The organism is Kitasatospora sp. NPDC089913, assembly GCF_044748625.1.
GTDB lineage: Bacteria > Actinomycetota > Actinomycetes > Streptomycetales > Streptomycetaceae > Kitasatospora.
Genome location: NZ_JBIVGI010000005.1, coordinates 113,852 through 170,023, shown reverse-complemented (window position 1 = coordinate 170,023; position 56,172 = coordinate 113,852). Strand labels below are relative to the sequence as shown.

Genomic DNA, 56,172 nt, shown 5'->3' with positions numbered 1-56,172 from the left:
GCAACACCCTCGGCACCGACGAGCCGTTCGGCGCCACCGTCCGGCTCTACGGCTACCCCGCGGGGGGCGAGCAGCCCCTGCTGTGCACCAACACCACCGGCCGGCAGAGCGCCTACCAGCGGGTCGTCGACTGCCCGGACTACCCCGGCGGCACCAGCGGCGGACCCTGGATCTCCACCGCCACCGGCCACGTCGTCGGCGCCATCGGCGGCTACCAGCAGGGCGGCGACACCGACGACACCTCCTACAGCGCCTACTTCGACCACACCGTCGCCGCGCTCTACGCCGAGGCGGCGGCCGCGGCCGGCTCCTGACCGCCGTAGCGGGTCCGGTGCCGCGGTAGCGAGCGCACCCGGGCGACGGCGGCCGGAGCCACGGCCGGCCCGCAACTGCCGACCGCCCGGAACCAGGCCGCGCGCCAGGCGGCGATCCGGTCCCCCGGGATGCCGCAGCAGCGGACGTAGGTGACCAGCAGCGGTTCCGAGGGCATCCGGAGCCCGCCCAGCACGTCCGCCAGGGTGCTGCGCGGCAGCGCGCCGAAGCCGCCGGTCCGGGCCCGCTCCTGGAGTTCGCGCAGCGAGGGCTGTCCGGCCGCCAGCCGCAGCCGGTGCATCGCCTCCAGCAGATGGGCCGGCTCGTAGACCAGCTCGAGTCTTCGGGCCCGCCCGCCGGCCGCCGCCGCGCCCGGCCGCCGTTCCGCGCGCGCGGACGCCGTGCCCGTGCCGGTGGCCGCCCGTTCCCAGCGCTGCCGCGCCTCGCGGACCGAGGCCCCGCAGGCCGCCGCGTAGGCCTCGACCACCCCCAGCCGGGGCAGGGCGGAACCGCTGTCGGCCCGGGACAGGGTGGCCGGCGAACACCCCGAGCGGGCGATCCGGTCGGCCATCTGCCGGTAGGTGAGGCCGGACTCCGCGCGCAGGGCGCGCAGCCACTGGGCCAGTTCGTAGTGCGGTGCCGCCGCGGGCACCGCCTTCTTGCGTCGCGCCATTGCCGCCCTCCCCACGGCGTGCCGCCCGGTCGGCCGTCGTTCCCGGTAACGGCCGGAACCTGGTCCGACCGGTTCGGCCAGCCGACTGCGATGCGATGTCGTGAATCGCCTCGAATGACGTTCCGGGTGGTACACGTAAGGGTGCGACCACGGTAGTCATCGAGTTCTCCCAAGGTCAATCCCCTTTGCTTCTTCTTTGCGTCCCCGGATGTTGTAGAAGTTGCCACCACAGGGGCTTGTCAGGAGCGGTTGATTCAATTCGTCCGGAATCCGGTGGGACGGGTTCCGCCGTCCTGGCCTGGCTGAAGAGAGGTCCGGAGGGCGTTCCTCCGAGGCGATTGTCCGGCGCCGGAGGGATGAGTGGCCCTTGCGAAGTGCTTTACCGGTCTGTTGGCATTGGCGGCGTCCGCAGCAGTATTTCGGAACTCTCGGAGGAGACATTATGCCGCCCACGGAAAACACCGATTTCAACGTCCTGGTCGAGCTGCTCAAGGACGTCAAATCCGGACTGGAAGGACAGCCGATCACCCCGGCCGACTCGGTGGTCGAGGACCTCGGGCTGGATTCCCTGGACCTTCTCCAGCTGGCCCGGAAAATCAACCGCCGGCTCGGCGTCGACTTCGACCTGGACCACTGGAACGAGACCGCGGCCGAGCACCGCCGCACGGTCGGCTCGATCCTGGCCGCGGTCGCGGCGGCCCAGGGTGTCTGAGCGGCCCGGCGGGTCCGAGCGGCCCGGCGGCACGTCCGGCGCCGGCCGGATCGCCCTGGTGACGGGCGGCTCGCGCGGGATCGGCGCGGCCGTCGTGCACCGCCTGGCGGCCGACGGGCTGACCGTGCACCTGGTCTACCGCGAGGCCGAGGAGTCCGCCCGGAACGTCGTCGCCGCCGTCGCGGCGGCCGGCGGCCGGGCGGTCGCCCACCGCGCCGACGTCGCGGACGAGAAGCAGGTCGTCGACCTGGTCGAGCGGATCGCCGACCAGGAGGGCGCGCTGCACGTCCTGGTCAACAACGCGGCCGTGATCGACGACCGGCTGGTCGCCGCCACCCCGACCGCGCACTGGGAACGGGTGCTCCGGATCAACCTGACCGGCCCCTTCCTGACCTGCCGCGAGGTCCTCCCGCTGATGCTCGACCAGGGCTGGGGCCGGATCGTCAACATCTCGTCCAACTCCGTGCGGATCCCCGGCCCCGGCCAGAGCGCCTACGCCGCCGCCAAGGGCGGGCTGGAGGCGCTCACCCGGACGCTGGCGGTCGAGGTCGGCCGCAAGGGCATCCGGATCAACACCGTCGCCCCCGGCAAGGTGCGCACGGAGATGACCGACGCCGTCGCCGAGCGGCTCGGCTCGGACGGCGCCGGCACCCGCTGGGGCCTGCCCGAGGACATCTCCGGCCTGGTCGCCTTCCTGGCCGGCGAGGAGGCCGACTACATCCAGGGCCAGACCTTCACGGTGGACGGCGGCCGGCTGGTGATGCGGGCCGCCGCCGGGGCCCGGCCGCGCCGGGCGGGGGTGCCGGCGTGAAGTACTGGGAGGACCTGGTGGGCGCGCCCGACCACCGGTTCGGTCCGCTGGTCTTCGGCGGCGACCTGCTCGACCGCCTGCTCGACCTGATGGGCGAGAAGCACCCCGTCCACGACGACGACGCCTTCGCCCGGGCCCTCGACCGCACCCGGCGGATCGTGCCCGGTGGCTTCATCCACTCGATCACCTCAGGCTGGGTGGTCCAGCACGGCTCGCCGGCCGCGGTCGTCGGCCTGCGGACCCTGGCCTGGGACTTCGTCCGCCCGCTCTACCCCGACACCCCGTTCTGGTTCACCACCCGCACCGGCCGGTCCGTCGAGATCGACGACCGGCTCGGGCTGGTCGAGTCCACCCGGCGGGTGCACGACGACAACGACCGGACCTACGCGATCGGCCGGATGAGCGTGGTGGTGCTGCGCCGCGCCGCGGCCGTCGCGACCGCCCCGGACCCGGCCGCCCCGGGACCCGTCACCGAACCGGCGCAGGCGGCCACCGCCCCCGCCCGGACCAGCGAGAGGACAGAACGATGACCGACGGCACCACGAACAACCCGCCGGCCGCCCCGCTGCCCGGGCCGCTGGCACCCCGGCCGCTGGAGGGCCGGGTGGCCCTGGTCACCGGCGGCTCGCGCGGCATCGGCGCCGGCATCAGCCGCAAGCTCGCAGCCTGGGGCGCCACCGTCGCGATCAACTACGTCGACCGGGGCGGACCCGCGAAGGAGCTCGCGGCCGAACTCACCGAGTCCGGCGCCAAGGTGACCCTGCACCGGGCCGACCTGTCCGAGGCGACGGCCGCCGAGGAGCTGCTCGCCGAGGTCGGCGAGGCCCACGGCGGTGACCTGCACATCCTGGTCCAGAACGCGGCGGCCACCAAGTTCTCCCTGCTGGAGAACGCCACCCTCAGCCAGTGGCAGTTCGTCCAGGACACCAACGCCCGGTCCACCTGGCTGCTCGCCAAGCACGCGGTGCCGTTGATGAAGGGCCGCCCCGGCGCCCGGTTCATCACCATCACCAACTCGACCACCACCCGGATCGTGCCGCGGGCCGGCCTGCTCGGCGCCGCCAAGGCCGCCCTGGAGAACCTCACCCAGTTCCTGTCCTACGAACTGGCACCGCACGGCATCGTCACCAACTGCGTCCGCCCGGGCCTGGTGCAGACCGGGGTCTTCAGCGTCCGGCCCGACTTCAACCACGGGGTGCGGCACGAGCTCTCGGTCTCCCCGTGGGCGGACGGACGGATGACCACCCCCGAGAACAGCGCCGACGTGGTCGCCATGCTCTGCCTGGACGAGGCCGCCTGGATCGTCGGGCAGACCATCACCGTCGACGGCGGTTACGCGATCTGGGGCAACCTCAACAGTCCGCTCCGGGTCGGCGAGTGAGGACGGGAAGGAGGCCCTCGCCATGTCCGATGTGATCGTGACCGGCACCGGGGTGATCTCCCCGGCCGGTCCTGGCACCGAACCGCTCTGGTCCGCGATGGCCGCCGGCCGGTCGCTCTTCGAGCCGGCCGGGCCGCTGCCGTGGCCGGTGGCCGCGGTCGACCGCTCCGCCGTGGGGTGGCCCACCGGCAAGCAGTGGGTGGACAACCGCAAGTACGCCAACCTGGCCGCCCACTGGGCGGTCGAGGCGGCCCGGCTGGCCCTGCGGCAGGCCGGCCGCGACCCGGACGCCCCCGACGCCCCGGGCCGGGGCGACCCGGAACGCGGCGGCACCGTGATGGCCGTCGGCAGCACCGGCGACGAACTGGGCGACGTGATGCCCCGCCTCGCCGGGATGGCCCTGGACGACCCGCGTCCGCTCGCCACCCTGCTCTACGAGGAGGTGCCGGACTACTCCTACATCCGCGGCATCCCCTCCCAGCTCGGCCAGTTCGTCAACATGGCGACGGGCTTCCGGGGCTCCAACGTCGCCGCCTACGGCGAGGTGGCGGCCGGCGGCCTGGGCTCGCTGGCACTCGCGCTGCGGCTGCTGGAGAGCGGCGAACTCGACCGGGTCCTGGTGGTCGGGGTGGCCCCGCCGTCCTCCGTCACCGCGTTGCACTCCTTCGACCGGGACGAGCCGATCGGCACCGAGGCCGCCCCCGGACGCGGCCCGTTCGACGAGGAACGGGCCGGACCGCTGCTCGGCCAGGGCGCCGCCGCCGTCCTGCTGGAGCGGGCCGCCCCGGCGGACGCCCCGGCACCCCGGGCGCTGGCCCGGCTGCTCGCCTGCGAGACGGTCGTCGCCGCCGACCGGGCGAGCGCGACCGGACTGGCGGTGCGGGCGGCGCTCCGCCGGGCCGGCGCGCGGCCGGACCACTGGTGGGCGCACGGCTCGGGCTCGCCGGCCACCGACCGGGAGGAGGTCTCGGCCGTGCTGCCCCAGATCGGCGCCGTACCGGTGACCAGCAGCAAGGGCACCCTGGGTCTCGCCCTGGAGTGCTCGGCACTGATCGACACCGTGCTCGCGGTGGAGTCGCTGCGGCGGGGCCAGTTGCCACCGGTCGGACTGCTCCGCCGTCCCGACCCCCGGCTCGGCGGCCCGGACCTGGTGACCGGGCGGGCCCGTCCGGTGCCGGGGCCCGGCACCGCCCTGATCACCGGGATCGACCACGGCCGGAGCAGCGCCTCGGCCGGCGCCCTGGTGCTCGGCGGCGTCACCGCCGACCCGGGCGACCACCACGCACGTCGGGAGGAGGAGCGGTGACGGACGAGGACATCGTGATCACCGGGATGGGTGTGGTCACTCCGATCGGTGCGACGGTGGAGGACTTCTGGGAGGCCAACCTGGCCGGACGGTCGGGCGTGGTCGCCGAGGACCGGATGGACCTCGGCGGACTGCCCTGCGGCTGGGCGGCCGGCCTGATCCCCGAGGACGTCAGGAAGGAGGTGTCCGAACGCTGGGGCGCCCCGGACCGCACCTGGGGCGACACCCTGCTGCACTGCGTCGTGGACCAGGCGCTCACCGATGCGGGCATCACCGGCCCGCTCGGCGGCGACGCGGCCGGACTGGTCTGGTCCCGGGTCTGGCCGGGGCCGAGCGGCTCCTTCCCGCAGGACTACGCGGTCCACTTCCGGGAGCTCGGGCAGCGCTACCGGCGGATCGGCAACGACCCGGCCGCCGTGCTGGAGAGCCTGCGGAGCCGCCGGCTCTCGGCGGAGGCCTCGGACCACTCGGCGTTCCCGGTCGAACTGGCCGGACGCCTGGGCGTGCCGCTGATCGCCTCCCGGGTGGAGGCCACCTGCTCCGGCGGCCTGCGCTCGATCGCCGAGGCGGTCCGGCTGCTGCGGCTCGGACGGGTGGAGGTCGCCGTGGTCGCGGTCTCGGTCTCCCGCAACACCCAGTACGTGCTCTCCCAGTACGGGCAGTTGATGGCACTGTCCCGTTGGAAGGGCGATCCGGCCCTCTCGTCGATGCCGTTCGACCGGCGCCGCTCCGGCATGGTGATCAACGAATCGGCCGGGGCGCTGGTCCTGGAGACGGCGGGCCACGCCGCCCGGCGCGGCTCGGCCGGGGCGCACGCGGTGGTCGGCGGCTGGGGCCTGGCGGTGGACACCACCCACATCACCGCGCCGCAGGTCGGCATGGTCGAGCGGGTGATGCGCACCGCGATCGCCGGCTCCGGGCTGACGCCGGACGACATCGACACCGTCAACGCGCACGGCACGTCCACCAAGCTCAACGACATCACCGAGGCCCGGGCACTGCACCGGGTGTTCGGCGAGCGCACGGCGGAGCTCGACGTCTGCGCGGTGAAGTCGCTCACCGGCCACGGTTCGGCCGCGTCCGGGGTGGTGGAGACGGTGGCGGCGGCGCTCACCCTCGGGCGGGGCGTCGTGCCGCCGGTGGTGACCTGCACCGAACCGGACCCGGCCTGCGCGGTGAAGACCTCGCTCACGCCGGTGGAGCGGCCGGTGGCCACGGTGCTGAAGAACTCCTTCGGCTTCGGGGGCCAGTACGCGTCGATGGTGTTCAAGCGCCCGGCGCAGCCCCGTCGGGCGCCGGTCCGGTGAGCGGCCGGAACGCGGTGGGGGCGGTGAGGCTGCCGGTCGAGGTGGTCGAGCCGGTCGGCCGGCACCGGGCCACCGTCCTCTGGCTGCACGGTCTCGGCCAGGGACCGGAGAGTCTGGTGGAGGTGGCGGACCGGCTGGAACTGGACCGGGCGGGCATCCGCGGGGTGTTCCCGCAGGCGCCGCTGCGGCCGATCGGCCGGGTCTCCGGCGACCCGGTGCGGGCCTGGTTCGAACAGGACGTGTTCGCCCTGGAGAACCCCGGTCCGGCCTCGCTGCCGGGTGTGATCGCCATCGAACGGCGGCTGCGCGCCGTGCTCGACGAGGAGACCGCGAGGGTGGGGGCCGGGCGGACGGTCGTCGCCGGGTTCTCGCAGGGGGCGCTGATGGCGCTGGTGCTGGCGCTGCGGTACCCGCAGCGGCTGGCCGGGCTGGCGCTGTACGCGCCGTTCCTCCCGGACGAGGCCGTCCCGCTGCTGGCCTCCCGCCGGTCGGCGGTCGCGGTGGACCTGCCGGTCTGGATCGGTCACGGCGCCTTCGACTGGATCATCCCGGAGCAGAGCGGGGCGAAGGTGCGGGACGTCCTGGCGGACTGGGGCCACCCGGTGGGCTGGCAGCGCTACCGGGCCGGCCACGAGGCCTTCGGGGGAGTGAAGCGCGCGCTGCCGGACTTCCTCGAGCGCGTGCTCGGCTCCGACGGGGGCTGACGGTCGGGTCCGAACCTCGCACGGGAAGTCGGCCCGCCCGACTTCCCGTGCGAGCGGGAGCAGCGGTGCCACCGCAGCCGCGGCGATCAGGAGACTTCCGCCTCCTCGGCCGCTTCCGGTCCGGCAGGCGGCGGGTCGCCGAACACCGCGGCCATCGTGCCGAGCGCGTCGTCGACGGCGAGCAGCGCCGCCAGCATCCGCAGCTGCTCGGGGGAGCCCGCCGGGGCCGCCCCCGGCTGCCGGGGGATCCGCGCCCGGACCGCCTGGTAGGCGGGCCCCGGGCGGCGGCCGATCGCCCGCCGGACCGCCGCGCTGTTCGCGGCCACCGCCCGGTTGAGCCGGGCCACCCGGGGGTCGGACCAGAGCGCGGGATCGGCGACCGCCCCGTCCACCAGCACGCCCAGCGGGGCCCCGCAGGCGGCGACGGCGTCCAGCACGTCGGCCCGGTACGGGTGGGTGGACGGAGTGCCGCCCGGCAGCCGCCCGGCCAGTCCGAGCGCGTGCCGCTCGGCCCGCAGCGGGCGGGCCAGCAGTTCCAGCTGCGCGGCCCCGTACGTGAACCGGGCCCGCCCGCGCTCCAGGGCGGGCCGGTCGCCGCCCGCGACACCGAGCAGTTCGGTCAGCGCGGCCAGCGCGTCGGCGGTCCGTCGGCGCAGCACGTCCCGGGTGCGGAGCGGGAGGATCAGCCAGGAGGCCGCGATGCCGACGGCCGCGCCGAGGCCGATCGCCGCCAGCCGGGTGCGCAGCAGGTCGTCCGAGCTCTGCCCGAACCAGCCGTAGAGCAGCGAGAGCACGGCGGTGACGCAGGCCGCCCAGTACGCGTAGCTGAGTTCGCGCAGCCAGGTGGCGACCGCGAGGACCGCGAAGATCAGGACGACGGCGGCGTCCTCGTGCGGGCCGAAGGAGCCCGCGACGGCCGTCGCGACCACTGTGCCCGCCGCCGCGCCGACCGCCCGTTGCAGCCCCTTGAACAGCACGTCGCCCCGGCCGCGGGCGCCGCTGCAGACGATGAACGCGGTGAGCACCACCCAGGCCCAGTGGTCCGGCCAGACGGCCCGCCCGGCGACGAACGCCCCACCCACCGCGCCCGCCATCTGGAGCGCGGTCCGGGTGTGGACGCCCGGGCGCCGACGGGCCTCCGCTTCCGGCTGCGTCGGTGGCACCGGCTCCGGAGCGGGCTCCCGGACGGGCGCCGGGACCAGCCCGGTCCGGACGGCGACGGCCTGGAGGACGGCCACCCAGGCGCCGGACACGACGGCGACCAGCGCGACCCACAGCGTGTGGTCGTGGCCGGGGACCGGCCCGGCGCCGGGCGGCACGACCAGCAGCGCCACCAGCGGCAGCACCAGCAGGCTGCCGGCCCGGGTTGCCCGGGGTCCGAACCGGCGGACCCACACCGCCAGCGCCGTCCCGAGGGTGAACAGGGCGTCGGCGGCGTTCGGGTGGAGGGTCATCAGCCGCCCGACCTCGGCGGCGCCCGCGCCCGCCGCCGGGAGGACGGCGAGGCCGAGCAGCCGGTCGTACCGGTCGGCGCCGAGCTGGACCCGTGCGGCGGTGGCGGCCAGCACCACGGCCTGGACCACCACGTCGACCCGCAGGTGGGCGAAGTGCTCGATCAGCAGCGCGGAGCCGTACGAGGCCAGCATGGCGGCCGTGGTGACGGCGGTCCCGCGGAGCAGCCGGAGCCCGGGGTCGAAGCGGACGGACCGGGGGATCCGGGAGAAGTAGCTACTCATCACGTACGGATTTCTCCCTCGCCTGCTCACGCTGACCCAGGAAGTGCCGATTCTCTGCCACTCGAATGGTAAGTGTTAGCGTAGCAATATGGAGATTGATCAGCGGTGGCTCCCGGAGGCTGCGGAGATCCGCCAGGGCACCGTCCGGCTGGCCCGCCGACTGCGCTCCGAACGCGTGGGGGAGGGCCTCAGCCTCAACAAGCTGAGCGTGCTCGGGCACCTGCTCCGGCACGGCCCGATGTCCCCGGGGGAGCTGGCCGCCGCCGACCACCAGCAGCCGCAGTCGCTGACCCGGGTGTTCGCCGACTTGGAGCGGGACGGCCTGCTCCGCCGCGTCCCGGGCGAACGGGACCGTCGGCAGTCCGTGCTCCACCTCACCGCCGAGGGCCGTACCGCGCTGGCCCGCGACATGGCCGGCCGGGACGCCTGGCTGGCGGAGGCACTGGGGGACCTGTCGGAGACCGAGCGCGAAGTCCTCCGCCTCGCCGCCCGCCTGATGGACCGCCTGGCGGACGCGCCTGCGCGCCCGTGAGGCGCCACCGGGCGGCCGGGGCGCGGGATCGAAACCGGGTTCGACCGGCGGTCGGGCCCCGTGGGAAGCTCTCCGCGCACCGACCACCGTTCTCCGCCCTGGGGGCTTCCGCCACGATGCGCCGTACCACCGTCCTCGCCGCCGCCGCGACCGCAATCGCCCTGGCCGCGCTCACCGCCTGCAACGACACCGAGGACAAGAATGCGGCGGCCCCCGCCCCGGCGACCACCTCGGCCGCCGCCGTGCCCACGGCCACCGCCGCCGGGACCCCTGCCCCGGCTCCCGCCGCCCCGACGGCTGCCGCCACGCCCCCGGCCGGGGACTTCGACCCCGCGAAGGCCGTGGCGAACGCGAGCAAGGAGCCCTACGCGGTCTCCATGAGGACGACCATCGAGATCGACGGCGAGCCCTCCGGGACCGTCTCGGGCCGGATGAACCTCAACACGGTCCACACCGGGCGCACCGAGACGAAGGTCGCCGACGCCGGTGCGATCGAGACGATCCTCACCACCGACAGCGTGTACACCCGGCAGGTCCCGGCCGGGAAGTGGAGCAGGACGGCACGGCCTGCGGACATCTCGATGGGCGACTACTCGGGCTACGCCGCGCTGCTGCTGGCCCAGGGCCCGTCCGCCCGCAAGGGCGCCGAGACCCGGGACGGTGTCCCGACGCAGCACCTCTCCGGTCGCATCGACGTGGAGCAGCTCGTGACGATCGACCCGTCGTTGTACCGGAAGACGAAGGCCAAGGGCGTCACCGCCTTCGACTTCGACCTGTGGGTCGACGCCGAGGGCCGGACCCGGTACGCCGAGCAGATCCTGGCCTACCAGGGCGTCAAGAACGTCAACAAGGTGACCTTCACCGACTTCGGTCCCGTCGAGACCTTCGCCGCCCCCGCCGGTGCGGGTGCCGCCGCCGCGAGCTGACCGCCGTACCCGTGGGGCCGGACCCCGGCCCCACGGGTCGACCGGGCGTCAGGCGCGGAAAACGAATCAGGCCCAGTCCGGTGGCAACTCGCCACTGGCCTGGGCCTGTTCAGCACTTCCTGCGAAGTGCCCCCGGTAGGATTCGAACCTACGCACCCGCCTCCGGAGGGCGGTGCTCTATCCCCTGAGCTACGGGGGCTTGCTCGTTGTTGTCGTCGCGTTCGCTTCGACGTGGAGAACACTACCAGGCCCGCGCCGTGCTCCGTGCACGGGTTTCGCGGAGGTCCGGCCCGAGGCCCGGGGGGCGGGGCCGGGGCGGCCGGTCCGGGCGGAAGTGGCCAAAGGCCGGACGGGGCGGCGGGCCCGCCGATACCCTCGGTGAGGTGTCGGGAGTGTCCGGGCGGGTCCTCGTGGTGGACGACAGCGAGGTGATCCGTCAGCTGATCAGGGTCAACCTGGAGCTCGAGGGCTTCGAGGTGGTGACCGCCGCCGACGGTGCCGAGTGCCTGGAGGTGGTCCGCCAGGTGAAGCCCGACGTGGTGACGCTGGACGTGATGATGCCGAGGCTGGACGGCCTGCGGACGGCGGCCCGGCTGCGGGCGGCCCCCGGGACGCGGCTGCTGCCGATCGCGATCGTGAGCGCCTGCTCGCCGGCCGACCTCGACCTGGGGGAGTCGGTCGGGGTGGACGGCTACCTCGGCAAGCCGTTCGACCCGGCGGACCTGGTGGCGCTGGTGCGGCGGCTGATGGAGCGCGACCGGGACGGCGGGGCGGTGGACGGGTTTCGCCCTGGGCGAACAGGCCGGAGTGATCGGGCCTGAGTGATCGGGCCCGAGCGGGGTGCCCCGGTGTCTCAACCGGCAAACCGAGTGGCGAGGGCCCACCCCCTCTCGCCTACGCTTGGCGTCGTGACCCCCGCAGAGCTTTCCCAGGCAGTCCAGGCCGCAGTGAGCGCCGCCGTCGAGGCGGGCGAGCTGGCCGTCGCCGTGCCCGAGCACGTGACGATCGAGCGGCCCAAGAACAGGGACCACGGCGACTACGCGACCAATGTGGCCCTCCAGCTCGCGAAGTCGGCCGGCAAGCCGCCGCGAGCCGTCGCCGAACTGCTGGCCGAGCGCCTGCGAGGGATCACCGGCGTCACCCAGGTCGACATCGCCGGTCCGGGCTTCATGAACATCACCCTCGACGCCGCCACCCAGGGCGAGCTGGCGCGCACCATCGTCGAGGCCGGGGCCGCGTTCGGCCGCAACGAGGCGCTCAAGGGCCTCAAGATCAACCTCGAGTTCGTCTCCGCCAACCCGACCGGCCCGATCCACATCGGCGGCGTCCGCTGGGCCGCCGTCGGCGACTCGCTGGCCCGGGTGCTGCGCGCCTCCGGCGCCGACGTCACCACCGAGTACTACCTCAACGACGCCGGCGTGCAGATCTCCAAGTTCGCCAAGTCGCTCCAGGCCTCCGCCAACGGCAAGCCCGTCCCGGAGGACGGCTACGTCGGCGAGTACATCGCCGACATCGCCAAGGCGATCACCGAGGGCGTCCCGGGCGTGCTCGACCTCTCCGAGGGCGAGCAGCTGGAGGTCTTCCGCACCGAGGGCCTCAAGCTCATGGTGGCCGAGATCCAGCGCTCGATGGAGGAGTTCGGCACCCACTTCGACGTCTGGTTCTCGGAGAAGTCGCTGCACGACTCCGGCGCCGTCGAGAAGGCCATGGAGCGGCTGCGCGAGCAGGGCCACGTCTTCGAGCGGGACGGTGCGATCTGGCTGCGCACCACCGACTTCGGCGACGACAAGGACCGCGTCCTGATCAAGGCCGACGGCGAGACCACCTACTTCGCCGCCGACGCCGCGTACTACCTGTCCAAGCGGGACCGCGGCTCCGAGGTCTCGGTCTACATGCTGGGCGCGGACCACCACGGCTACGTCAACCGCCTCAAGGCCATCGCCGCCTGCGCGGGCGACGACATGGACCGCAACATCGAGGTCAAGATCGGCCAGTTCGTGAAGATGCTTCGCGACGGCGAAGAGGTCCGCATGTCCAAGCGGGCCGGCAACATCATCACCATCGACGACGTGGTCGAATGGATCGGCGTGGACGCGGCCCGCTACACCCTGGCGCGCTCCTCCACGGACTCCACCATCACGCTCGACATCAACGTGCTGACCAGCCAGACCAACGAGAACCCGGTCTTCTACGTCCAGTACGCGCACGCCCGGATGTGCTCGGTGCAGCGCAAGGCCGGCGAGCTGGGCATCACGCGCTCGGACGACTTCAAACCCGAGCTGCTCGCCACCGAGTGGGAGTCCGACCTGCTCGGCCAGCTCGGCGAGTTCCCGCGGGTGCTGGCGACGGCCGGCGAGCTGCGCGAGCCGCACCGGGTCGCGCGCTACCTGGAGGAGCTGGCGGGCAAGTACCACCGCTTCTACGACAACTGCCAGATCCTGCCGAAGGGCGACGAGGAGGTCACCGACCTCACGCACGCCCGGCTCTGGCTGGCCGACGCCACACGCACGGTCATCGCCAACGGCCTCACGCTCCTTGGCGTGACGTCGCCCGAGCGGATGTAGGCACCACCCCCATGCGCACAGCGGGGGCGGCTGACGGTCAACGGGGACCGTCGCCGCCCCTCGCCATAGGTCGAGGAAACCGAGGACATGTCTCGCTCCGCACATCCCGCAGGCCCCCGGCACGGTGACGTACTGCCCGAGGGTCACTACCAGGCACCGCCGGCCGACCTGAACGCGCTCGACCCCAAGGTCTGGCCGGAGACCGTCGCGCGCGGCGCCGACGGCGTGGTCACCGTCGGCGGCCTCGACGTGAACCGTGTCGCCGCCGAGTTCGGCACCCCGGCCTACGTCATGGACGAGGCCGACTTCCGTTCCCGGGCGCGCGCCTGGCGGGACGCCTTCGGCGCCGACGCGGACGTCTACTACGCCGGCAAGGCCTTCCTCTCCAAGGCGGTCGTGCGCTGGCTGCACGAGGAGGGCCTCAACCTCGACGTGTGCAGCCCCGGCGAACTCGCCGTCGCGCTGGCCGCCGGGATGCCGCCGGAGCGGATCGCGCTGCACGGCAACAACAAGTCGGTGGACGAGCTCGAGCAGGCGGTGAAGACCGGTGTCGGGCACATCGTGGTCGACTCCTACGAGGAGATCGAGCGCCTGGCGGCCGTGGCCGGACGCCAGGGTGTCCGCCAGCCGGTGCTGATCCGGGTCACCGTGGGCGTGGAGGCGCACACCCACGAGTTCATCGCCACCGCGCACGAGGACCAGAAGTTCGGCCTCTCGCTGACCGGGGGAGCGGCCGCGGAGGCCGTCCGCCGGGTGCTGGCACACCCCGGGAGCCTCGAACTCCGCGGCATCCACTCCCACATCGGCTCGCAGATCTTCGACACCGCCGGGTTCGAGGTGGCCGCCCGCCGGGTGGTCGGCCTGCTGGCGTCGATCCGCGACGAGCACGGCGTCGAGCTGCCCGAGATCGACCTCGGCGGCGGCCTCGGCATCGCCTACACCAGCGAGGACGACCCGCGCGAGCCGGCCGCGATCGCGGCCGCGCTGGCCGAGATCGTCCGCCGCGAGTGCGCCGCCGCGAACCTGACCGCCCCCCGGCTGAGCGTGGAGCCGGGCCGGGCGATCGTCGGCCCGACCGCGTTCACGCTGTACGAGGTCGGCACCGTCAAGCCGCTCGAGGGTCTGCGGACCTATGTCAGCGTGGACGGCGGGATGTCCGACAACATCCGCACCGCGCTCTACGACGCCGAGTACACGGTGGCCCTCGTGTCGCGCACCAGTGACGCCGGGCCGATGCTGGTCCGGGTGGTCGGCAAGCACTGCGAGTCCGGCGACATCGTCGTGCGGGACGCCTTCCTGCCGGCCGACCTGGCCCCCGGCGACCTGATCGCGGTGCCCGCCACCGGCGCCTACTGCCGCTCGATGGCGAGCAACTACAACCACGCCCTGAAGCCTCCGGTGCTCGCCGTCCGGGACGGTGCGGCCCGGGTGATCGTCCGGCGCGAGACGGAGGAGGATCTCCTGCGTCTCGATATCGGATGACGAAATCCTTGTCTCAGATCATGGAACGACCGTAGATCCGTACGGAAAGTCCCGGAGACTGGTACGGACCGAAAGTCCGGCGGGACACCGAAATGCCCGCCGGAACGACCGAAGAACGACGAATGCAGAGCGGAGTCGGATGATGCGTACGCGGCCGCTGAAGGTGGCGTTGCTGGGCTGTGGTGTGGTGGGCTCCGAGGTGGCGCGCATCATGACGACAGACGCCGCCGACCTCGCCGCGCGCATCGGCGCGCCGGTCGAGCTCGCCGGCATCGCGGTCCGGCGCCAGGGGCGGGTCCGTCCGGGCGTGCCCGAGCACCTGCTCACCACCGATGCCGAGGCCCTGGTCAACCGGGGCGACATCGACGTGGTGGTCGAGGTGGTGGGCGGCATCGAGCCGTCCAAGAACCTCATCCTGACGGCGTTCGCGCGGGGCGCCTCGGTGGTCAGCGCCAACAAGGCGCTGCTCGCCCAGGACGGCACCGAGCTGCACGCGGCCGCCGCCGCGGCCGGTGTCGACCTCTACTACGAGGCGGCGGTGGCGGGCGCGATCCCGCTGCTGCGCCCGCTGCGCGAGTCGCTGGCCGGTGACCGGGTGAACCGGGTGCTGGGCATCGTCAACGGCACCACCAACTTCATCCTGGACAAGATGGACACCACCGGCGCCGGGTACTCGGAGGCGCTGGAGGAGGCCACCGCGCTCGGGTACGCCGAGGCCGACCCGACGGCCGACGTGGAGGGCTTCGACGCCGCCGCCAAGGCCGCGATCCTGGCCGGCATCGCCTTCCACACCGAGGTGACCGCCGCGGACGTGTACCGCGAGGGCATCACCGAGGTGACCGCGGCCGACATCGCCTCCGCCAAGGCGATGGGCTGCGTGGTCAAACTGCTGGCGATCTGCGAGCGGGCCGCCGACGGCGAGTCGGTGACCGCGCGGGTCCACCCGGCGATGATCCCGCTGTCCCACCCGCTGGCCTCGGTCCGCGAGGCGTACAACGCGGTGTTCGTGGAGGCCGAGGCGGCCGGCCGGCTGATGTTCTACGGCCCGGGCGCGGGCGGCGCGCCGACCGCCTCGGCGGTCCTCGGCGACCTCGTGGCGGTCTGCCGCAACAAGCTCGCCGGCGCCACCGGCCCCGGTGACTCGGTGTACACCCAGCTGCCGGCCAAGCCGATGGACGAGGTCGTCACCCGCTACCACGTCAGCCTGGACGTCGACGACCGCGCGGGGGTGCTCGCCCAGGTCGCCTCCGTCTTCGCCGAGCACGGCGTCTCCATCGACACCGTGCGCCAGCAGGGCCGCGACGGCGACGCCTCGCTCGTCGTGGTCACCCACCGTGCGACCGACGCCGCGCTGTCGGCGACGGTCGACAAGCTCCGCGCACTCGACAGCGTGCGCGACGTGGCCAGCACCATGCGGGTCGAAGGGGAATAGGAACAGATGATGAGCAGCGTTGCCGAGAACGCCGCCAGAGGCACCCACACCCACCAGTGGCGGGGTCTGATCGAGGAGTACCGGGACCGCCTGCCGGTCAGCGCGGCGACCCCCGTGGTCACCCTGCTGGAGGGCGGCACCCCGTTGGTCCCCGCCCAGGTGCTGTCCGAGCGCACCGGCTGCGAGGTCTACCTCAAGGTCGAGGGCGCCAACCCGACCGGGTCCTTCAAGGACCGCGGCATGACGATGGCCATCTCCAAGGCGAAGGAGGACGGCGCCCAGGCCGTCATCTGCGCCTCCACCGGCAACACCTCCGCCTCCGCCGCCGCCTACGCGGTGCGGGCCGGGATGGTGTCGGCGGTCCTGGTCCCGCAGGGCAAGATCGCCCTCGGCAAGATGGGCCAGGCGCTGGTGCACGGCGCGAAGATCCTCCAGGTGGACGGGAACTTCGACGACTGCCTCACCCTTGCGCGTGAACTGTCCGAGAAGTACCCGGTGGCGCTGGTCAACTCGGTGAACCCGGTCCGGATCGAGGGCCAGAAGACCGCCGCCTTCGAGATCGTCGACATGCTCGGCGACGCACCGGACATCCACGTCCTGCCGGTCGGCAACGCGGGCAACATCACCGCGTACTGGAAGGGCTACCGCGAGTACGCGACGGACGGCCTGGCCTCCCGCACCCCGCGGATGTGGGGCTTCCAGGCCTCCGGCTCGGCCCCGATCGTGGACGGCGCCCCGGTGCTCAAGCCGCAGACCATCGCCACCGCGATCCGGATCGGCAACCCGGCGTCCTGGGACTTCGCGCTCGCCGCGCGGGACGAATCGGGCGGCCTCATCGACAAGGTGACGGATCGTCAGATTCTGTCCGCGTACCGGCTGTTGGCCTCCCAGGAGGGTGTCTTCGTGGAGCCCGCCTCGGCCGCCTCGGTGGCCGGCCTGCTGGCCAAGGCGGAGGCCGGTCTGGTCGACCCGGGCCAGCGGATCGTCTGCACCGTGACCGGCAACGGTCTCAAGGACCCGGACTGGGCGGTGGCCGGCGCGCCGCAGCCCCGGATCGTCCCGATCGACCCCGAGGCCGCCGCCCGGCAGCTGGGCCTGCTCGACTGACGGAACGTCCGGCGGAACGCCGCGCGGACGACGGGAGGGTGAACATCCCCCCACCCCGGGCCGACCCTTTCGGGGGTCGGCCCGGTCCCGTTCTCGACTGACTCTTTTGTGTCAATTCAGTGCTGGATTCGGATCCGATTCCGGCATGAATTCCGGCCAGAACCGGCAACACACCAGATCGAAGGCCCACGGGGTGTACCGCTGTGGAACCTGTCTTCGATACTCTGGGTGCGGCCGTGTGGCACATGCCCCGGGTCCGACCCCCTTCCGGGCCGCACCACCGAATGTGACCGCCCGCCCCGGCCGGGGCCCCGCGGCCCGCTCCCCACCCTCGCACCGACGCGCTTCGCGCCGCCCGATTTCCCCAGGAGAGTCCACCGCATGGCCGGTCCTGCGTTCCGTGCCGCCGCCGTCCGGGTCCGGGTCCCCGCGACCAGCGCCAACCTCGGTCCGGGGTTCGACGCCTTCGGACTCGCCCTGGGCCTGTACGACGACGTGGTCGTCCGGGTCGCCGACTCCGGGCTCTCCGTCGACATCGCGGGCGAGGGCGCCGAGACGCTTCCCCGCGACGAGCGCCACCTGCTGGTCCGCTCCATGCGTGCCGCCTTCGACCTGCTCGGCGGCCAGCCGCGCGGCCTCGAGGTGGTCTGCGCCAACCGCATACCGCACGGTCGCGGCCTGGGCTCCTCGTCCGCCGCGATCTGCGCCGGCATCGTCGCCGCCCGCGCCGTCACCATCGGCGGCCCGTCCGCCCTGGACGAGGACGGACTGCTGGCGCTCGCCTCGGAGCTCGAGGGCCACCCGGACAACGTCGCGGCCTGCCTGCGCGGCAACTTCACCGTGGCGTGGACCGAGGAGGACCGGGCCCGGGCGATCGCCCTGGAGCCCTCCGCCGAGGTCGTTCCGGTGGTGTTCGTCCCGGCCACCGAGGTGCTCACCGAGACCGCCCGCGGACTGCTGCCGAAGACCGTGCCGCTGGCCGACGCCGCCGCCAACGCCGGCCGGTCCGCGCTGCTGGTCGAGGCGCTGACCCGGCGTCCCGACCTGCTGCTCGCCGCCACCGAGGACCGGATCCACCAGGACTACCGGGCCTCCGCGATGCCGGACAGCGCCGCGCTGGTGGCCGCGCTGCGGGCCGAGAACGTGCCCGCGGTGATCTCCGGTGCCGGTCCGACCGTGCTCGCGCTCACCGACGAGGCGGGCGTGCAGAAGGTCCTGGACTTCGCGGCCGACCACGGCGGCGGCGGACCGGCGTTCGCCGCCCACCGGCTCGAACTCGACCGGACCGGAGCCTCGGTGCTCCCGCTCGACGTCTGAAACACCCCGTCCGCGACGGTCCGGCCCGGTGCACCGCCACCGGGCCGTCCGGACACGATTGGCAACCGCAAGGCTGGGGAATGTCTGAGGGGGTCGGTAGTGTTAACCTCATTGCTGCACCAGGTGCCCTCCGGGGCTCGGTGCGCCGCGTCCCGATCCCAGCACTCCGCGTCAGCGGAGTCCCGGCGATACACGGGGCGACGATTCTCCGGGAGCCCACCGCAGCGCGTACGCAGCCTGCCTGCGCGACTTGCGGCCGCATCCCGAAGCCGTGACGGCACCTGACTCCCACCCGCGGCCTCCCACCTGGAGGAACAGGACGGGCGGAGCGCGGGCCACCGTCACGCGACGGGGGCCCGGGATTCGCAGGCAGCGTGGGGGCAGCTCCCGGCCGGCGGCCGGGGGGAGGGTCGGCACACGACCGTCCCGCCACGCCACTCAGCACCACCGTGCTTCTAGCACCGCACCTCGCAGCTCTCCCCCGACCGGCACCGCCGTCCGGGGGAACACCGCCTCGGACCGACGCAGTCGAGCGTTGGTCAGGACAGCACAACCGGTCGCCGAGCCAGACAGGCCGACGTCCGCTCCAGGGAAGGACCCTTAGTGAGCGACACCACCGATCTGATGGGCGCGCGCCCGGACGCCGAGGCGTCGGACGCCGCCGCCCCCGCGGCCCCGGCGCGGCGCCGCCGCAGCGCTGCCGCCGGCCTGGACGGCATGGTCCTGGCTGAGCTGCAGAAGCTCGCCGGTGACCTGGGCATCACCGGTACCGGGCGCATGCGCAAGAGCCAGCTGATCGAGACCATCAAGGAGAAGAGCGGGGGCGATCCGCTGCTCGCCGGCGCCACCGCCGCTCCGGCCGCCAAGCGCGCGGCCAAGGCCGAGACCGCCGAGCCGGCCGAGAAGCCCGCCCGCCGGACCAGCAAGGCCGCCGCCGCCCGGGCCGAGGCCCCGGCCGCCGCCGAGGCGCAGGCCCAGATCGAGATCCCGGTCCAGGCCGCCGCCGAGACCGCCGCGCCGGCCCGGGCCGAGCGCACCCGCCGCCGGGCGACCTCGGCCGCCGGTGCCCCGACCGCCGAGGCCACCGAGGCGCCCGCCGCCGTGGCGACCGAGGCCAAGCAGGCCGAGGCCCGCCCCGAGGGTGCCCGCGCCCCCGAGGGCCGCGAGGAGGGTCGCGCCGAGACCCGCCGCGACCGCCGGGACCGCCGCGACCGTCGCGAGGGCGGCGAGCGCGAGGGCCGCCAGGAGACCGCCGAGGCCCCGGCCGGCCAGGACGGCGAGGGGCGCGAGTCGCGCCGCGACCGGCGCAACCGCCGGGACCGGGCCGACCGCCCCGACCGTGCGGACCGCACCGACCGCCAGGGCGGCCAGCAGGGCGCCCAGGGCGAGGGCCAGCAGGGCCGCCAGCCCGCCGCCCAGCAGGCCCAGCCGCAGGCGCAGGTGCAGCAGGGCGGTTTCGACGACGACGAGTTCGGCGACGGCCGGCGCGGTCGCCGCGGCCGCTACCGCGACCGCCGGGGCCGGGGCAGCCGCCGCGAGGGCTTCGAGGCCGGTGTCGTCGAGCCGCAGATCGGCGAGGACGACGTCCTGATCCCGGTCGCGGGCATCCTGGACATCCTCGACAACTACGCGTTCGTCCGCACCTCCGGCTACCTGCCGGGCCAGAACGACGTCTACGTCTCGCTCGCCCAGGTCCGCAAGAACGGCCTGCGCAAGGGTGACGCCATCACCGGTGCGGTGCGCCAGCCCAAGGACGGCGAGCGCCGCGAGAAGTTCAACGCCATGGTGCGGCTGGACTCCGTCAACGGCATGGACCCGGAGAGCGGCCGCGGCCGTCCCGAGTTCAACAAGCTGACCCCGCTGTACCCGCAGGAGCGGCTGCGGCTGGAGACCGACCCGGGCATCCTGACCACCCGGATCATCGACCTGGTCTCGCCGATCGGCAAGGGCCAGCGCGGTCTGATCGTCGCGCCGCCGAAGACCGGTAAGACCATGGTGCTGCAGGCGGTCGCCAACGCGATCACCCACAACAACCCCGAGTGCCACCTGATGGTCGTCCTGGTCGACGAGCGTCCGGAAGAGGTCACCGACATGCAGCGGTCGGTGAAGGGCGAGGTCATCTCCTCGACCTTCGACCGCCCGGCCGAGGACCACACCACCGTCGCCGAGCTGGCCATCGAGCGCGCCAAGCGCCTGGTGGAGCTGGGCCACGACGTGGTCATCCTGCTGGACTCGATCACCCGTCTGGGCCGTGCCTACAACCTGGCGGCGCCGGCCTCCGGCCGCATCCTGTCCGGTGGTGTCGACTCGACCGCGCTGTACCCGCCGAAGAAGTTCTTCGGTGCCGCGCGCAACATCGAGAACGGCGGCTCGCTGACCATCCTGGCCACCGCGCTGGTCGAGACCGGCTCGCGGATGGACGAGGTGATCTTCGAGGAGTTCAAGGGCACCGGCAACATGGAGCTCAAGCTCGACCGGAAGCTCTCGGACAAGCGCATCTTCCCGGCCGTCGACGTGGACGCCTCCAGCACCCGCAAGGAGGAGATCCTGCTCGGCGGCGAGGAGCTCGCCATCGTCTGGAAGCTGCGCCGGGTGCTGCACGCGCTCGACTCGCAGCAGGCGATCGAGCTGCTGCTGGACAAGATGAAGCAGACCAAGAGCAACGCCGAGTTCCTGATGCAGATCGCCAAGACGACCCCCGGGTCCGGCGACTGACCTTCCTCGGTACACGGACGAGCCCCGGCCCGCGCGAGCGGCCCGGGGCTCGCCGGGTTCCGGACCGGTGTTTGTTCCAGACTTGGGACAGTCTGGACTCTTTCAAGCATCTTGTCCGATTTATTCTGGACCGTATGGCCGAACACAAGAGGGTCCCGAGCCGCCGCCGCAGGATCCTGCGCGCGGCCGCCTGCGGGTCCGTCGCGCTCGTCGTCCTCGGCGCCGGGGCCGCCGGGTACGCGTACCTGCGGCTGGACGGCAACATCAGGAGCGTCGACATCGACGGCGGGCTCGGCACCTCCCGCCCGCCCACGGCCACCGACGGCTCGTTCAACCTGCTGGTCCTGGGCTCGGACTCGCGGGCCGGCGGCAACGCGGACCTGGCCGGCGGCGACACCGGCGGCACCGCCCGCTCGGACACCGCGATGGTGCTGCACGTCAACCAGGACCACTCGCGCGCCGACGTGGTCTCCATACCGCGCGACACCCTCGTCCCGCGGCCCGAGTGCACCGACCGGCAGGGCCGGACGGTGCCCGCCGCCAAGCGCGCGATGTTCAACAGTGCCTACGAGGCCGGCGGCGCGACCTGCGCGGTCAAGACCGTCGAGCAGCTCAGCGGGCTGCGGATGGACCACTACGTCGAGGTGGACTTCGCCGGCTTCGCCCGGCTCGTGGACGCGGTGGGCGGCGCCACCGTGACCACCACGGTGGCCATCCACGACAAGGACAGCGGCCTGGACCTCCAGCCCGGCGAGCACCACCTCGACGGCAAGCAGGCACTCGCCTTCGTCCGCACCCGGCACGGCGTGGGGGACGGCAGCGACCTCGGCCGGATCGAGCTGCAGAAGCAGATGGTGCGCTCGCTGCTCAAGCAGGCCGGCGGCGTGGGGCTGATGACCAACCCGGTGAAGCTCTGGTCGGTCGGCGACACCCTGACCCGCTCGATCACCACCGACTCCGCGCTCGCCTCGGTGAACGCCCTGGTCGGCCTGGCCGAGCAGCTCAAGGGGATCGGTCCGGACCAGCTCGGCATGGTCACCCTGCCGGTCACGGCCGCCCCCGGCGACCCGGACCGGGTGGTCGAGCTCCAGCCGCAGGCCGACCAGCTCTGGGCGGCCCTGAAGGCCGACCGGCCGGTCCCCGAGGCCGTGGCCGCCGCCCAGCCGTCGAACCCCGCCCAGGCCACCCCCACGGCCCCGGCGAAGGCACCCGCGGCAGGCGCGTCGAAGGCGCCCGGGAGCGGCACGTCGAAGGCGCCCACGGCCGGCACGTCGAAGGCGCCCGCGACCGCCCCCGCCCGGCACGGCTGAGTCCCGGCCGGCCCCCGGAGGAGTCCGGAATATCCCGGAGCGCCCCCCGGTTTGGGAAGAAGCGGCCGGTCCTGGCAGACTGGTCCGTCGGTCCCGGTTCACGAGCGGCGTCCCCGCCGCCGACCCGGTGCCCTCCCGAACACTAGGAGAATCCCTTGAAGCCCAACGCCCACCCCGAGTACGTGGTCACCCACGTGACCTGCACCTGCGGTGCCGAGTTCACCACTCGCTCGACCGAGACCAGCGGCGTGATCCGCGCCGAGGTCTGCTCGCAGTGCCACCCGTTCTACACCGGCAAGCAGAAGATCCTCGACACCGGTGGCCGCGTGGCCCGCTTCGAGGCCCGCTTCGGCAAGCAGCACAGCGCGAAGGCCTAGCGCTCCCTCGGCGCCGGTTCCCGGTGCCCCCGTACTCGTTCCGGGGGCATGGGGGACCGGCGCCGTTCGCGTCCCCCCGCACCGTCCGCGCTCCGCGGTCCCCCTCAGCTCCACCCACCGATCCCCGGGAAGAAGGCCACCCCCATGTTCGAGGCAGTCGAAGAGCTCCTCGTCGAGCACGCCGACCTCGAGGCGAGGCTGGCCGACCCGTCCGTCCACGCCGACCAGGCGAACGCCCGCAAGCTGGCCAAGCGCTACGCCGAGCTCACGCCGATCACCCGGGTCTTCCGGGCCTGGCGACAGGCCGGCGAGGACATCGAGGCCGCCCGCGAACTCGCCGCCGAGGACCCCGAGTTCCTCGCCGAGGTGAAGACCGGCGAGGCCCGGCGCGAGGAGCTGACCGAGGAGCTGCGGCTGCTGCTGGTCCCGCGCGACCCGAACGACGACAAGGACGTCATCCTGGAGATCAAGGCCGGTGAGGGCGGCGAGGAGTCCGCGCTGTTCGCCGGTGACCTGCTCCGGATGTACCTGCGGTTCGCCGAGCGGATCGGCTGGAAGACCGAGCTCATCGACTCCAACGAGTCCGACCTCGGCGGCTACAAGGACGTCTCGGTGGCCGTGAAGACCAAGGGCAACGCCGAGCCCGGCCAGGGCGTCTGGGCCCGGCTGAAGTACGAGGGCGGCGTGCACCGCGTGCAGCGCGTCCCCGCCACCGAGTCGCAGGGCCGCATCCACACCTCGGCGGCGGGCGTGCTGGTCACCCCGGAGGCCGAGGAGGTCGAGGTCGAGATCCTCGCCAACGACCTGCGGATCGACGTGTACCGCTCGTCCGGCCCGGGCGGCCAGTCGGTCAACACCACCGACTCCGCGGTCCGGATCACCCACCTGCCGACCGGTATCGTGGCGTCCTGCCAGAACGAGAAGAGCCAGCTGCAGAACAAGGAGCAGGCGATGCGCATCCTGCGTTCGCGGCTGCTGGCCGCCGCGCAGGAGGAGGCCGAGCGCGAGGCCTCGGACGCGCGCCGCAGCCAGGTCCGCACGGTGGACCGCTCCGAGCGGATCCGGACGTACAACTACCCGGAGAACCGCATCTCGGACCACCGGACGGGCTTCAAGTCGTACAACCTGGACCAGGTGCTGGACGGTGAGCTGAACGCCGTCATCCAGTCCTGTGTCGACGCGGACGCCGCGGCCAAGCTCGCCGCGGCCCAACAGAACTGACACCGGGCGGCGGCGGGACCGACGTCGAGGCCGGAGAGCGGAAGCAAGAGGTCGTACGGATGAACCTGCTACTCGCCGAGGTGGCCCAGGCCACCCAGCGGTTGGCCGCGGCCGGCGTGCCGTCGCCGCGCTTCGACGCGGAGGAACTCGCCGCACACGTCCACAACGTCAGGCGCAGCCAGCTGCACACCGTCAAGGACGCCGACTTCGACGCCCGGTACTGGGAGGCGGTGGCCCGCCGGGAGGCCCGCGAGCCGCTCCAGCACATCACCGGCCGGGCGTTCTTCCGCTACCTGGAGCTCGAGGTCGGGCCGGGGGTCTTCGTGCCCCGCCCGGAGACCGAGTCGGTGGTCGAGTGGGCCATAGACGCCGTCCGCGACATGGACGTGGCCGAGCCGCTGGTCGTCGACCTCTGCTCCGGCTCCGGCGCGATCGCGCTCGCCCTCGCCCAGGAGCTGCCCCGCTCGGTCGTCCACGCCTTCGAGCTGGACGAGGGCGCGCTGCCCTACACCCGGCGCAACATCGGCTCCTCGCCCGACCGCGCCCGGGTCACCCTGCACGAGGGCGACGCCACCCGGGCCTTCGAGGACGACCGCGCCTGGGACGGCCGCTTCGACCTGGTCATCTCCAACCCGCCCTACATCCCGCTCACCGAGTGGGAGTACGTGGCCCCGGAGGCCCGCGACCACGACCCGCAGATGTCGCTGTTCTCCGGCGAGGACGGCCTCCACACCATCCGCGGCATCGAGCGCGTCGCCGCCCGTCTGCTGCGCCCGGGCGGCGCCGTGGTGATCGAGCACGCCGACACCCAGGGCGGCCAGGTCCCGTGGATCTTCAACGAGGAGGCCGGCTGGACCGACACCGCCGACCACCGCGATCTGAACAACCGCCCGCGCTTCACCACGGCCCGCAAGGCGTCGCTGTGACCGAGCGGGTGACCGGCGGGCACCGCGGCCCGTCGGGGCGCCGGAGCACCGCCGCCGGCGCCGGCAGCAGTACGAGCGCCACGAGCAGCACGAGCACCACCACGAGCACCACCATGAGCCCGTCCGGAAGGGGACCGCACCGATGAGCCGCCGCTACGACTGTGCCGATGCCGGGGACCGCGCCACCGGTCTGCGTGAGGCCGCCTCTGCCGTCCGCCGCGGCGAACTCGTCGTGCTGCCGACCGACACCCTCTACGGGGTCGGCGCGGACGCCTTCTCCCCGGAGGCGGTGGCCGCCCTGCTCGCCGCCAAGGGCCGCGGCCGCAACATGCCCTCGCCCGTCCTGGTCGGCTCGCCGACCACCCTGCACGGTCTGGTCACGGACTTCTCCGAGCAGGCCTGGGAGCTCGTCGACGCCTTCTGGCCGGGCGGTCTCACCCTGGTCGCCAAGCACCAGCCCTCGCTGCGCTGGGACCTCGGCGAGACCCGCGGCACCGTCGCGGTCCGGATGCCGCTGCACCCGGTCGCCATCGAGCTGCTGAACAGCACCGGTCCGATGGCCGTCTCCAGCGCCAACCGGACCGGCGGCCCGTCCCCGGCCACCTGCGACGAGGCCCAGCAGCAGCTCGGCGACGCCATCTCGGTCTACCTGGACGGCGGCACCGCCGACCACGCCCAGGCCTCGTCGATCGTCGACGTCACCGGCAAGGTGCCGGTGCTGCTGAGGGCCGGCGCGATCTCCGTCGAGCAGCTGAGGGAGGTCGTCCCCGACCTGGAGGCCGGCAGTTGACGGCCGCCTCCCTCCATGCCGGGCCCGGCATATCGCCGTACCTGAGCGTGGGACCCAGGCCGCTGGACCACTTCCGGATCCTGTACGTGTGCACCGGCAACATCTGCCGCTCGCCGATCGCCGAGCGGCTCACCCGGCGTGAGCTGGACACCCGGCTGAACCCCCGGGTGGCCGGCCGGATCCTGGTCGAGTCGGCCGGCACCTGGGGCCATGTCGGCGCGCCGATGGAGGACCACGCCGCCACGGTGCTGGACGAGTACGGCGCCGACAGCGGCGGCTTCACCGGCCGCGAACTGCTGGACGAGCACGTGGTCGAGGCCGACCTGGTGCTCACCGCGACCCTGGACCACCGGGCCCAGGTCATCTCCATGGGCCACGAGGCGGGGCTGCGCACCTTCACCCTGAAGGAGTTCACCCGGCTGGTCCGGACGATCGACCCGGGGACCCTGCCGGACCCGCGCCGCGGCGCCGACGTCACCGAGCGCGCCCGGGCCCTGGTCCGGGCCGCCGCGGCGCTGCGCGGCTGGCTGCTGGCCGCCGACCCCGAGACGGACGAGCTGCACGACCCGTACGGCGCGCCGATCGGGATGTTCCGCAACTGCGGCGAGGAGATATTCCACGCCGTCGACCCGGTGGTGACCGCCCTCACCGGGGTCCGCGCGCTGCGCTGAGCGCCGGCCCGGACGCCGGCCGGCCGCCGTGGCACCGCCGGCCCGGTCGCGCCGCTTCCCACGGCCGGGCGTACCCCGGCACGCGCCGCCGTGCCGGGGCGCGGGGGCGGTCCTACGCTGGAGGGATCCGACCCGACGCGCCCGGGAGCCCCCGCCATGACCGTCACCGATGCCGCGACCGGCCCCGTCGAGACCCCCGAGGCGCTCTCCGCCGCCCTGTTCCGGGCCGATCCCCAGCTGGCCGACCTGATGGCCGCGGAGGCCGAACGACGGGCGGAGACGATCCAGCTGCTGGCGGGGGAGAACCTCACCGGCCCGGCCGTGCTGGCGGCCCTCACCGGCCCGCTGATCGACAAGTACGCCGAGGGCTACCCCGGCCGCCGCCACCACGCCGGCTGCTCGCTCGCCGACGCCGCCGAGCTGCTGGCGATCGACCGGGCCCGGGAGCTGTTCGCCGCCCCGCACGCGAACGTCCAGCCGCGCTCCGGCACCGCGGCGATGCTCGCCGCCTACGCCGCGCTGCTGCGGCCCGGCGACGTGGTGCTCGCGATGTCGCTGGAGCACGGTGGCCACCTCAGCTGCGGCTCGCGGGCCAACTTCTCCGGCCGCTGGTTCGACTTCGTCGGTTACGGGGTGCGCCGCGAGGACGGGCTGATCGACCTCGACCAGGTCCGCGAGCTCGCCCTGCGGCACCGGCCGAAGGCGATCGTGGCCGGCTCCATCTCCTACCCGCGGCACCCCGACTGGGCCGCCTTCCGGGCGATCGCCGACGAGGCGGACGCCTTTCTGGTGGCCTCCGTCGCGCAGACCACCGGCCTGGTCGCGGCCGGTGTCGCGCCGTCCCCGGTCCCGTACGCGGACGTCACCGTGGCGGCCACCCACAAACTGCTCCGGGGCCCGCGCGGTGGTCTGCTGCTGTGCACCGCCGAGCTGGCCGAACGGGTCGACCGGGCGGTCTTCCCGTTCAGCCAGGGCGGCGCCGCGATGAACGAGGTGGCCGGCAAGGCCGTCGCGCTGGCCGAGGCCGCCACGCCCGCCTTCCGGGCGTACGCCCACCGCACGGTGGCCGGGGCACGGGTGCTCGCGGACGGGCTCGCGGCGGCGGGAGCGCGCCCGCTGACCGGGGGCACCGACACCCATCTGGTGACCGCCGACGTCGGCGCGCTCGGCGTCAGCGGGGCCGAGGCGGAGCGCCGCTGCGCGGCCGCCGGACTGCTGTTCGGCAAGTGCGCGCTGCCCTACGACCCGGCGCCGCCCTCGGAGGCCTCCGGGATCCGGCTCGGGACCGGCACCGTGACCACGCAGGGCATGGGGGAGGCGGAGCTGGCGGAGATCGCCGGGCTGATCGGACGGCTGCTCGCCGGGGGCACGGACGTCCGGGTGGCGGAGCGCGTCCGGGAACTCGCGCGGGCCTTCGCCGGGCGGCGTTGACCGCGCTTCCGAATCTCCTACCCGGTAGGGCGAACCGCGATGCGCACCCCCGGCGTCCGACTCAATAAGGTGTGTGCCGTGGCGACGCACCTCGAACCTCGGACAGGCACGGGAGTACCTTCGGTACCCAACCGTCGGACAGCGCTGCGGGAGGCCAGTGGTGCGTGAGTATCTGCTGGTGCTGTTCTGCACCGCGGCGGTCACCTATCTGCTGACCGGGCCGGTCCGGAAGTTCGCCATCGCGGCCGGGGCGATGCCCCCGGTCCGCGCGCGGGACGTGCACCGCGAGCCGACGCCGCGGCTCGGCGGCATCGCGATGTTCGGCGGACTCTGCGCGGGCATCCTGGTCGCCTCCCAGCTCGACAACCTGAGCAAGGTGTTCTCCCAGGGCACCGACATCCGCGCGCTGCTCTCCGGCGCCGGCATCATGTGGCTGCTCGGCGTGCTGGACGACAAGTGGGGCGTGGACGCCCTGGTGAAGCTGGGCGGCCAGATGATCGCCGCCGGTGTGATGGTCTGGCAGGGCGTCACGGTGATCACCCTGCCGGTGCCCGGCGTGGGTCCGGTCGCGGTCAGCCCGACCCAGGGCATGGTCATCTCGGTGGTCCTGGTCGTCGTCATGGTCAACGCGGTGAACTTCATCGACGGGCTGGACGGTCTGGCGGGCGGCATGGTCTGCATCGCCGCGATGGCCTTCTTCCTGTACTCGTACCGGCTCTGGTACGGCTACACGATCTCCGACGCCGCCCCAGCGGTGCTGTTCAGCGTGCTGCTGATCGGGATGTGCCTGGGCTTCCTGGCGCACAACATGCACCCGGCCCGGATCTTCATGGGCGACTCCGGCTCGATGATGCTCGGCCTGATGCTGGCGGTCGCCGCGATCTCCATCACCGGCCGGGTCGACCCCGACCTCATCACCAGCGAGCTGGGCTCCCAGACCGCCACCGTGCACGCCCTGGTGCCGATCTACATCCCGCTGCTGCTGCCCCTGACGGTCATCGCGCTGCCGCTGGCGGACCTGCTGCTCGCCGTGGTCCGCCGCACCTGGGCGGGCCAGTCCCCGTTCGCCGCCGACAAGCGGCACCTGCACCACCGACTGCTCCAGGTCGGCCACTCGCACAGCCGCGCCGTACTGATCATGTACTTCTGGGCCGCGCTGATCGCGTTCGGGACCGTCGCCTTCTCGGTCACCAACACCGGCCGTACCGTCGTCCTCACGCTGGCCGGTCTCTGCCTGGTCGGCCTGGTGGTGCTGCTCACCCCGCGGTTCCGGCCCCGGGCCCCGCGCGCGGTGCAGGCCTTCGTGCCGCCGCGCTACCGCCGCCGTCCGGTGCGCCGGACCGCCGCCGCCCCGGTCGCGGAGACCGCCGGGAGCACCGAGGGCACCGAGCTCACCGCCGACTCGGCCGGGCGTACGAGTCCCGAGCCGATGGCCGAACTGTCGGCCGAGGACAAGCGTCTGCTCGGCGGAGTGCCCAAGGGATCGTCGGCGGTCACCGGCCGCGGGCACGGCAACGGACGCGGCCGCTGGGAGAGGTGAGGGCGCGTCAAGTCGGTTCACCCGATCGGCGGCACCCTTGGGCCATCGGTGTGACAGGTGCCACACATTCATGGTAAAGCTCTCATCAAATAGTTTGTGATACCGTTCACGAGTACCGAGAACGCGCCGAAAGACCTGACAGGTGGATGACTTCCGTCCCTGGCGGGTCCCACTCGACGGGCTCGCCGTCGAGAGGCCGGCCCGCGGTGGTTCCGGTCCGGTACCACCCACCGAGTTCTGTGCCCGTCCCCCCGCCACATCGACATGCCGCCGGAGTTGCCGACATGCCGTCCAACGACGCCCGGATCCTCCGAGGCGCCGCGATCCCCACTGCGGTCGCCGGAGTCATCGCGATGGCGATCTCCTTCGCCGTCGCGGGGGGCAAGGGCCTGCTCGGGGCCTTCCTCGGCGCTCTGCTCGTGATGGTCTTCTTCGCCTCCGGCCAGGTCGCCCTCGACCGGCTGACCAGGTCGAATCCGCAGATGATGATGGCCGTCGGGCTGCTGGTGTACACCACTCAGATCCTGCTGGTCGGCATCGTGCTGGCGGTCTTCAAGAACACCGAGCTCTTCAACCGGCAGGCCTTCGCCTTCACCCTGCTGGGCTGCGTACTGATCTGGACCGGCTTCCAGGTCCGCGGCTTCCTCAAGGCCAAGACCTTCTACGTCGTGACCGACGCCTCCGAAAACAAGGCCGAGAAGCCCTCGGACAAGGGGCGTCAACAGTGACGACGGCCCACTGTCCCCCCAACGAGGGGGGCGGTGTTTATGCCGCACTGACGGACTGCTATCGTCCGTCGCAACAACGGAGTACGGGAAGAGGCCTGGTCCATCCGCAGCGCGGATCGATCGCCCCCCGGGTCCGCGCAGTCTTCGATGATCCCGCTGTGGTGCAGTGCTCTGCCGCGCGGGGTCGGCGAGAAACCCATCAAGTTCCAGTGCCGCTCCGTGGCCGCAGGCCATGCCGACACACCGAGGTTGCCGTAACCATGCGTCACGACGAAGGAGTCCGTGGTGAGTGCTGAACTCACGTCCCTCGCCTCAGGCAGTTGCCACTTCGGGGACGCTGGCTGCGGCTTCCCGGCCCCGGGTCTGAACGAGTTCCAGTTCGAGCCGATTTTCACCATCGGCAGCTTCGAGTTCAACAAGCCGATGCTGCTGTCGATGATCGTGGCTGTTCTGGTCATCGGCTTCTTCTGGGCCGCCTTCGCGAAGCCGAAGCTCGTCCCGGGCAAGCTGCAGCTGGTCGGTGAGATCGGCTACGACTTCGTCAAGCGTTCCATCGTGCTGGAGACGATCGGCAAGCGGGGCGAGAAGTACGTCCCGATGCTCGTCTCGATGTTCTTCATCATCTGGCTGATGAACATCCTGTCGGTCATTCCCTTCGCCCAGTTCCCGGTGACCGCGGCGATCGCCTTCCCGGCCGGCCTCGCGGCCGTCGTGTGGGTCACGTACATGGGTCTGACCTTCAAGAACCACGGGTTCGTCGGTGGTCTGAAGAACCTCTGCTGGCCGTCGGGGATCCCGGGCTGGGTCATGTTCATCCTGGTGCCGATCGAGTTCTTCTCGAACATCTTCGTGCGCCCCTTCACGCTCGCGGTCCGAGCCTTCGCGAACATGTTCGCCGGCCACCTGCTGATCGTGATGTTCTCCATCGCCTCCTGGTACCTGCTCAGCCCGACCCTGGGCGCGCTGTACGGCTCGGCCTCGTTCGTCGTCGCCGTCGGCCTCACCGCCTTCGAGCTGCTGGTCCAGTTCCTGCAGGCCTACATCTTCGTGATGCTGGCCAGCAGCTACATCGCCGGTGCCCTGGAAGAGGCGCACTGAGCCCCGGGCCCGTCAGGGCCCGCCACGATCCACACCTCCCGGAATGCCCGGTGGCCAATCACCACCGGTTCACCACCCTGCAAAGGACAACTGCAATGAGCTTCCTCGCTGAGGGCACTGTCTACGGTTCCGTCGCCTCGATCGGCTACGGCCTCGCCGCCATCGGCCCCGGCATCGGCGTCGGTCTGATCTTCGGCAACGGCGTCCAGGCCATGGCCCGCCAGCCCGAGGCCGTCGGCCTCATCCGCTCCAACATGTTCATCGGCTTCGCGCTCACCGAGGCCCTCGCGCTGATCGGCATCGTCATGCCGTTCGTCTTCGGCAACAAGTAATCCCGCCGCAGACCCATTCGAGGAAGGTCCAGATATGAGCATCGCGGCTCAGCTTGCGGCCGAGGAGAAGATGAACCCTCTCCTCCCCGCTTGGCCCGAGATCATCATCGGCCTGCTCTGCTTCTTCATCGTCTTCGGTCTCCTCGGCAAGAAGATCCTCCCCAGCATCGAGAAGGTGCTGGCGGAGCGCCGGGATGCCATTGAGGGCGGCATGGAGCGCGCCGAGGCCGCTCAGAACGAGGCGCAGGCCCTGCTCGAGCAGTACCGTGCCGAGCTCGCCGAGGCGCGCCACGAGGCGGCTCGCATCGTCGAGCAGGCTCGCGAGCAGGGCGCTGCCCAGCTCGTCGAGATGCGCGAGGAGGGCCAGCGTCAGCGCGAGGCCATCGTCGCCGCCGGCCACGCCCAGATCGAGGCCGACAAGAAGCAGGCGACTGCCGCCCTGCGCCAGGACGTGGGCTCGCTGGCCACCCAGCTGGCGTCCCGCATCGTGGGTGAGTCCCTCGAGGACCAGGCGCGACAGAGCGGCGTCGTCGACCGCTTCCTGGACGAGCTGGAGGCCAAGGCCGCCGTTGCTCAGGGTGCGGCGAAGTGATCGGCGCCAGCCGTGAGGCCCTCGCCGCCGGGCGGCAGAACCTCGAGAGCCTGACCGACTCCACCTCGGTGGACGCGGCCCGGCTCGCCGAGGAGCTCACCGCCGTCACGGTCCTGCTGGACCGCGAGGTCTCGCTGCGCCGCGTCCTGACCGACCCGTCCCGGTCGGGTCAGGACAAGGCTCAGCTGGTCTCCTCGCTGCTGGCCGGCCAGGTCTCCGGCGAGACGGCCGACCTGGTCTCCGGCCTGGTCCGCTCCCGCTGGTCGGGTGGCCGTGACCTGGTCGACGCCGTGGAGGAGCTGGCCGCGTACGCGGAGGTCATCGCCGCCGACAGGGCCGGTGCCCTGGACGACGTCGAGGACGAGCTCTTCCGCTTCGGTCGGGTGGTGAGCGGCTCGCACGAGCTGCGCGCCGCGCTGACCGAGCCCAAGGCCGGCGCCGTCGCCAAGGCGGGCCTGATCAAGAAGCTGCTCGGCGGCCGCGCCAACGCGGGCACCGTGCGGCTGGTCACCAGCCTCGTCAACAACCCGCGTGGCCGTAGCCTGGAGCAGGGGCTGGAGTCCTACTCCAAGCTCGCCGCCGCCCGGCGCGATCGCATGGTGGCCCAGGTCACCACCGCGGTGCCGCTGTCGGACAGCCAGAAGGAGCGCCTGTCGGGCGCCCTCGGCCGGCTGTACGGCCGCCAGGTCCACCTGAACATCGACGTCGACCCCGAGGTCGTCGGCGGTGTCCGGGTGCAGATCGGTGACGAGATCATCGACGGCACCGTGTCGAGCCGCCTCTCGGGCGCTCGCCAGGTACTCGAAGGCTGAGCACCGAAGCAGCACATCCGACCCTCGGTCGGGAAACCGGCTCCACCGGAGTCGGCAAAACGTACGGCCGGTTCATACGACCCGGCCGAGAGTCGAGCACTTGCGGCCCTCAATGGCGGGCCGAGGATCGCAAACTAGGAGAGCAGGGAAGCCTGATGGCGGAGCTTACGATCCGTCCGGAGGAGATCCGGGACGCGCTGGCCGACTTTGTCCAGTCGTACCAGCCGGACGCCGCCTCTGTGGAAGAGGTCGGCACGGTCACTGACGCGGCGGACGGCATCGCGCATGTCGAGGGCCTGCCCTCGGTCATGGCGAACGAGCTGCTGAAGTTCGAGGACGGCACGCTCGGCCTCGCGCTGAACCTCGACACCCGCGAGATCGGTGTCGTCATCCTCGGTGAGTTCGGCGGCATCGAGGAGGGTCAGACGGTGCGCCGCACCGGCGAGGTCCTCTCCGTGCCGGTCGGCGACAACTACCTCGGCCGCGTCGTGGACCCGCTGGGCAACCCGATCGACGGTCTGGGCGACATCGCCGCCACCGGTCGCCGCGCCCTGGAGCTGCAGGCCCCGGGTGTCATGGCCCGCAAGTCGGTCAAGCAGCCGCTGCAGACCGGCATCAAGGCCATCGACGCGATGACCCCGATCGGCCGCGGCCAGCGCCAGCTGATCATCGGCGACCGCCAGACCGGCAAGACCGCGGTGGCTGTCGACACGATCATCAACCAGCGCGACAACTGGCGCTCGGGCGACCCGGAGAAGCAGGTCCGCTGCATCTACGTCGCCGTGGGCCAGAAGGGCTCCACCATCGCGTCCGTCCGCGGCGCCCTGGAGGAGGCCGGCGCGCTGGAGTACACCACCATCGTGGCCGCTCCCGCCTCCGACCCGGCCGGCTTCAAGTACCTCGCTCCGTACACCGGCTCCGCCATCGGCCAGGAGTGGATGTACGACGGCAAGCACGTCCTGATCATCTTCGACGACCTGTCGAAGCAGGCCGAGGCCTACCGTTCCGTCTCCCTGCTGCTGCGCCGCCCGCCGGGCCGCGAGGCGTACCCGGGCGACGTCTTCTACCTGCACTCCCGTCTGCTGGAGCGCTGCGCGAAGCTGAACGACGCCCTGGGCGGCGGCTCGATGACCGGTCTTCCGATCATCGAGACCAAGGCCAACGACGTGTCGGCGTACATCCCGACCAACGTCATCTCGATCACCGACGGCCAGTGCTTCCTGGAGTCCGACCTGTTCAACGCCGGCATCCGCCCGGCCGTGAACGTCGGTATCTCGGTCTCCCGCGTCGGTGGCTCCGCCCAGATCAAGGCCATGCGCTCGGTCGCCGGCCGTCTGCGCCTGGACCTCGCCCAGTACCGTGAGCTGGAGGCCTTCGCCGGCTTCGGTTCCGACCTGGACGCGGCCTCCAAGGCCCAGCTGGAGCGCGGTGCGCGCATGGTCGAGCTGCTGAAGCAGGGCCAGTACCAGCCGTTCCCGGTCGAGGAGCAGGTCGTCTCCATCTGGGCCGGTACCACCGGCAAGCTGGACGACGTCCCGGTCGCCGAGATCCGCCGCTTCGAGCGCGAGTTCCTGGACTACGTGCGCCTGCAGCACAAGGACCTGCTCGCGGGCATCGTCGAGACCGGTCTGCTCGCCGACGGCACCGTCGACGCGCTGACCGCCGCGATCGGCGAGTTCAAGCAGGGTTACCAGACCGCTGACGGCAAGCTGCTCTCCGAGCAGGCCTGAGTCCGGTAGCGAGGGAAAGGACGTAACGACCCATGGGAGCACAGCTTCGGGTCTACAAGCGCCGGATCCGCTCTGTCACCGCGACGAAGAAGATCACCAAGGCGATGGAGATGATCTCCGCGGCGCGCATCGGTAAGGCGCAGCGCGCGGTGGCCGCCTCCACCCCGTACGCCGATGAGCTCACCCGGGCGGTGACGGCAGTGGCCACCCGGTCCACCGCCAAGCACCCGCTCACCAGCGAGAACCCGAACGCCACGCGTGCCGCAGTCCTGCTGATCACGGCGGACCGCGGTCTGGCGGGCGGCTACTCGTCCAACGCCATCAAGGCCTCGCTGGCGCTCTCCGAGCGCCTGCGGGCCGAGGGCAAGGAAGTGGTGACGTACGCCGTCGGCCGCAAGGGCGTCTCGTACTACGGCTTCCGTGACCTCGCGGTCGCGGACTCGTGGACGGGCTTCTCGGACAAGCCGACCTACGGCGACGCCAAGCTCGTCTCGGCCGCGCTGATCGAGGCCTTCACGGCCGAGACCGGCGGGGTGGACGAGGTCCACGTGATCTCGACCAAGTTCGAGTCGATGCTGACGCAGACCGCCGTCGACGCGCGGCTGCTGCCGCTGAAGCTCGACGAGGTCAAGGTCGGCGAGGAGTCGGCGACGAAGGAGATCTTCCCGCTCTACGACTTCGAGCCGTCGGCGGAGGGCGTCCTCGACGCGCTGCTGCCGCGGTACGTGGAGAGCCGGATCTACAACGCGCTGCTGCAGTCGGCCGCCTCCGAGCACGCCGCCCGCCGCCGCGCGATGAAGAGCGCGACGGACAACGCCGGCGAGCTCATCAAGTCGCTCACGCGGCTTGCCAACTCGGCCCGTCAGGCCGAGATCACCCAGGAAATCAGCGAGATCGTCGGTGGCGCGAACGCGCTCGCTGACGCGAGCCGCGGGAGCGAATGAGTATGACTACCACTGTTGAGCCGACCACGGCGACGGGCCGCGTCGCGCGGGTCATCGGCCCGGTCGTCGACGTGGAGTTCCCCGTCGACGCGATTCCGGACATGTTCAACGCCCTGCACGTCGAGGTGGACAACCCCGACGGCAGCGGCAAGAAGGTCCTCACCCTCGAGGTCGCCCAGCACCTCGGCGACGGCCTGGTCCGCGGCATCTCGATGCAGCCGACCGACGGCCTGGTCCGTGGTTCGCAGGTCACCGACACCGGTGCCGCCATCTCCGTGCCGGTCGGCCAGATCACCAAGGGCAAGGTCTTCAACGCCCTCGGTGAGGTGCTGAACGTCGACAAGGACGAGTTCGAGTCGCAGGTCCAGGTCCGGTGGCCGATCCACCGCAAGGCCCCCGACTTCAAGGACCTCGAGTCCAAGACCGAGATGTTCGAGACCGGCATCAAGGTCATCGACCTCCTCACCCCGTACGTCACCGGTGGCAAGATCGGTCTGTTCGGTGGTGCCGGTGTCGGCAAGACCGTTCTGATCCAGGAGATGATCTACCGCGTCGCCGAGAACTTCGGTGGTGTGTCGGTCTTCGCCGGCGTCGGCGAGCGTACCCGTGAGGGCAACGACCTCATCGACGAGATGGTCGACTCGGGCGTTCTGGACAAGACCGCCCTGGTCTTCGGCCAGATGGACGAGCCGCCGGGCACCCGTCTGCGGGTCGCGCTCTCCGCGCTGACCATGGCGGAGTACTTCCGTGACGTCGAGAAGCAGGACGTGCTCCTCTTCATCGACAACATCTTCCGGTTCACCCAGGCCGGTTCCGAGGTGTCGACCCTGCTCGGCCGTATGCCCTCCGCGGTGGGCTACCAGCCGAACCTGGCCGACGAGATGGGCCTCCTCCAGGAGCGCATCACCTCGACCCGCGGTCACTCGATCACCTCGATGCAGGCGATCTACGTCCCCGCGGACGACCTGACCGACCCGGCCCCGGCCACCACCTTCGCCCACCTGGACGCGACCACCGTTCTGTCGCGCCCGATCTCGGAGAAGGGCATCTACCCGGCCGTCGACCCGCTGGACTCCACGTCCCGCATCCTCGACCCGCGGTACATCGCGCAGACCCACTACGACACGGCCATCCGTATCAAGGGGATCCTGCAGAAGTACAAGGACCTCCAGGACATCATCGCCATCCTCGGTATGGACGAGCTGTCGGAGGAGGACAAGATCACGGTCCACCGTGCCCGTCGCATCGAGCGCTTCCTCTCGCAGAACACCTACGTGGCGAAGCAGTTCACCGGTGTCGAGGGTTCGACCGTGCCGCTGTCCGAGACCATCGAGGCGTTCAACTCCATCGCGGACGGCAAGTACGACTCCGTCCCGGAGCAGGCGTTCTTCATGTGCGGTGGCATCGAGGACCTCGAGCGCAACGCCGCCGAGCTCGCGAAGAAGTAGTCGCGGCCGGTAGCAGCCGAGCGTGATCGTGAGGGGTGGGCCCCAGCCCTGGGACCCACCCCTCGCGTCGCATCGGCTGTGATTCCGGTCAAATCCGTGCCGCCGGTTTCATGCCGGGGGCGCGGGCCCGTTATTCTTACCGAAACTCCCGAGTAATCGGGGGTTGCATGAGCCTAGGAGCCCACGTTGGCTGAGCTGCACGTCGAGCTGGTCGCAGCCGACCGCAAGGTGTGGTCCGGTGCGGCCACCATCGTCGTCGCCCGTACGGCCTCCGGCGACACCGGCATCATGCCGGGTCACACCCCGGTGCTGAGCGTGCTGGAGACCGGTCCGGTCACCATCCGCACCACGGACGGCGGCACCGTGATCGCTGCGGTGCACGGCGGCTTCATCTCCTTCGCCGACAACAAGCTGTCTCTGCTCGCGGAGATCGCCGAGCTGGCGGACGAGATCGACGTCGCGCGCGCCGAGCGCGCACTGGACAAGGCCAAGTCCGACCTGGACGCGCACGCCGAGCGGCGTGCCGAGGTCCGGCTGTTCGCGGCACGCGGCCTCAAGGCCCGCGCCTGATTGTGCCGGACCCCGCCTGAGCGGGGTCGACCGACGGTCCCGGGGACGCGTGAGCGTGACCCCGGGACTGTCGTCTCAGTTGGTAGGTCAACGCGGTCGCCTGGTACGACCGAACGGGGAACGCGGGTAGCGAGGAGGTAGGTGAGCATGGTCCTCGCCCTTGTGGTGTGTGCGGCGGTCGTGGCGCTCGGAGTGATCGGGTTGGTCGCGTTCGCGGTACGCCGCCGTGTGATCCAGCGGGTCGGCGGCACGTTCGACTGCAGCTACCGGCTCAAAATGCCCGTCGACGCCTCCACGCAGCCCGACCTCGACGAGAACGGCAAACCCACCTCGGCCCCGGTTCCCCAGACCGACGGCAAGGGGTGGGTTTTTGGTATCGGCCGGTACAGCGGTGACTCCATCGAGTGGTTCCGGGTCTTCTCCTACGCCCCGCGCCCCCGCAAGGTGCTGCCGCGCCGGGAGATCGAGGTGCTGGGCCGGCGCTACCCGGAGGGGCAGGAGGAGCTCGCCCTGCTCTCCGGTTCGGTCGTGCTGCGCTGCCTGCACGAGGGCGCCCCGCTGGAGCTCGCCATGAGCGAGGACGCGCTCACCGGCTTCCTCGCCTGGCTCGAGGCGGCCCCGCCCGGGCAGAGGGTCAACGTCGCGTAGCGGCGGACCCTCGGGGTGGGGGCACCTCCCGGCCGGAGGCTGGGGGAGGTGAACGTCGCACAGCGGCTGACCCTCGGGGTGGGGGAGGCGGATTCTCGGGGGTTAACGCCGCCTAACCGGCCCGGCTAGGGTGGCCGCATGGTCAATCTGACGCGCATCTACACCCGTACCGGCGACGACGGCACCACGGCGCTCGGTGACATGAGCCGCACGAGCAAGACCGATCCCCGTCTGGTCGCCTACGCGGACACCAACGAGGCCAACGCCGCGATCGGCGTGGCGATCGCGGCCGGCGCGCTGCCGGCCGACGTGGTCACGGTGCTCACCCGGGTGCAGAACGACCTCTTCGACGTCGGCGCCGATCTGGCCACCCCGGTGGTGGAGGACCCGAAGTACCCGCCGCTGCGGGTCGAGCAGTCCTACATCGACAAGCTGGAGACGGACTGCGACCACTACCTGGCGGAGCTGGAGAAGCTGCGCAGCTTCATCCTCCCCGGCGGCACCCCGGGCGCCGCGTACCTGCACCTGGCCTGCACCGTGGTCCGGCGGGCCGAGCGGGCCACCTGGGCGGCGATCGACACCCACGGGGACACCGTCAACCCGCTGACCGCCAAGTACCTGAACCGGCTCTCCGACCTGCTGTTCATCCTGGCCAGGGCCGCCAACAAGGAGCGCGGCGACGTGCTCTGGGTGCCCGGCGAGAACCGCTGAGGCGACCGCGCGCCGATGCGGTGGACCGTCTCCCGTTCGGTCCACCGCACCCGCCGCCGTTCTAGAACTGCTTCGCCCGCTCGGGGACGTGCCGCTCGACGATCCGGCCGTCCTCGACGACCGCGCCGGCCGGCGGCTGCTTCGGCCAGAGGGTGTAGCTGGTGGCGATGACGAGGTTCACCACGGCGGCGATGCCCAGCCGCCAGTACCACTGGTCGAACACCCCGGTCCCGGTGGCGTCGGTGAACAGCTTCAGCGCGGTGATCAGGGTGAGCGTGATCGCCACCGAGACCAGGGTGCGCAGGCAGATCCGCCACTCGTACCGGCTCCGGGCCGTGCCGTACTTGGGCGAGGGCAGCGGCTTCGGGCCGCCGCCGAAGCGGTGCTGGAACCACCCGTCGGCCCAGCGGACCACGGACGGCCCGAAGCCGACCGAGAAGCCCAGGTAGCTCGCGGCGAGGGCGTGCGTCCAGGAGGCGGTGGCGCCGCCGCGCAGGTCGAGGAAGGTGAGCAGGAACAGCACCAGGTCGATCACGGGCAGCCCGACCAGCAGGACGGTGCTCACCTTCCGCCACCGCAGCAGGTAGCGGGCGGCCAGGCCCAGTGCGAGAACCACCCAGAAGGCGACCTCGGCGGCGAGGACAAGGGTGACGATCATGGTGCGCTCCAGTTCTCGACGACGCCTCCACCCTCCCCGCGGCACCCCCGGGCGCGCGTCGTCGGCGGGGACGGACCGTGGCTGCATCTTTCGATGTAGCCGGGCTCCTCCCGCCTCCGGAGCCGGGCGCGGTCCGGGGATGATCTGATGGGGTCGTGCGCAGACCCACACCCACCCCACGGCAGGTCGATGCCACGATCGCGCTGGCCGGGCTGGCCGGCGGACTGCTGCTGATCGCCTTCAAGGTGTACGACCAGTCGTCGTCGATGCCTCGCTGGCAGGTGCTGCCGGCGCTGCTGGCGATGGCGGCCCTGGAACTGGTCCGGCGGACCAGGCCGATCACCATCGCGGTGCTCGGTGGGCTGGTCTTCGCCGGGAGCATCTTCTCCGGCGCCCTGCTGGCGACCACCATGATGTACACCGACCTGCTCTACGCGGCGGTGGTGTACGGGCCCCGGCGGATGTCGCCGGTCCTGCACGTCACCGGGACCGCCTCGGTGCTGGTGCTGACCACCCTGACCCTCGTCTACGGCGACACGGGTTCGGCGGTCGCGGTGGCCGTGATCACCACCCTGGTCTTCCTGGGCCCGCTCTGGAGCGCCGACATCGTGCGCAAGCACCGGCAGGAGGCGGAGTCCCAGCGGCTGCGGGCGGAACAGACCGCGCTGCTCTCGGAGATGGACCGGCGCGAGGCGGTGGTCGCCGAACGGTCGAGGATGGCGCGCGAGTTGCACGACGTGGTGGCCAACCACCTGTCGGCGATCGCGATCCACGCGACCGGCGCGCAGTCGATGGCGCGGCGTCAGGGCCGGCCGGCGGACGATCCGGTGCTGGAGGTGCTGGGCGTGATCCGCGAGAACAGCGTCCAGGGGCTGGCCGAAATGCGCCGCATCGTCGGGCTGCTGCGGGAGAGCGGCGGGGGCGAGGCCGACGAGTCGTACGCCGCGCCGGACCTGTCGGCGGTGGACGCGCTGCTCGCCAAGGCGCGGGCGGCCGGGCGGGACGTCGGGCTGGACTTCGAGCTGACCGAGAGCGGCGAGCGCGGGGTCCTGCCGGTGCCGGTCGGCCTGGCCGCGTACCGGATCGTGCAGGAGTCGCTGACCAACGCGCTCAAGCACGCCGGCCCGGGGGAGGTCCGGGTGCTGCTGGACTTCCGGCCCGGGGAGCTGAGGATCAGGGTGGACAGCCCGTTCCGGACCGGCGCCGGGCAGGCGCTGCCGGGGGCCAGGGCCGGGCTGGTCGGCATGGCGGAACGGGCCTCGCTGCTGGGCGGAGGCTTCGAGGCCGGGCCGAAGGACGGGAGCTGGAGCGTGCGCGCGGTGCTGCCGAGGGAGCACTCGACGGAGGAAGGGGCGGGACGGTCATGACGATCCGGGTACTGGTCGCGGAGGACCAGGCGGCGGTGCGCGCGGCACTGGTGATGATCCTGCGGGCCGAGCCGGACCTGGAGGTGGTCGGCCAGGCGGCGGACGGCGAGGAGGCCGTCCGGCTGGCGCTGGAGCTGCGGCCCGACGTCGTCCTGATGGACGTGCAGATGCCGCGGCTGGACGGGGTCTCGGCCACCCGCCAGGTGGTGACGGCCGGGGCCGCGCAGGTGCTGGTGCTGACGACCTTCGACCTGGACGAGTACGTCTACGGCGCGCTGCGGGCCGGTGCGGCCGGGTTCCTGCTGAAGGACCTGGAGGCGGACGCGCTGGTCGACGGCATCCGCACGGTGGCGCGCGGGGACGGCATGCTGGCGCCCTCGGTGACCCGCCGGCTGATCGGGACCTTCGCCCGGCCGGAGCGGCAGGTGGGGCCGGAGGTCCGGACGGCGGTGGCCGGGCTGACGCCGCGCGAGCGGGAGGTGCTGGCCTGCATCGGTGCCGGGCTGTCGAACGGTGAGATCGCCGGGCGGCTGGAGATGGCGGAGGCGACCACCAAGACCCATGTCAGCCGGATCCTGGCCAAGCTGAGGCTGCGCAGCCGGGTGCAGGCGGCGATCCTGGCCCAGGATCTCGGGCTGATGATCTGACCCGTCCGATCGATCCGATCAGCTGACCTTCTCGCCCGCTCAGGTCTGTCGCAGATCACACCCCCGGATGCCACCACGGGCGCCGGATCGGCATTAAAGTCCCGCCCATGAGTGATGCGGCTCGGTGGGTGACCCCTGCCTTGAGCCGCCTTCAGGGCCCGCCCACCAGGGCGGCGACGGCATCGGGAGACCAAGCCATGAGCAGTGCGTCCAGCAAGCAGATCGCCGTGATCGGGGCCGGCCTGATGGGCGCCGGCATCGCCCAGGTCTCCGCCCAGGCCGGCCACCCGGTGGTCCTGCGCGACGTGACCGAGGAGGCGCTGCGCCGTGGCCTCGACGGCATCCGCGCCTCGTACGACAAGTTCGTCTCCAAGGGCCGGCTCACCGCCGAGGACGCCGAGGCGGCGCTCGGCCGGATCACCACCACCACCGACCTCGGCGCGGTCGCCGAGGCGGACATCGTGGTCGAGGCGGTGTTCGAGCAGCTGGAGGTCAAGGAAGGCGTCTTCAAGGAGCTCGACAAGCTCGCCAAGGACGGCGCGGTGCTCGCCTCCAACACCTCCGCCATCCCGATCACCCGGATCGCCGCCGCCACCTCGCGCCCCGAGTCCGTCGTCGGCGTGCACTTCTTCTCGCCGGTGCCGCTGATGAAGCTGGTCGAGCTGGTCCGCGGCTACAAGACCAGTGACGAGACGCTGGCCACCGCCCGGGCCTTCGCCGAGGGCGTCGGCAAGGACGTCGTGGTGGTCAACCGCGACGTGGCCGGTTTCGTCACCACCCGTCTGATCACCGCCCTGGTCGTCGAGGCAGCCAAGCTCTACGAGTCGGGCGTCGCCTCCGCCGAGGACATCGACACCGCCTGCCGGCTCGGTTTCGGCCACCCGATGGGCCCGCTGGAGACCGCCGACCTGACCGGCGTGGACATCCTGCTGCACGCCGCGCGGAACATCTACAGCGAGACCCAGGACGAGAAGTTCGCCGCTCCGGAGATCATGGCGCGCATGGTCACCGCCGGTGACCTGGGCCGCAAGAGCGGCCGCGGTTTCTACCCGTACCCGGGCAAGTGACGGCCGCCGGCTGAGCCGACGGACCGGACGGGCCGTGCGGTCGCGGGACCGCGCGGCCCGTTCTGCCGGACCTGGTGAGTTTCCTCACGCCGGTGCCGCAGACGGGTGATTTGGGCGGTAATCGAGCGTAAGTGTGGAGAGTTCCTGCGTATATTCCCTCGGACGAGTGAAGTTGCTTCAGATCCGGCCGGAACCAGCAACCCGAGGGCCCGGCTCGCCGTCAGATGGATGACGGGGAACCCGGCATTCCGTCCGGGGCCGGCGCGCGGGGCCGCAGCGCCCGCCCGACGCCCGGAGCGTCACCGCCCCCGGTCCGGCACCGCCGGCGGCACCCGTACCGACCGAGACCCACCCGGCCACCGACCCCACCGAGACCCACCCGGCCACCGACACCCGGCGGCACCGACCGCCAGGACCGGCGCCGAGCCCGGTCCGCCCCGGCACGCCGGGCCCGCCCCGCGGAGGAGGAGAGCATGCGCATCACCGGCAACCACGTGGCGCTGGCCCTCGAAGGCCGCCTCGACGTGCGTACCGCCGCCGACGCGCGGGCGCGGCTGCACCAGGCCGTCGACGGCGGCCTCGGCGACCTCGTGCTCGACCTCGGCCGGCTGGAGTTCTGGGACGCCACCGGCCTGGGCGTGATCATGGGTACCCACCGCCGGGCCGGACGGATCGGCCGGCGGCTGGTGCTCCGTTCCGTCCCGGCCCAGCTCCAGCGCCTCCTGGTGGCCACCCGGCTGCACCGCATCCTCGCCGTCGAGGGCGTCACCGCCGACTCCCTGGGCGCCACCCTGCCGGCCCTCTGACCGCCCCGGCGCCGCTCCCGGAGCGGCCCCGGACCTCGCGATCCCCTGCGCCGCTCGGCCGGTGACGGCCCGACGCTGCGCGGGCGGGTGCGGATGTGCGAGAGTCTGGCGTCAGGAAACGGCCGCCGGGGCCCGGCCGCGGGCCGCGGACGCGGCCGGCCGGTACGGAGCGACGGCGCGAGCGCGGGGCGGAGCAGAACGTGGCACAGCCAACCGGGGACTTCCGGCAGGAGTCCGTGCGCACCCGGAACGGTGAACTCGTCTCCGGCGGACTGCTGGTGGGGGTCGGCGGTCCCGAGGGCTCCGAGGTCCGGCCCTGTCCCGAGGAGTGGCGCCCCCGCCCCCGCCGGACCGGGCCGGGAGCACCCGCCCGCGGCCCGGTCGGCGATCCCGGCCGCCAGGTCGGCCCGCTGGCGCTCGGCGCCGGCCCCGCCGACCTCCCGCTGCTCGACCGCGAGGCCGACATCGCCCAACTGCTCGGCCTGCTCGCCGAGGGGCGCTCGATACGCCTGGTCGGCCAGGCCGGTTCCGGCCGCAGCACCCTGCTGTCGGCCGTCGCCGCGGCCGCCGGCGACCTCGCCCCCGGCGGCGTGGTCCAGCTCCGCGGCCACCGGCGCACCGCCGCCGACCTGCTCCAGGAACTCTTCGCCGCGACCCACCACGCCCCCGGCTTCCGCCCCGACCCCGGTCAGCTCGCCGAGCACCTCGCGGGTGTCGGCGCGATCGTCGTCATCGACGAGGTCGAACCCGCCGGCGCCGAACTTGAGGCGCTGCTCGCCACCGCGCCCGACTGCGCCTTCCTGATCTCCTCCGCCGCCGACGGCCCGCTGCTCCCGGCCGACTCCCGGCTCCAGGACCACCTGGTGGCCGGTCTCTCCCGGCAGGCCTGCCTGGCGCTCGCCGCGCGGCTGGCCGGACGGCCCCTGGACGCGGCCGAGAAGGCCTGGGCGGTGGACCTCTGGTTCGAGTCCGAGGGACTGCCGCTGCGCTTCGTCCAGGCCGCCGCGCTGCTGCGGCAGCGGGACGTCGCGGTGGACGCCCTGGTCGCCGCCGAGGAGGACCGGATGGACGTCTTCGGCGCCGTCCGGGAGCCCGTCCACGACCCCGACCCGGCGGTCCGCGAGGCGTCGCTGCGGGGCAGCGTGCCGCTGCCCTCGGTCGCCGAGTCCACCCTCCCCGCCGTCCGGCTGGCCGAGGGGCTGAGCGAGACCGCCCAGGCCGTGCTGAGGCTCGCGGTGGCCCTCGGAGGCGAGTGCCCGACCGCCCCGCACCTGCCCGCCCTCATCGACGTCGGCCAGGGCGAGAGCGCGCTCGCCGAACTCGCCGACGCCGGACTCGCGGTCTCGATCGGCGGCCACCACCGGCTGACCGCCGGGGCGCTGGACCTGCTCGCCCCGCACTGGCCGGCCCGGGACAGCGTGGACGGCGCCGCCCAGCACTTCTCCTGGTGGGTCGGGCACTCCTCGGTCTCGCTGCCGCAGATCGCGGCCGAGGCCGAGGTGGTGATCGGTGTGCTGCTCGCCGACCGGGCCGCCGGGCGGCACGACTCGGTGCGAAGGCTGGCGCGGGCGGCTGCCCCCGCACTGGCCCTGGCGCTGCGCTGGGGGGCCTGGGAGCGGGCGCTGGAGCTCGGCCTGGAGGCGGCCCGGCGGACCGGTGCCGGGGCCGACGAGGCCTGGTTCCGCCACGAGCTGGGTGTGTACGCCGTCTGTGTCCACGAACCCGGCCGGGCCGTGGCCGAGTTGGAGGCCGCGCTGAGGCTGCGGTCCGCGCTCGGCGAGGTGCGGGGGGCGGCCGGGGCGCGCCGGATGCTCGACCTGCTGCGGGCCGAGGGCCGCCAGTTGACGGCCGCGGCGCCGGCGGGCCCGGGTTCGGTCCGCAGGCCCGGTATCCGGGCCATCGCGCGGGTGCCGCTGCGGATCGGCGCGGCGGCGGCGGCCGGTCCTGGCCGGAGCAGACGGACGGTCATAGCCGCCTCGGCGGCGGTGCTGGCGCTGGGCGTGCTCGGGACGGCGGTCGGGCTGACGGTGACCGGGGAGGACCGCGGCAACGACCCGCACAGCAGCAGCGACGACGGTTCGACCCTGCCCGGCGCCGGGACCTCGCCGCGTCCGTCCTCGCCCCGGCCGTCGGCCTCGGGGGCCTCCTCGCCGGTCACCCTGCCGGCCGGCGGAGCGTCCGAGGGGGCGGTCGGGCCGGTGCAGCAGTCGACGGCCGGCACCGTGCCGAGCGGCGGCGCGACGGCCTCCCGGACCCCCTCGGGGTCGCCGTCGGCCTCGGGCTCGGCCTCGAAGAAGCCGACCGGCTCGCCGAGCCCCGGAGGCAGCACCGCCGCCACACCCCCGCCGACCCAGGCCCCCAACCCGCCGCAGCCTCCCGGGGGCGGTACGGGCGGCGGTACGGGCGGTACGGGCGGCGGCGGGACCGTGGGCGGGGGGAACGGCGGCACCCAGCCGACCGGGGATCCCAGCCCGCCGCCGTCCGTACCCTCGCCGACGGCGACCCAGACGGCGACCCAGACACCAACCCAACCGCCGACTCAGAGTCCTACCGGGACGGCCACGCCGACGGGCCCGGCGAGCCCGACGACGTCCGCCCCGGTGTCCTCGTCGATGTCCTCGCCGGCCGGCTGACCGGCCGGCCGGGGGTCAGAACAGCTTCAGCTTGTCGTCGTCGATGCCGCGCAGCCCGTCGTAGTCCAGCACCACGCAGCCGATGCCGCGGTCGGTGGCCAGCACGCGGGCCTGGGGCTTGATCTCCTGCGCGGCGAAGACGCCCTTCACCGGGGCCAGCAGCGGGTCCCGGTTGAGCAGTTCCAGGTAGCGGGTGAGCTGTTCGACACCGTCGATCTCGCCGCGCCGCTTGATCTCCACGGCGACCGTGGTGCCGTCGGAGTCGCGGCACAGGATGTCCACCGGGCCGATCGCGGTCGGGTACTCGCGGCGGATCAGCGACCAGCCGGCGCCGAGCACCTCCATCCGGTCCGCGAGCAGCTCCTGGAGGTGCGCCTCGACGCCGTCCTTGATGAGACCGGGGTCCACCCCGAGTTCGTGGGAGGAATCGTGCAGCACCTCCTCCAGCGTGATGATGAGCTTCTCGCCGGCCTTGTTCTCCACCGTCCAGACCCCGTCGGCCTCCCTGAGGACGCACGGCGGGGACATCCAGTTGAGCGGCTTGTAGGCACGGTCGTCGGCGTGGATGCTGACGCTGCCGTCGGCCTTGACCAGGATGAGCCTGGTGGCGGAGGGCAGATGGGCGGAGAGCCGACCGGCATAGTCGACTGAGCAGCGGGCAATTACGAGACGCACGGTCGACCACGCTAGCCCACCGGGGCCAGTTGATGCGATTCCACGACGACGGGGTGAAGAATCCGCGAACCCGGCCACGATGGATGCCCTGCGATCCCGTCAAAGCCTGTCGGCACCCTGGCGGCCACCACCATAGACAGCTACGGTGTGTGACGGCTTGCTTGCGGGAGCGCTGTCAACGGGGATGGAGACTTCAGATGAACGATCCGACAGGTTCCGGCCAATCCGCCGCACGGGGGCGTATTCCCGGAGGAATCCGCCGGAACCACCGGCCTGGTCCGTCGTTGGCTGCCACGCTGTTCTGAGCGGCGGCGCCCCGGCCGCGTCCCTCGACGGACCAGCGGCGCCCCTGCCTCGGCGCGCGTTGCCGGGAACAACGGTCGTCCGACGGCGTCACACCCGTCCGACGGTGTTCCGGACACGGACGCGCCTACACCCTCACCCTCAGCTCTGACTTGGACCACGCATCACCGCCCGCGCGCCGCGCGGGCGGTCCCGAGAGGAGAATCCATGTCGCTCGACGTCTCACCGGCCCTGCTGGAGAAGGCCGAGCGGGACGAGGTCGACGAGCGGGAGTTCGTCGACTGCGTCCGCGTCTCCCTGCCGTACGCCTGGGAGCTGATCAGCTCGCTGGTCGCCCGGGCCGAGGTCGACGGCACCGACTTCGCCGACAACCATGTACCGCCGCCCAGCGAGCAGGCCCGCGGCCAGCTCCTGCGGGCACTGGCCAGCGACGCCATCCGGGGAGCCCTGGAGCGGCACTTCGGCGTCCGGCTGGCCTTCCAGAACTGTCACCGGGTGGCGGTCTTCCGGCCGTCCTCCGCCAACAAGAAGCGGTACGAGCGCTTCACCTCGGTCCGCGAGCAGCTCCTCAACCAGTCCGACGAACTCCGGGACTGTTAGTCGCCCGCTCGCTGTGTTGTCGCCCGCTCGCCTCTGTCGTGGGGCTCGGGGCGGTGCTTTCGCCCGCTCGCCTCCCTCGTGGGGCTCGGGGCGGGAGTCGCCCGCTCGCCTCCGGGCGCTCTGCTCCGGCGCCGGGGCGCAGGCCGGCCGCCGGCAACCCCTCGGGTCCCGGCGGCCGTGCGTCAGCCGAGTTGCGGCAGGACCTCGGAGCCGAGCCGCGCGATGTTGTGCAGGGTGGCCTCCCGGTCGCCGCTGCCTTCGGCGAGCAGCGCGAACCGGCGGATGCCGGTCCGCTCGGCGGTGGCCAGCAGCCGGTCCGCGCACTGCCTCGGGGTTCCGACCGCGTGCAGGTCGCAGAGCAGCTCGGTGTACTGGTGCGGATCGCGCATCTTCCGCTCCCGGCCGTCCACCGTGCGGTGGGCGCCGAGCCCGAACTCGAACCAGCCGGGCATGGCGCCCAGCAGGGTGGCCCGGGCGGTCGAGGCACGGTCGTCGACCTGGGCGACCCCGGCCGCGACGTGCTGACGGGTGATCCGCCGCAGTTGCTCCTCGCCGCGCCCGGCCGCCAGCCAGGCGGAACGATACAGCTCCAGCATGTGCAGCTTGTCCTCGTCGCCGGAGTGCATGCCCAGCAGCATCGGCAGGCCCCGCTCGGCGGCGGTGCGGACCCCGCCGGGCGAGGTGCAGGCCACCACCATCGGCGGGCCGGCCACCGGCCGGCCGGTGGCGGTGAGCTCCTCGGCGGAGCCGTCGGCGTCCAGGCGCTGGCGGGGGAAGCGCAGGGTGCCGGCCCGTTCGTCGAGGCCGAGCCAGGCGCCGAGGTCCGGCTGCCGCGGCGGCTCGGTGGCCCGTGGCACCACGGCGACCTCGGGGAAGGTGAACTGCGGCCCGGCCGCGCCCACCCGGGTCCCGCGCAGCCAGCGCAGCAGCAGGTCGAGCCGCTCCGGGAAGCCCCGTTCGAAGGCGTCGACACCGCCGCCGAACACCTCCAGGTCGATCCACGGGCCGCCGCGCCCCACCCCGAGCGTGAAGCGTCCGTCGGAGGTGAGGTGCAGCAGTGCCGCCTGTTCCCCGAGAGCCACCGGATGGGTGGTGGAGAGCACGCTGACCGCCGTGCCGATGCCGATCCGCCTGGTCCGGCCGAGCAGCAGTGCGGCCAGCGTGGCGGCGTTGGGGCAGACCCCGTACGGGACGAAGTGGTGCTCGGCCAGCCAGACGCTGTCGAGTCCCGCCTGTTCGGCCGCGACGGCGGCGCGGACGGTGCGGTCGAGCGCCTCCCCGTGGGTCTGGCCGGGGAACTGCGCCGAGAGCAGGAACGCCCCGACCTGGACGGGTGCGGTGTCCGCGCCGGCGGCGGTGGTGCGCCGGTCCGCCGGCAGCGGGGTGCCGGCGGCGGCCGTCACGGTGGTGGGGGTCAGCGCCGGGCCGGGGGCCGGCGGGCGTACCCCGACGGGCCGGCGGGTCTCGGCGCGGGTGCTGGTTCTGGTCATGGTGAGGCCTCCTCGGGTGCGCGCAGGGTCTGCGGGCCCCGCCTGTCCCCTCGTGAGTAGCCCATGTCATGTGCCAATGGCACGCCGAACCACCAATTTCCCAGAGAATCGGGTGGATCTCACGGGAAACAGCCGATCATCCTCCGATGCCGTGATAGTGGCCCGCCCCGGCGGTGCGCGGCCGTACGCTGGAACGGTTCCCGACACCCCGCAGAGAGGTAGTCCGACGTGTCGCCCCGACGCAACCGGATCAAGAGCGCCGCCGAACCGGACCGGGCGGAGCCGGCCGCCCCGATGGGCAGCTCGATGCGCCGGACCGAGAGTTACCAGGGCGACGACTGGGTGGTGCAGACGGTCGCCGGGACGGCCGGCCGGCACTACCGCTGCCCGGGCTGCGACCAGGAGATCCCGCCCGGGACGGGGCACCTGGTGGCGTGGCCGCTGCACGGCGCGGGCGTGGACGACCGGCGGCACTGGCACCGGGCCTGCTGGGGCGCGCGGGAGCGCCGGGCCTCGAACCTGCTCCGCGGCCGCGGCGCTCCCCGCTACTGACCCGTACCGGTCGGTCCGCACCGACCGGTTCCGGCGTCCCGCCCGGCTCAGGCGTCGCGGTTCTTCAGCACCAGCGCCCCGCCGGCCAGCGCGGCGACCGTCCAGGCCAGGCAGATCAGGAAGCCCGCCCACGGCCCGTACGGCTGGCCGTGCTGCTCGTAGACCAGCAGCATCCGGGAGCCCGCGTAGTCGGGGAAGTAGTGGGCGACGGTCTTGGCGCCGGGCACCGCGGAGAGGATCGGCGAGAGCAGGAAGAAGAACGGCACCAGCACGCCCAGCGCGAGGGTCTGGTTGTGCAGCATCGTGGTGACCCCGGCCGAGAAGAGGCAGAGCATCGTCAGGTAGAGCGCGGCGCCGAACACCGCGCGCAGCACGTTCGGCTCGCCCAGCGAGGTCGAGTGGTCGCCGAGCAGCGCCTGGCCGGTGAAGAAGGTCAGGAAGGCCGTCACCAGCGAGACCGCCAGGGCGAGCCCCCCGAGCACCACGGCCTTGCCGGTGAGCAGGGTGCCGCGCTGCGGGACGGCCGCCAGGGTGACCCGGATCATCCCGCTGCTGTACTCGTTGCCGATCGCCAGGACGCCGAAGACGATGATCGCCAGCTCGCCGAGGAGAATGCCGGAGAAGGCGGTGCCGGTGGCGTCGAACGGGGTGTTGTCGCTGCGGAACTCCTCGAAGTTGTTGTTGGTCAGCAGCGACAGCAGGGCGCCGACGCCGAGGGTGACCACGAAGGTCAGCGCGAGGGTCCAGATCGTCGAGCGGACGCTGCGGATCTTGGTCCACTCGGAGCGCAGGACCGCGGGGAAGGACGCCATCTCAGTTCTCCTCCGTGCCGCGGGCGGCCGGCTGCCCGGCCGCCCCGCCCTTCCAGTCGGCGCCCCAGACGCCGGGTGCGCCGGCCGCGTCCCGGCCCGGTCCGTCGCCGGCGTGGTACTCCACCGCGTCGGCCGTCATCTGCATGAACGCCTCCTCCAACGAGGCCTGCTGCGGGCTGAGTTCGTGCAGCACCACGCCGTTCGCGGCGGCCAGGTCGCCGAGTGCGGCGAGGTCGCCGTCGACCACCTCGACCGAACCCCCGGGGCCCGCCTCGTGCCGCAGCCCGGCGCCGGCCAGCGCGTCGAGCAGCCGCTCGGGCTGCGGGGTGCGCAGCCGGACGGCGGAGCGGGAGTTGCGCCGGATGAATTCGGCCATCGGCAGGTCGGCCAGCAGCCGGCCCCGGCCGATGACCACCAGGTGGTCCGCCGTGACGGCCATCTCGCTCATCAGGTGGGAGGAGACGAAGACGGTCCGGCCCTCGGCGGCGAGGCGCTTCATGAGGTTGCGGATCCAGAGGATGCCCTCCGGGTCGAGCCCGTTCACCGGTTCGTCGAACATCACGATCTCCGGGTCCCCGAGCAGTGCGCAGGCGATGCCGAGGCGCTGGCCCATGCCGAGCGAGAAGCCGCGGGCCCGCTTGCGGGCGACCGGGGTGAGGCCGACCAGGGCGAGCGCCTCGTCGACCCGGCGCTCGGGGATCCGGTTGCTCTGGGCGAGCCAGAGCAGGTGGTCCCGGGCGGTGCGGCCGGGGTGGACGGCCTTGGCCTCCAGCAGCGCGCCGATGTACTTGAGCGGTTCGCTCAGCTGTCCGTATCTCCTGCCGTCGATGGTGACCCGGCCGCCGGTGGGGCGGTCCAGGTCGAGGATCATGCGCATCGTGGTGGACTTCCCGGCACCGTTGGGCCCCAGGAACCCGGTGACCACGCCCTGCGGGACCTTGAAGCTCAGCCGGTCGACGGCCAGGGTCGAGCCGTAACGTTTGGTCAGGTCGTGCAACTCGATCATCGCTGCTCCCTTACTCTCCGTCAGGCTATGACAAAGCGGACAAGGTGGCCCGCTGAGTGGGCCCGCCGGGCGCACCGGAATACGGTGGCCCCATGACCCAGCTCCCCTCCGCAGTGTCGGTCCGCGAGAGCGGTACCGGAACTCCCCTCGTGCTGCTGCACGCCTTTCCGCTCAGTGCCGCCATGTGGTCCGCCCAACTGGAGACGCTGCCCGGCCCGACCGGGGACCGGGCCCGGGTGATCGCCCCGGACCAGCGCGGCTTCGGCGGTGCCGGGCTGGGCTCCGAGGAGCCCTCGCTGGACACCGTCGCCGACGACGTCGCCCGGCTGCTGGACACCGCCGGGATCGACCGGACGGTGCTCGGCGGGCTCTCCATGGGCGGCTACGTGGCTTTGGCCTTCGCCGAGCGCCACCCCGACCGGCTGGCGGGCCTGCTGCTGGCCAACACGAAGGCCACCGCCGACCCGGAGCCGGCCAGGACCAACCGGGAGCGGATCGCGGCCGCGGTACTGGCCCGGGACAGCGTCCGGCTGCTGCTCGACGAGCGGATGGCGGCCGGCCAGCTGGGGCCGGACTCCCAGCATCTGGTGGGCCGGGTGGAGGGGATGGTCGCGGCCGCCCCGCCGGCCACCGTCGCGTGGGCGCAGCGGGCCATGGCGGCCCGCCCGGAGCGGCTGGAGGTGCTGGCCGGGGTGCGGGTGCCGACCGCCGTGCTGGCGGGCGCGGAGGACGCGCTGATGCCCGTCGGCGAGGCCGAGCTGATGGCGCGGGCCCTGCCGGACGCCGAGCTGACCGTGCTGCCCCGGGTGGGGCACCTGAGCGCGATCGAGGCGCCGGAGGCCTTCGACGCGGTCGCGCGCCGGCTGCTGGAGCGGGTGGTGGCGGCGGGATGACGGAGGACCGTGCGGAGGCCGGCGGCTGGGACTTCTCCGCGTTGGAGGTGACCGGCCGGATCCCGTTGACCAACCGGGGCGAGGGGCTGCTCGAACTGACCCTGGAGCCGCTGGGGGAGGACTACTGGATGCGTCCGGGGGAGACGTTCATCGTCACCTCGTACGGCGACTACGGGTCGGGGCACCCGTTCGAGGTGCAGTACTGGCCGGACTCGGTGTCGGTCTGGTGCACCTCGTGGTTCGGCACCGTCTCGGACGACGAGGGCAACCAGCTGAGCCACGGCCACCAGCGGCCGGACGGCGCCTACCCGCGCTGAGCCGCCCGCCCGCGCCGAGGAAGCGTGACGGCCCCCGCCCGGGAGGGGCGGGGGCCGTCGGGGTTCGCGGACCGCGTCAGCGCGACTGCTGGGCGGGCACGCCCATGGTGTCGTCGTTCGGCAGCGAGGCGGCGGCCACGGCCGCGCCGGTCAGCGTCGCCAGCATCTCGCGGACGTTGGTCAGCTGGGCGTTGATGCTGTCGCGGCGGTTGGTCAGCGCCGCCAGCTCGCGCTCGGACTCGCTGCGGATGCGGTCGGCCTTGGCGTTGGCGTCGGCCACGATGTCCTCGGACTGGCGCTGGGCCGTCTCGACGGTCTGGCGGGCACGGCGCTCGGCGTCGGTGCGCAGCTTCTCGGCCTCCAGGCGCAGCTGCTCGGCCCGGTGCTCGATCTCGGCCAGCCGCTTCTCGGCCTTGGCCTGGCGGGCGGCCAGGTCGCGCTCGGACTGCTCGCGGCGCTTCGCCAGGTTGGTCTCGAACTCCAGCGCGGCCTGGGCGGCCTTGGTGCGGGTCTCCTCGAAGAGGGCGTCCGCCTCCTCGCGCTTGTTCTGCGCGTCCTTGTTGGCCTCGGCGCGCAGCTGGGCGGAGTCGCTCTTGGCCTTGTCGACGATCCGCAGACCCTCGTCCTCGGCCTTGGCCTTGCGGTCCTTGGCGTAGTTCTCGGCCTCGGTGCGCACCTGCTGGGCGGCGGCCTCGGCGAGCTCGCGGTGCTGCTCGGCGGCGCGGTGCGCCTCCTCGCGCAGGTCCTTGGCCTCCTCCTCGGCGAGGCGCAGGATCTTCTCGACCCGGGCACCGAGACCGGCGTACGACGGCTCCGCCTCGGCGACCGCCGCCTGGGCGGTCTGGGTCTCCAGGTGGAGCTCCTCGATGCGCTTCTCGAGTGCGCTGATCCGGGTCAAGGCACTGTCACGGTCGGCCACCAGCTTGGTGATCCGCTCGTCGACCTGGGCGCGCTCGTACCCACGGCGCACCAGGTCGAAGCCGTGAGGGGAGTGACTGTCGCTCATGGGGTTCTGGGCTTCCTGTCGTCAAACCGCTGAGGTGGTTGAGGGAATCCTGACACGGTACCGGAGTGTCGGCGGCGAAACGCCGTTGTCCCGCGGACAATGTCCGCTCAATCGGGTGGTGCGCTCTTGGAGCGATTGCCACCCGATCGGGGAGAGCCAATTCCGGCACCGGCCTTGGCACTCCCTTCCTTCTTGGTACTTCCCCCGTTTGCCTGTGCGACCGGTGACGGTGCCTCGAAGGCCTCGAGCGCGGACAGCACGTCCTGCACCCTGGAGATCTCGGTGTTGATGTCCTTGCGCCGGCGCACCAGTTCGTCCAGCTCGCGCCGGCCCTCGTCGGTGACCCGCTGCGCCTCGGCCCTGGCCTCGGCGAGCAGCCGCTCGGCCTCCGCCCGGGCGAGCTCGATCTGCTCGTCCGCGGTCCGGTCGGCGGCCCGCAGCCGCTTCTCGGCCTCGGCGGCGGCCGACTCCAGCCGCTCCTCCGCCTCGTCCTGGGCGGACTTCAGCTTCGCCTCGGCCTTGACGATCAGGGCCTCGGCGCGGTCGGTGGAACTGGCGAGCTTGGTCTCGGCCTCCTTCAGCAGGCCCTCGGCCTTGCGGACGGCGGACAGCCGGACCTTGCTGGCCTCGCTCGACGCCTCCGAGGTCAGCTCGTTGGCGCGGTCCTCGGCGCCCGCGACCAGCGCCGCCGCCCGGTCCTCGGCCTCGGCGACGGTGGCGACCGCCTGCTCCTCGGCCTCGGTCAGCTGGTCCTGGGCGGCCGTCACCAGGGCGTCCACCCGCTCGCCGGCCGACTTCATGGCCTGCGCGTTCTCCTTGCGGGCGCGCTCGTGCAGGGCCTCGACCTCGGCGTCGGTGCGCTCGCGCAGCTCCTCGGCGCGCTCGCGGATCGCGGTGGCGTCCCGGCGGGCCTCGGAGAGCAGCGCGTCGGCGTCGGAGCGGCCCTTCTCGACCGCCTCCTGCCCGGTGGCCTCGCCGGCCGCGACCAGTCGGTCGGCCTCCTTGCGGGCGGCGGCGACCATCGCGTCGGCCTGCTCCTCGGCGGCGGCGGTGGTGGCCAGCGCGGTGGTGCGGGCGTCCTCGCCGAGCGCCTCGGCGTCCGCGAAGGCCTTCTCCAGGACGGACTTGGCGTGCTCGCGGGTGGACTTGTCGAACTGCTCGGCGGCCTCGCGGGTGTCCGCGTCGTAGGCGTCCGCGCGGGCGTGGGTGTCGGCGTCGTAGTCGTCGGCGAGGGTGCGGGTGGCGAGCGCGTACTCCTCGGCCTCGGCCCGCAGCGCGGCGGCGAACTCCTCCGCCTCCGCGATGCCCGCGGCGGCCCGGTCCTCGCCCGCGGCCACCGTCCGGGCGGCGAGCTCCGCGGCCTCGGCGCGCTGCCGGTCGGCGTCCTCCTGGGCCGCCCGCAGGGTGTCGTCCGCCTCGGCGCGCAGCTGCTCGTCCCAGGCCAGGGCCTCGGCCCGGTGCCGGGCCAGCTCGGCCTCGGCGGACTCGCGCTCGGCGGCGAGTTCCAGCTCGGTCTGCTCGCGCAGCGCGGTCGTCTCGGCGTCGGTGCGGGCCCGCAGGTCGGTGGTCTCCCGCTCGGCGGTCGCCCGCAGCTCCGCCACCTCGTGCTCGACCGCGTCGCGCAGCTCGGTGGTCTCGCGGTCGGCCAGTGCCCGCAGTTCGGTGGTCTCGCGGTCGGCGGTGTCGCGCAGTTCGGCGGCGGCCCGCTCGGCCTGCTCGCGGTGCTCCGCGGCCTCCCGCTCGGCGGTGGCCCGGAGTTCGGCGATCTGCTGGGAGGCGGTCTCGTGCAGCCCGGCCACCGACTGGCGGACCCCGGCGGCCTCCTCCTCGGCGGCCTCGACCAGTGCGGCGGCCTCGGTCCCGGCGACGGCGACCAGTTCCTCGCCGTCGCGCCGGGCCTGCTCCAGCTCCTCGCCGGCCTCGGCCCGGATCGTCGCCGCCGTGGCCCGGGCCTCGGACAGCTCGCGGCCGGCCTCGGCGCGGACCGTCGCGGCCTGCTCGTCGGCGAGCGCGCGCTCGGCCTCGGCCCGCTCGCGCAGCTCCGCCGCGGCCGCCTCGGCCTCGGCCCGGAGCCGGGTGGTCTCGGCGGTGGTGTGCTCGGTGAGGTCGGCGGCGGCTGCCTCGGCCTCGGTGCGGACGCGTTCGGCGTGGGTGTCGGCGGCCTCGCGGACGGCGGCGGCCTCGGTGGCGGTGCGTGCGGCCAGTTCCTCCGCGGCCGCCTCGCTGTCGGTCCGCAGCCGCTCGGCGGCCGACTCGGCCTCGGCGCGGAGCTGCTCGGCGGCGGCCCCGGCGGCCTCCAGGGCCCGCTCGGCCTCGGCCTGGAGCCGGGTGGTCTCGGTGGTGGTGCGTTCGGTGAGGTCGGCGGCGGCTGCCTCGGCCTCGGTGCGGACGCGTTCGGCGTGGGTGTCGGCGGCCTCGCGGACGGCGGCGGCCTCGGTGGCGGT

At 72.9% G+C, this 56,172-nt stretch carries 53 protein-coding genes, 1 tRNA gene and 1 pseudogene (1 of these 55 running past the window's edge); 45 read left to right on the top strand and 10 right to left on the bottom strand.

Annotated features, from left to right (window positions below):
- A protein-coding gene (locus tag ACIPYS_RS10545) for a serine protease (protein WP_093860534.1) crosses the window boundary here: on the top strand, positions 1-314 show its 3' end. The gene continues 715 nt to the left of window position 1, outside the view; only the last 314 of its 1,029 coding nucleotides appear in the window; the start codon falls outside the window, past its left edge; it ends in the stop codon at positions 312-314.
- Here ACIPYS_RS10545 and ACIPYS_RS10540 read toward each other — a convergent pair.
- The gene (locus tag ACIPYS_RS10540; protein ID WP_400745305.1) at positions 281-985 is read right to left on the bottom strand and encodes a helix-turn-helix domain-containing protein; all 705 of its coding nucleotides are present in this window, start codon (positions 983-985) and stop codon (positions 281-283) included. The two genes, ACIPYS_RS10545 and ACIPYS_RS10540, sit on opposite strands and share 34 nt — an antisense overlap.
- 442 nt (positions 986-1,427) lie before the next feature.
- Between ACIPYS_RS10540 and ACIPYS_RS10535 the strand changes: the two genes are divergently transcribed.
- Genes ACIPYS_RS10535 through ACIPYS_RS10505 form a run of 7 tightly spaced genes read left to right on the top strand, consistent with a single transcriptional unit; the run spans position 1,428 to position 7,206 of the window.
- Positions 1,428-1,697, top strand: a complete 270-nt coding sequence (locus ACIPYS_RS10535; protein WP_159424894.1) for a phosphopantetheine-binding protein — start codon at positions 1,428-1,430, stop codon at positions 1,695-1,697.
- Positions 1,690-2,508, top strand: a complete 819-nt coding sequence (locus ACIPYS_RS10530; protein ID WP_400745302.1) for an SDR family NAD(P)-dependent oxidoreductase — start codon at positions 1,690-1,692, stop codon at positions 2,506-2,508. Before ACIPYS_RS10535 ends, ACIPYS_RS10530 begins: the two co-directional genes overlap by 8 nt.
- Positions 2,505-3,038 carry a hypothetical protein gene (locus ACIPYS_RS10525; RefSeq protein ID WP_400745300.1) on the top strand — a complete coding sequence of 178 codons (534 nt, stop codon included), beginning with the start codon at positions 2,505-2,507 and terminating at the stop codon, positions 3,036-3,038. Before ACIPYS_RS10530 ends, ACIPYS_RS10525 begins: the two co-directional genes overlap by 4 nt.
- Complete coding sequence (locus tag ACIPYS_RS10520) at positions 3,035-3,889, top strand: SDR family NAD(P)-dependent oxidoreductase (RefSeq protein ID WP_093860530.1); 855 nt, start codon at positions 3,035-3,037, stop codon at positions 3,887-3,889. The genes ACIPYS_RS10525 and ACIPYS_RS10520 overlap by 4 nt, the downstream gene beginning before the upstream one ends.
- 22 nt (positions 3,890-3,911) lie before the next feature.
- Positions 3,912-5,195: a beta-ketoacyl synthase N-terminal-like domain-containing protein gene (locus tag ACIPYS_RS10515; RefSeq protein ID WP_093860529.1), complete on the top strand. Its 1,284-nt coding sequence runs from the start codon at positions 3,912-3,914 to the stop codon at positions 5,193-5,195.
- Positions 5,192-6,502 (top strand): beta-ketoacyl synthase, encoded by a 1,311-nt coding sequence (locus ACIPYS_RS10510; protein WP_093860528.1) that lies wholly within the window; start codon positions 5,192-5,194, stop codon positions 6,500-6,502. Before ACIPYS_RS10515 ends, ACIPYS_RS10510 begins: the two co-directional genes overlap by 4 nt.
- A gap of 23 nt (positions 6,503-6,525) precedes the next feature.
- Entirely contained in the window at positions 6,526-7,206 is a 681-nt protein-coding gene (locus ACIPYS_RS10505; RefSeq protein WP_400745297.1) for an alpha/beta hydrolase, read from the top strand.
- Between the two features lie 86 nt (positions 7,207-7,292).
- On the opposite strand, the gene ACIPYS_RS10500 is transcribed toward ACIPYS_RS10505, so the two are convergent.
- The gene (locus ACIPYS_RS10500; RefSeq protein WP_400745468.1) at positions 7,293-8,942 is read right to left on the bottom strand and encodes an FUSC family protein; all 1,650 of its coding nucleotides are present in this window, start codon (positions 8,940-8,942) and stop codon (positions 7,293-7,295) included.
- A gap of 88 nt (positions 8,943-9,030) precedes the next feature.
- Here ACIPYS_RS10500 and ACIPYS_RS10495 point away from each other — a divergent pair, with 88 nt between their 5' ends.
- Positions 9,031-9,474, top strand: coding sequence for a MarR family winged helix-turn-helix transcriptional regulator (locus ACIPYS_RS10495; RefSeq protein ID WP_093860526.1), 444 nt, complete (start codon positions 9,031-9,033; stop codon positions 9,472-9,474).
- A gap of 116 nt (positions 9,475-9,590) precedes the next feature.
- Positions 9,591-10,400 carry an LppX_LprAFG lipoprotein gene (locus ACIPYS_RS10490; RefSeq protein WP_400745295.1) on the top strand — a complete coding sequence of 270 codons (810 nt, stop codon included), beginning with the start codon at positions 9,591-9,593 and terminating at the stop codon, positions 10,398-10,400.
- 127 nt (positions 10,401-10,527) lie between these two features.
- Here the strand turns inward: ACIPYS_RS10490 and ACIPYS_RS10485 are convergent.
- Positions 10,528-10,599: transfer RNA gene (locus ACIPYS_RS10485), tRNA-Arg, on the bottom strand.
- A gap of 184 nt (positions 10,600-10,783) precedes the next feature.
- Between ACIPYS_RS10485 and ACIPYS_RS10480 the strand changes: the two genes are divergently transcribed.
- From ACIPYS_RS10480 to ACIPYS_RS10355, 26 genes are all read left to right on the top strand, one after another.
- Positions 10,784-11,221, top strand: a complete 438-nt coding sequence (locus tag ACIPYS_RS10480) for a response regulator (RefSeq protein WP_093860524.1) — start codon at positions 10,784-10,786, stop codon at positions 11,219-11,221.
- Positions 11,222-11,308: 87 nt separating this feature from the next.
- Positions 11,309-12,964 carry an arginine--tRNA ligase gene (gene argS / locus ACIPYS_RS10475; RefSeq protein ID WP_400745294.1) on the top strand — a complete coding sequence of 552 codons (1,656 nt, stop codon included), beginning with the start codon at positions 11,309-11,311 and terminating at the stop codon, positions 12,962-12,964.
- An 87-nt stretch (positions 12,965-13,051) separates the two neighbouring features.
- Positions 13,052-14,446 carry a diaminopimelate decarboxylase gene (lysA, locus tag ACIPYS_RS10470; RefSeq protein WP_093860522.1) on the top strand — a complete coding sequence of 465 codons (1,395 nt, stop codon included), beginning with the start codon at positions 13,052-13,054 and terminating at the stop codon, positions 14,444-14,446.
- Between the two features lie 139 nt (positions 14,447-14,585).
- Positions 14,586-15,878: a homoserine dehydrogenase gene (locus ACIPYS_RS10465; protein ID WP_093860521.1), complete on the top strand. Its 1,293-nt coding sequence runs from the start codon at positions 14,586-14,588 to the stop codon at positions 15,876-15,878.
- Positions 15,879-15,887: 9 nt separating this feature from the next.
- On the top strand, positions 15,888-16,985 hold the full coding sequence (thrC, locus tag ACIPYS_RS10460) for a threonine synthase (protein ID WP_093860520.1): 1,098 nt from the start codon (positions 15,888-15,890) through the stop codon (positions 16,983-16,985).
- 381 nt (positions 16,986-17,366) lie between these two features.
- On the top strand, positions 17,367-18,302 hold the full coding sequence (gene thrB, locus ACIPYS_RS10455) for a homoserine kinase (protein ID WP_093860519.1): 936 nt from the start codon (positions 17,367-17,369) through the stop codon (positions 18,300-18,302).
- Positions 18,303-18,905: 603 nt separating this feature from the next.
- Positions 18,906-21,017 carry a transcription termination factor Rho gene (gene rho, locus ACIPYS_RS10450; protein ID WP_093860518.1) on the top strand — a complete coding sequence of 704 codons (2,112 nt, stop codon included), beginning with the start codon at positions 18,906-18,908 and terminating at the stop codon, positions 21,015-21,017.
- A 134-nt stretch (positions 21,018-21,151) separates the two neighbouring features.
- Entirely contained in the window at positions 21,152-22,327 is a 1,176-nt protein-coding gene (locus tag ACIPYS_RS10445; protein WP_400745290.1) for an LCP family protein, read from the top strand.
- Between the two features lie 155 nt (positions 22,328-22,482).
- Positions 22,483-22,704, top strand: coding sequence for a 50S ribosomal protein L31 (gene rpmE / locus ACIPYS_RS10440; RefSeq protein ID WP_093860516.1), 222 nt, complete (start codon positions 22,483-22,485; stop codon positions 22,702-22,704).
- A gap of 144 nt (positions 22,705-22,848) precedes the next feature.
- Complete coding sequence (prfA, locus tag ACIPYS_RS10435) at positions 22,849-23,925, top strand: peptide chain release factor 1 (RefSeq protein ID WP_093860515.1); 1,077 nt, start codon at positions 22,849-22,851, stop codon at positions 23,923-23,925.
- Between the two features lie 59 nt (positions 23,926-23,984).
- Positions 23,985-24,851 (top strand): peptide chain release factor N(5)-glutamine methyltransferase, encoded by an 867-nt coding sequence (gene prmC / locus ACIPYS_RS10430; RefSeq protein ID WP_030392793.1) that lies wholly within the window; start codon positions 23,985-23,987, stop codon positions 24,849-24,851.
- A gap of 142 nt (positions 24,852-24,993) precedes the next feature.
- On the top strand, positions 24,994-25,641 hold the full coding sequence (locus tag ACIPYS_RS10425) for an L-threonylcarbamoyladenylate synthase (protein ID WP_093860514.1): 648 nt from the start codon (positions 24,994-24,996) through the stop codon (positions 25,639-25,641).
- A 29-nt stretch (positions 25,642-25,670) separates the two neighbouring features.
- Positions 25,671-26,312, top strand: coding sequence for a protein-tyrosine-phosphatase (locus ACIPYS_RS10420; protein WP_231978767.1), 642 nt, complete (start codon positions 25,671-25,673; stop codon positions 26,310-26,312).
- A 156-nt stretch (positions 26,313-26,468) separates the two neighbouring features.
- Positions 26,469-27,743, top strand: a complete 1,275-nt coding sequence (glyA, locus tag ACIPYS_RS10415; protein WP_093860512.1) for a serine hydroxymethyltransferase — start codon at positions 26,469-26,471, stop codon at positions 27,741-27,743.
- 160 nt (positions 27,744-27,903) lie between these two features.
- Positions 27,904-29,283, top strand: coding sequence for an MraY family glycosyltransferase (locus ACIPYS_RS10410; protein ID WP_107452562.1), 1,380 nt, complete (start codon positions 27,904-27,906; stop codon positions 29,281-29,283).
- A gap of 284 nt (positions 29,284-29,567) precedes the next feature.
- Complete coding sequence (locus ACIPYS_RS10405) at positions 29,568-30,011, top strand: hypothetical protein (protein WP_093860511.1); 444 nt, start codon at positions 29,568-29,570, stop codon at positions 30,009-30,011.
- Positions 30,012-30,296: 285 nt separating this feature from the next.
- Positions 30,297-31,109, top strand: coding sequence for a F0F1 ATP synthase subunit A (gene atpB, locus ACIPYS_RS10400; RefSeq protein ID WP_030392787.1), 813 nt, complete (start codon positions 30,297-30,299; stop codon positions 31,107-31,109).
- Positions 31,110-31,204: 95 nt separating this feature from the next.
- Complete coding sequence (atpE, locus tag ACIPYS_RS10395; protein WP_030392786.1) at positions 31,205-31,441, top strand: ATP synthase F0 subunit C; 237 nt, start codon at positions 31,205-31,207, stop codon at positions 31,439-31,441.
- Between the two features lie 34 nt (positions 31,442-31,475).
- The gene (locus ACIPYS_RS10390; protein ID WP_093860510.1) at positions 31,476-32,033 is read left to right on the top strand and encodes a F0F1 ATP synthase subunit B; all 558 of its coding nucleotides are present in this window, start codon (positions 31,476-31,478) and stop codon (positions 32,031-32,033) included.
- The gene (locus tag ACIPYS_RS10385) at positions 32,030-32,845 is read left to right on the top strand and encodes a F0F1 ATP synthase subunit delta (protein ID WP_093860509.1); all 816 of its coding nucleotides are present in this window, start codon (positions 32,030-32,032) and stop codon (positions 32,843-32,845) included. The genes ACIPYS_RS10390 and ACIPYS_RS10385 overlap by 4 nt, the downstream gene beginning before the upstream one ends.
- Positions 32,846-33,000: 155 nt before the next feature.
- A complete protein-coding gene (gene atpA, locus ACIPYS_RS10380; RefSeq protein WP_030392783.1) occupies positions 33,001-34,575 on the top strand; it encodes a F0F1 ATP synthase subunit alpha in 1,575 nt (524 codons plus the stop codon).
- Positions 34,576-34,607: 32 nt separating this feature from the next.
- Entirely contained in the window at positions 34,608-35,519 is a 912-nt protein-coding gene (locus ACIPYS_RS10375) for a F0F1 ATP synthase subunit gamma (RefSeq protein WP_093860508.1), read from the top strand.
- 2 nt (positions 35,520-35,521) lie between these two features.
- On the top strand, positions 35,522-36,967 hold the full coding sequence (gene atpD, locus ACIPYS_RS10370; protein WP_093860507.1) for a F0F1 ATP synthase subunit beta: 1,446 nt from the start codon (positions 35,522-35,524) through the stop codon (positions 36,965-36,967).
- Between the two features lie 186 nt (positions 36,968-37,153).
- Positions 37,154-37,537, top strand: coding sequence for a F0F1 ATP synthase subunit epsilon (locus ACIPYS_RS10365; RefSeq protein ID WP_093860506.1), 384 nt, complete (start codon positions 37,154-37,156; stop codon positions 37,535-37,537).
- A 147-nt stretch (positions 37,538-37,684) separates the two neighbouring features.
- Entirely contained in the window at positions 37,685-38,185 is a 501-nt protein-coding gene (locus ACIPYS_RS10360; RefSeq protein ID WP_030392779.1) for a DUF2550 domain-containing protein, read from the top strand.
- 138 nt (positions 38,186-38,323) lie between these two features.
- Positions 38,324-38,896, top strand: a complete 573-nt coding sequence (locus tag ACIPYS_RS10355; RefSeq protein WP_093860504.1) for a cob(I)yrinic acid a,c-diamide adenosyltransferase — start codon at positions 38,324-38,326, stop codon at positions 38,894-38,896.
- A 61-nt stretch (positions 38,897-38,957) separates the two neighbouring features.
- On the opposite strand, the gene ACIPYS_RS10350 is transcribed toward ACIPYS_RS10355, so the two are convergent.
- Positions 38,958-39,554 (bottom strand): hypothetical protein, encoded by a 597-nt coding sequence (locus ACIPYS_RS10350; RefSeq protein ID WP_400745282.1) that lies wholly within the window; start codon positions 39,552-39,554, stop codon positions 38,958-38,960.
- Between the two features lie 155 nt (positions 39,555-39,709).
- On the opposite strand from ACIPYS_RS10350, the gene ACIPYS_RS10345 reads away from it, so the two are divergent.
- The 5 genes from ACIPYS_RS10345 to ACIPYS_RS10325 all read left to right on the top strand — a co-directional run bounded on the left by ACIPYS_RS10345 (position 39,710) and on the right by ACIPYS_RS10325 (position 46,074).
- Positions 39,710-40,921: a sensor histidine kinase gene (locus ACIPYS_RS10345; protein ID WP_400745280.1), complete on the top strand. Its 1,212-nt coding sequence runs from the start codon at positions 39,710-39,712 to the stop codon at positions 40,919-40,921.
- Positions 40,918-41,568: a response regulator transcription factor gene (locus ACIPYS_RS10340; protein WP_093860502.1), complete on the top strand. Its 651-nt coding sequence runs from the start codon at positions 40,918-40,920 to the stop codon at positions 41,566-41,568. Before ACIPYS_RS10345 ends, ACIPYS_RS10340 begins: the two co-directional genes overlap by 4 nt.
- Before the next feature lie 197 nt (positions 41,569-41,765).
- A complete protein-coding gene (locus ACIPYS_RS10335) occupies positions 41,766-42,635 on the top strand; it encodes a 3-hydroxyacyl-CoA dehydrogenase family protein (protein WP_093860501.1) in 870 nt (289 codons plus the stop codon).
- Between the two features lie 473 nt (positions 42,636-43,108).
- The gene (locus ACIPYS_RS10330) at positions 43,109-43,441 is read left to right on the top strand and encodes an STAS domain-containing protein (protein WP_093860500.1); all 333 of its coding nucleotides are present in this window, start codon (positions 43,109-43,111) and stop codon (positions 43,439-43,441) included.
- Between the two features lie 200 nt (positions 43,442-43,641).
- Entirely contained in the window at positions 43,642-46,074 is a 2,433-nt protein-coding gene (locus ACIPYS_RS10325) for an ATP-binding protein (protein ID WP_400745277.1), read from the top strand.
- A gap of 15 nt (positions 46,075-46,089) precedes the next feature.
- On the opposite strand, the gene nucS is transcribed toward ACIPYS_RS10325, so the two are convergent.
- The gene (gene nucS / locus ACIPYS_RS10320; protein WP_093860498.1) at positions 46,090-46,749 is read right to left on the bottom strand and encodes an endonuclease NucS; all 660 of its coding nucleotides are present in this window, start codon (positions 46,747-46,749) and stop codon (positions 46,090-46,092) included.
- Positions 46,750-47,259: 510 nt separating this feature from the next.
- Between nucS and ACIPYS_RS10315 the strand changes: the two genes are divergently transcribed.
- A complete protein-coding gene (locus ACIPYS_RS10315; protein WP_093860497.1) occupies positions 47,260-47,652 on the top strand; it encodes an SCO5389 family protein in 393 nt (130 codons plus the stop codon).
- A 182-nt stretch (positions 47,653-47,834) separates the two neighbouring features.
- Here ACIPYS_RS10315 and ACIPYS_RS10310 read toward each other — a convergent pair whose 3' ends face one another.
- Entirely contained in the window at positions 47,835-49,142 is a 1,308-nt protein-coding gene (locus ACIPYS_RS10310) for an LLM class flavin-dependent oxidoreductase (protein WP_400745276.1), read from the bottom strand.
- A 228-nt stretch (positions 49,143-49,370) separates the two neighbouring features.
- Here ACIPYS_RS10310 and ACIPYS_RS10305 point away from each other — a divergent pair, with 228 nt between their 5' ends.
- Positions 49,371-49,694 carry a hypothetical protein gene (locus tag ACIPYS_RS10305; RefSeq protein ID WP_030392768.1) on the top strand — a complete coding sequence of 108 codons (324 nt, stop codon included), beginning with the start codon at positions 49,371-49,373 and terminating at the stop codon, positions 49,692-49,694.
- 47 nt (positions 49,695-49,741) lie between these two features.
- On the opposite strand, the gene ACIPYS_RS10300 is transcribed toward ACIPYS_RS10305, so the two are convergent.
- On the bottom strand, positions 49,742-50,506 hold the full coding sequence (locus ACIPYS_RS10300; RefSeq protein WP_093860495.1) for an ABC transporter permease subunit: 765 nt from the start codon (positions 50,504-50,506) through the stop codon (positions 49,742-49,744).
- A gap of 1 nt (position 50,507) precedes the next feature.
- On the bottom strand, positions 50,508-51,512 hold the full coding sequence (locus ACIPYS_RS10295) for an ABC transporter ATP-binding protein (RefSeq protein WP_093860494.1): 1,005 nt from the start codon (positions 51,510-51,512) through the stop codon (positions 50,508-50,510).
- 92 nt (positions 51,513-51,604) lie between these two features.
- Between ACIPYS_RS10295 and ACIPYS_RS10290 the strand changes: the two genes are divergently transcribed.
- Both ACIPYS_RS10290 and ACIPYS_RS10285 read left to right on the top strand, forming a co-directional pair.
- A complete protein-coding gene (locus ACIPYS_RS10290) occupies positions 51,605-52,405 on the top strand; it encodes an alpha/beta fold hydrolase (RefSeq protein WP_400745275.1) in 801 nt (266 codons plus the stop codon).
- Positions 52,402-52,722: a hypothetical protein gene (locus ACIPYS_RS10285; protein ID WP_093860492.1), complete on the top strand. Its 321-nt coding sequence runs from the start codon at positions 52,402-52,404 to the stop codon at positions 52,720-52,722. The genes ACIPYS_RS10290 and ACIPYS_RS10285 overlap by 4 nt, the downstream gene beginning before the upstream one ends.
- A 76-nt stretch (positions 52,723-52,798) precedes the next feature.
- On the opposite strand, the gene ACIPYS_RS10280 is transcribed toward ACIPYS_RS10285, so the two are convergent.
- Positions 52,799-53,728: a cellulose-binding protein gene (locus tag ACIPYS_RS10280; protein WP_030302799.1), complete on the bottom strand. Its 930-nt coding sequence runs from the start codon at positions 53,726-53,728 to the stop codon at positions 52,799-52,801.
- A gap of 107 nt (positions 53,729-53,835) precedes the next feature.
- Positions 53,836-56,172, bottom strand: a pseudogene (locus ACIPYS_RS10275) (hypothetical protein); the annotation flags it as partial.

Bases quoted from the DNA above. Each gene is read 5' to 3' on its own strand.
- ACIPYS_RS10315 (WP_093860497.1), top strand. From the start codon at position 47,260: ATGTCGCTCGACGTCTCACCGGCCCTGCTGGAGAAGGCCGAGCGGGAC.
- ACIPYS_RS10360 (WP_030392779.1), top strand. From the start codon at position 37,685: ATGGTCCTCGCCCTTGTGGTGTGTGCGGCGGTCGTGGCGCTCGGAGTG.
- ACIPYS_RS10445 (WP_400745290.1), top strand. From the start codon at position 21,152: ATGGCCGAACACAAGAGGGTCCCGAGCCGCCGCCGCAGGATCCTGCGC.
- ACIPYS_RS10280 (WP_030302799.1), bottom strand. From the start codon at position 53,728: ATGAGCGACAGTCACTCCCCTCACGGCTTCGACCTGGTGCGCCGTGGG.
- ACIPYS_RS10390 (WP_093860510.1), top strand. From the start codon at position 31,476: ATGAGCATCGCGGCTCAGCTTGCGGCCGAGGAGAAGATGAACCCTCTC.
- ACIPYS_RS10330 (WP_093860500.1), top strand. From the start codon at position 43,109: ATGCGCATCACCGGCAACCACGTGGCGCTGGCCCTCGAAGGCCGCCTC.
- ACIPYS_RS10290 (WP_400745275.1), top strand. From the start codon at position 51,605: ATGACCCAGCTCCCCTCCGCAGTGTCGGTCCGCGAGAGCGGTACCGGA.
- ACIPYS_RS10355 (WP_093860504.1), top strand. From the start codon at position 38,324: ATGGTCAATCTGACGCGCATCTACACCCGTACCGGCGACGACGGCACC.
- ACIPYS_RS10310 (WP_400745276.1), bottom strand. From the start codon at position 49,142: ATGACCAGAACCAGCACCCGCGCCGAGACCCGCCGGCCCGTCGGGGTA.
- ACIPYS_RS10335 (WP_093860501.1), top strand. From the start codon at position 41,766: ATGAGCAGTGCGTCCAGCAAGCAGATCGCCGTGATCGGGGCCGGCCTG.
- atpA (WP_030392783.1), top strand. From the start codon at position 33,001: ATGGCGGAGCTTACGATCCGTCCGGAGGAGATCCGGGACGCGCTGGCC.
- prmC (WP_030392793.1), top strand. From the start codon at position 23,985: ATGAACCTGCTACTCGCCGAGGTGGCCCAGGCCACCCAGCGGTTGGCC.
- ACIPYS_RS10425 (WP_093860514.1), top strand. From the start codon at position 24,994: ATGAGCCGCCGCTACGACTGTGCCGATGCCGGGGACCGCGCCACCGGT.
- ACIPYS_RS10405 (WP_093860511.1), top strand. From the start codon at position 29,568: ATGCCGTCCAACGACGCCCGGATCCTCCGAGGCGCCGCGATCCCCACT.
- ACIPYS_RS10515 (WP_093860529.1), top strand. From the start codon at position 3,912: ATGTCCGATGTGATCGTGACCGGCACCGGGGTGATCTCCCCGGCCGGT.
- atpE (WP_030392786.1), top strand. From the start codon at position 31,205: ATGAGCTTCCTCGCTGAGGGCACTGTCTACGGTTCCGTCGCCTCGATC.
- thrB (WP_093860519.1), top strand. From the start codon at position 17,367: ATGGCCGGTCCTGCGTTCCGTGCCGCCGCCGTCCGGGTCCGGGTCCCC.
- ACIPYS_RS10375 (WP_093860508.1), top strand. From the start codon at position 34,608: ATGGGAGCACAGCTTCGGGTCTACAAGCGCCGGATCCGCTCTGTCACC.
- ACIPYS_RS10535 (WP_159424894.1), top strand. From the start codon at position 1,428: ATGCCGCCCACGGAAAACACCGATTTCAACGTCCTGGTCGAGCTGCTC.
- ACIPYS_RS10500 (WP_400745468.1), bottom strand. From the start codon at position 8,942: ATGAGTAGCTACTTCTCCCGGATCCCCCGGTCCGTCCGCTTCGACCCC.
- ACIPYS_RS10465 (WP_093860521.1), top strand. From the start codon at position 14,586: ATGATGCGTACGCGGCCGCTGAAGGTGGCGTTGCTGGGCTGTGGTGTG.
- ACIPYS_RS10295 (WP_093860494.1), bottom strand. From the start codon at position 51,512: ATGATCGAGTTGCACGACCTGACCAAACGTTACGGCTCGACCCTGGCC.
- ACIPYS_RS10490 (WP_400745295.1), top strand. From the start codon at position 9,591: ATGCGCCGTACCACCGTCCTCGCCGCCGCCGCGACCGCAATCGCCCTG.
- ACIPYS_RS10300 (WP_093860495.1), bottom strand. From the start codon at position 50,506: ATGGCGTCCTTCCCCGCGGTCCTGCGCTCCGAGTGGACCAAGATCCGC.
- ACIPYS_RS10340 (WP_093860502.1), top strand. From the start codon at position 40,918: ATGACGATCCGGGTACTGGTCGCGGAGGACCAGGCGGCGGTGCGCGCG.
- ACIPYS_RS10495 (WP_093860526.1), top strand. From the start codon at position 9,031: ATGGAGATTGATCAGCGGTGGCTCCCGGAGGCTGCGGAGATCCGCCAG.
- ACIPYS_RS10520 (WP_093860530.1), top strand. From the start codon at position 3,035: ATGACCGACGGCACCACGAACAACCCGCCGGCCGCCCCGCTGCCCGGG.
- ACIPYS_RS10285 (WP_093860492.1), top strand. From the start codon at position 52,402: ATGACGGAGGACCGTGCGGAGGCCGGCGGCTGGGACTTCTCCGCGTTG.
- glyA (WP_093860512.1), top strand. From the start codon at position 26,469: ATGACCGTCACCGATGCCGCGACCGGCCCCGTCGAGACCCCCGAGGCG.
- thrC (WP_093860520.1), top strand. From the start codon at position 15,888: ATGAGCAGCGTTGCCGAGAACGCCGCCAGAGGCACCCACACCCACCAG.
- ACIPYS_RS10540 (WP_400745305.1), bottom strand. From the start codon at position 985: ATGGCGCGACGCAAGAAGGCGGTGCCCGCGGCGGCACCGCACTACGAA.
- ACIPYS_RS10350 (WP_400745282.1), bottom strand. From the start codon at position 39,554: ATGATCGTCACCCTTGTCCTCGCCGCCGAGGTCGCCTTCTGGGTGGTT.
- atpD (WP_093860507.1), top strand. From the start codon at position 35,522: ATGACTACCACTGTTGAGCCGACCACGGCGACGGGCCGCGTCGCGCGG.
- lysA (WP_093860522.1), top strand. From the start codon at position 13,052: ATGTCTCGCTCCGCACATCCCGCAGGCCCCCGGCACGGTGACGTACTG.
- prfA (WP_093860515.1), top strand. From the start codon at position 22,849: ATGTTCGAGGCAGTCGAAGAGCTCCTCGTCGAGCACGCCGACCTCGAG.